This window comes from Testudinibacter aquarius (genome assembly GCF_004342725.1).
Lineage (GTDB): Bacteria > Pseudomonadota > Gammaproteobacteria > Enterobacterales > Pasteurellaceae > Chelonobacter > Chelonobacter aquarius.
In genome coordinates this window covers 57672-115342 of record NZ_SMCP01000004.1, presented here as the reverse complement: position 1 = coordinate 115342, position 57671 = coordinate 57672, and the positions used below count along the sequence as shown (strand labels likewise).

At 45.3% G+C, this 57671-nt stretch carries 48 protein-coding genes and 1 tRNA gene (2 of these 49 cut by a window edge); 28 read left to right on the top strand and 21 right to left on the bottom strand.

The annotated features are described in order from the left end of the window. Positions 1-629, bottom strand: partial view of an EamA family transporter RarD gene (gene rarD, locus EDC16_RS05330; RefSeq protein WP_132966165.1) — the 5' portion only. Its footprint begins 247 nt before the window's first position; 629 of the gene's 876 nt are visible here — the first part of the coding sequence; its start codon is at positions 627-629; the stop codon falls past the left edge of the window. 142 nt (positions 630-771) lie between these two features. Here rarD and EDC16_RS05325 point away from each other — a divergent pair, with 142 nt between their 5' ends. From EDC16_RS05325 to EDC16_RS05310, 4 genes are read left to right on the top strand one after another with little or no spacing between them, the layout of a single operon-like run. Next, the gene (locus EDC16_RS05325) at positions 772-1725 is read left to right on the top strand and encodes an ABC transporter permease (protein WP_139690369.1); all 954 of its coding nucleotides are present in this window, start codon (positions 772-774) and stop codon (positions 1723-1725) included. Beyond that, entirely contained in the window at positions 1718-2677 is a 960-nt protein-coding gene (locus EDC16_RS05320; protein ID WP_132966161.1) for an iron chelate uptake ABC transporter family permease subunit, read from the top strand. Before EDC16_RS05325 ends, EDC16_RS05320 begins: the two co-directional genes overlap by 8 nt. 11 nt (positions 2678-2688) lie before the next feature. Next, positions 2689-3453 carry an iron ABC transporter ATP-binding protein gene (locus EDC16_RS05315; protein WP_132966159.1) on the top strand — a complete coding sequence of 255 codons (765 nt, stop codon included), beginning with the start codon at positions 2689-2691 and terminating at the stop codon, positions 3451-3453. A gap of 32 nt (positions 3454-3485) precedes the next feature. Further along, positions 3486-4394 carry a siderophore ABC transporter substrate-binding protein gene (locus tag EDC16_RS05310; RefSeq protein WP_157330544.1) on the top strand — a complete coding sequence of 303 codons (909 nt, stop codon included), beginning with the start codon at positions 3486-3488 and terminating at the stop codon, positions 4392-4394. Between the two features lie 56 nt (positions 4395-4450). On the opposite strand, the gene EDC16_RS05305 is transcribed toward EDC16_RS05310, so the two are convergent. Then, complete coding sequence (locus EDC16_RS05305) at positions 4451-5476, bottom strand: LacI family DNA-binding transcriptional regulator (RefSeq protein WP_132966155.1); 1026 nt, start codon at positions 5474-5476, stop codon at positions 4451-4453. A gap of 264 nt (positions 5477-5740) precedes the next feature. Between EDC16_RS05305 and EDC16_RS05300 the strand changes: the two genes are divergently transcribed. From EDC16_RS05300 to EDC16_RS05285, 4 genes are read left to right on the top strand one after another with little or no spacing between them, the layout of a single operon-like run. Then, positions 5741-6010: a PTS sugar transporter subunit IIB gene (locus tag EDC16_RS05300; RefSeq protein WP_132966153.1), complete on the top strand. Its 270-nt coding sequence runs from the start codon at positions 5741-5743 to the stop codon at positions 6008-6010. A gap of 11 nt (positions 6011-6021) precedes the next feature. Next, positions 6022-7389 carry a PTS ascorbate transporter subunit IIC gene (locus EDC16_RS05295; RefSeq protein ID WP_132966426.1) on the top strand — a complete coding sequence of 456 codons (1368 nt, stop codon included), beginning with the start codon at positions 6022-6024 and terminating at the stop codon, positions 7387-7389. Continuing rightward, positions 7386-8237, top strand: coding sequence for a transketolase (locus tag EDC16_RS05290; RefSeq protein WP_132966151.1), 852 nt, complete (start codon positions 7386-7388; stop codon positions 8235-8237). The genes EDC16_RS05295 and EDC16_RS05290 overlap by 4 nt, the downstream gene beginning before the upstream one ends. Continuing rightward, complete coding sequence (locus tag EDC16_RS05285; protein WP_132966149.1) at positions 8227-9174, top strand: transketolase family protein; 948 nt, start codon at positions 8227-8229, stop codon at positions 9172-9174. The genes EDC16_RS05290 and EDC16_RS05285 overlap by 11 nt, the downstream gene beginning before the upstream one ends. Positions 9175-9269: 95 nt before the next feature. On the opposite strand, the gene EDC16_RS05280 is transcribed toward EDC16_RS05285, so the two are convergent. The 4 genes from EDC16_RS05280 to adk all read right to left on the bottom strand — a co-directional run bounded on the left by EDC16_RS05280 (position 9270) and on the right by adk (position 13850). Beyond that, complete coding sequence (locus tag EDC16_RS05280; RefSeq protein WP_132966147.1) at positions 9270-10595, bottom strand: 6-phospho-alpha-glucosidase; 1326 nt, start codon at positions 10593-10595, stop codon at positions 9270-9272. Between the two features lie 15 nt (positions 10596-10610). Further along, positions 10611-12194 (bottom strand): PTS transporter subunit EIIC, encoded by a 1584-nt coding sequence (locus EDC16_RS05275; RefSeq protein ID WP_132966145.1) that lies wholly within the window; start codon positions 12192-12194, stop codon positions 10611-10613. A 143-nt stretch (positions 12195-12337) separates the two neighbouring features. Further along, on the bottom strand, positions 12338-13096 hold the full coding sequence (locus EDC16_RS05270; RefSeq protein ID WP_132966143.1) for a MurR/RpiR family transcriptional regulator: 759 nt from the start codon (positions 13094-13096) through the stop codon (positions 12338-12340). Positions 13097-13205: 109 nt separating this feature from the next. Continuing rightward, positions 13206-13850: an adenylate kinase gene (gene adk / locus EDC16_RS05265; RefSeq protein WP_132966141.1), complete on the bottom strand. Its 645-nt coding sequence runs from the start codon at positions 13848-13850 to the stop codon at positions 13206-13208. Positions 13851-14075: 225 nt separating this feature from the next. On the opposite strand from adk, the gene pepT reads away from it, so the two are divergent. After that, positions 14076-15338, top strand: a complete 1263-nt coding sequence (gene pepT / locus EDC16_RS05260; protein WP_132966139.1) for a peptidase T — start codon at positions 14076-14078, stop codon at positions 15336-15338. Positions 15339-15493: 155 nt separating this feature from the next. On the opposite strand, the gene EDC16_RS05255 is transcribed toward pepT, so the two are convergent. Both EDC16_RS05255 and EDC16_RS05250 read right to left on the bottom strand, forming a co-directional pair. Continuing rightward, a complete protein-coding gene (locus tag EDC16_RS05255) occupies positions 15494-18172 on the bottom strand; it encodes an MlaD family protein (protein ID WP_132966137.1) in 2679 nt (892 codons plus the stop codon). Next, entirely contained in the window at positions 18144-19418 is a 1275-nt protein-coding gene (locus tag EDC16_RS05250) for a paraquat-inducible protein A (protein WP_132966425.1), read from the bottom strand. Before EDC16_RS05250 ends, EDC16_RS05255 begins: the two co-directional genes overlap by 29 nt. Positions 19419-19752: 334 nt before the next feature. Here EDC16_RS05250 and proQ point away from each other — a divergent pair, with 334 nt between their 5' ends. After that, complete coding sequence (gene proQ / locus EDC16_RS05245; RefSeq protein WP_132966135.1) at positions 19753-20505, top strand: RNA chaperone ProQ; 753 nt, start codon at positions 19753-19755, stop codon at positions 20503-20505. 116 nt (positions 20506-20621) lie between these two features. After that, complete coding sequence (gene prc / locus EDC16_RS05240; RefSeq protein ID WP_132966133.1) at positions 20622-22658, top strand: carboxy terminal-processing peptidase; 2037 nt, start codon at positions 20622-20624, stop codon at positions 22656-22658. A gap of 61 nt (positions 22659-22719) precedes the next feature. Here the strand turns inward: prc and znuB are convergent, their stop codons facing one another. Together znuB and znuC are read right to left on the bottom strand one after the other, a co-directional pair. Next, positions 22720-23505 carry a zinc ABC transporter permease subunit ZnuB gene (gene znuB / locus EDC16_RS05235; RefSeq protein WP_132966131.1) on the bottom strand — a complete coding sequence of 262 codons (786 nt, stop codon included), beginning with the start codon at positions 23503-23505 and terminating at the stop codon, positions 22720-22722. Between the two features lie 8 nt (positions 23506-23513). Continuing rightward, positions 23514-24305, bottom strand: a complete 792-nt coding sequence (gene znuC / locus EDC16_RS05230) for a zinc ABC transporter ATP-binding protein ZnuC (protein ID WP_132966129.1) — start codon at positions 24303-24305, stop codon at positions 23514-23516. 333 nt (positions 24306-24638) lie between these two features. Between znuC and mepM the strand changes: the two genes are divergently transcribed. Next, on the top strand, positions 24639-26189 hold the full coding sequence (gene mepM / locus EDC16_RS05225) for a murein DD-endopeptidase MepM (RefSeq protein WP_416069095.1): 1551 nt from the start codon (positions 24639-24641) through the stop codon (positions 26187-26189). A gap of 55 nt (positions 26190-26244) precedes the next feature. Here mepM and EDC16_RS05220 read toward each other — a convergent pair whose 3' ends face one another. The 4 genes from EDC16_RS05220 to EDC16_RS05205 all read right to left on the bottom strand — a co-directional run bounded on the left by EDC16_RS05220 (position 26245) and on the right by EDC16_RS05205 (position 31247). Beyond that, positions 26245-28002, bottom strand: a complete 1758-nt coding sequence (locus EDC16_RS05220) for a monovalent cation:proton antiporter-2 (CPA2) family protein (RefSeq protein ID WP_132966125.1) — start codon at positions 28000-28002, stop codon at positions 26245-26247. A gap of 387 nt (positions 28003-28389) precedes the next feature. After that, entirely contained in the window at positions 28390-29739 is a 1350-nt protein-coding gene (locus tag EDC16_RS05215) for a GntP family permease (RefSeq protein ID WP_132966123.1), read from the bottom strand. A gap of 152 nt (positions 29740-29891) precedes the next feature. After that, entirely contained in the window at positions 29892-30392 is a 501-nt protein-coding gene (locus EDC16_RS05210) for a protein disulfide oxidoreductase (RefSeq protein WP_132966423.1), read from the bottom strand. 24 nt (positions 30393-30416) lie between these two features. Continuing rightward, positions 30417-31247 carry an AraC family transcriptional regulator gene (locus tag EDC16_RS05205; protein ID WP_132966121.1) on the bottom strand — a complete coding sequence of 277 codons (831 nt, stop codon included), beginning with the start codon at positions 31245-31247 and terminating at the stop codon, positions 30417-30419. Positions 31248-31450: 203 nt separating this feature from the next. Between EDC16_RS05205 and EDC16_RS05200 the strand changes: the two genes are divergently transcribed. Beyond that, the gene (locus EDC16_RS05200) at positions 31451-32293 is read left to right on the top strand and encodes a cysteine hydrolase family protein (RefSeq protein WP_132966119.1); all 843 of its coding nucleotides are present in this window, start codon (positions 31451-31453) and stop codon (positions 32291-32293) included. 122 nt (positions 32294-32415) lie between these two features. On the opposite strand, the gene EDC16_RS05195 is transcribed toward EDC16_RS05200, so the two are convergent. Then, positions 32416-33252 (bottom strand): SIS domain-containing protein, encoded by an 837-nt coding sequence (locus EDC16_RS05195; protein WP_132966117.1) that lies wholly within the window; start codon positions 33250-33252, stop codon positions 32416-32418. A 130-nt stretch (positions 33253-33382) separates the two neighbouring features. On the opposite strand from EDC16_RS05195, the gene murQ reads away from it, so the two are divergent. Together murQ and murP are read left to right on the top strand one after the other, a co-directional pair. Beyond that, on the top strand, positions 33383-34324 hold the full coding sequence (gene murQ, locus EDC16_RS05190; RefSeq protein WP_132966115.1) for an N-acetylmuramic acid 6-phosphate etherase: 942 nt from the start codon (positions 33383-33385) through the stop codon (positions 34322-34324). Positions 34325-34339: 15 nt separating this feature from the next. Further along, the gene (gene murP, locus EDC16_RS05185; RefSeq protein WP_132966113.1) at positions 34340-35785 is read left to right on the top strand and encodes a PTS N-acetylmuramic acid transporter subunit IIBC; all 1446 of its coding nucleotides are present in this window, start codon (positions 34340-34342) and stop codon (positions 35783-35785) included. Positions 35786-35988: 203 nt separating this feature from the next. Here the strand turns inward: murP and EDC16_RS05180 are convergent, their stop codons facing one another. Continuing rightward, positions 35989-36369, bottom strand: a complete 381-nt coding sequence (locus tag EDC16_RS05180; protein ID WP_132966111.1) for a type II toxin-antitoxin system HicB family antitoxin — start codon at positions 36367-36369, stop codon at positions 35989-35991. Between the two features lies 1 nt (position 36370). Beyond that, positions 36371-36622, bottom strand: a complete 252-nt coding sequence (locus tag EDC16_RS05175) for a type II toxin-antitoxin system HicA family toxin (protein WP_132966109.1) — start codon at positions 36620-36622, stop codon at positions 36371-36373. 205 nt (positions 36623-36827) lie between these two features. Here EDC16_RS05175 and EDC16_RS05170 point away from each other — a divergent pair, with 205 nt between their 5' ends. The 11 genes from EDC16_RS05170 (at position 36828) to EDC16_RS05120 (ending at position 49031) form a co-directional block, all read left to right on the top strand. Then, complete coding sequence (locus tag EDC16_RS05170) at positions 36828-37349, top strand: pilus assembly FimT family protein (protein WP_132966107.1); 522 nt, start codon at positions 36828-36830, stop codon at positions 37347-37349. Next, a complete protein-coding gene (locus EDC16_RS05165; protein WP_132966105.1) occupies positions 37312-38103 on the top strand; it encodes a hypothetical protein in 792 nt (263 codons plus the stop codon). Before EDC16_RS05170 ends, EDC16_RS05165 begins: the two co-directional genes overlap by 38 nt. Positions 38104-38119: 16 nt before the next feature. Further along, positions 38120-38788: a DUF2572 family protein gene (locus tag EDC16_RS05160; RefSeq protein ID WP_132966103.1), complete on the top strand. Its 669-nt coding sequence runs from the start codon at positions 38120-38122 to the stop codon at positions 38786-38788. After that, a complete protein-coding gene (locus EDC16_RS05155; protein WP_132966101.1) occupies positions 38769-39122 on the top strand; it encodes a DUF5374 domain-containing protein in 354 nt (117 codons plus the stop codon). Before EDC16_RS05160 ends, EDC16_RS05155 begins: the two co-directional genes overlap by 20 nt. 66 nt (positions 39123-39188) lie before the next feature. After that, positions 39189-42656 carry an exodeoxyribonuclease V subunit gamma gene (recC, locus tag EDC16_RS05150; RefSeq protein ID WP_157330427.1) on the top strand — a complete coding sequence of 1156 codons (3468 nt, stop codon included), beginning with the start codon at positions 39189-39191 and terminating at the stop codon, positions 42654-42656. Positions 42657-42758: 102 nt separating this feature from the next. Then, positions 42759-43847 (top strand): tRNA preQ1(34) S-adenosylmethionine ribosyltransferase-isomerase QueA, encoded by a 1089-nt coding sequence (gene queA / locus EDC16_RS05145; RefSeq protein WP_132966097.1) that lies wholly within the window; start codon positions 42759-42761, stop codon positions 43845-43847. Between the two features lie 80 nt (positions 43848-43927). Next, the gene (tgt, locus tag EDC16_RS05140) at positions 43928-45088 is read left to right on the top strand and encodes a tRNA guanosine(34) transglycosylase Tgt (RefSeq protein WP_132966095.1); all 1161 of its coding nucleotides are present in this window, start codon (positions 43928-43930) and stop codon (positions 45086-45088) included. A gap of 151 nt (positions 45089-45239) precedes the next feature. Next, on the top strand, positions 45240-45539 hold the full coding sequence (gene yajC, locus EDC16_RS05135) for a preprotein translocase subunit YajC (RefSeq protein ID WP_132966093.1): 300 nt from the start codon (positions 45240-45242) through the stop codon (positions 45537-45539). Between the two features lie 36 nt (positions 45540-45575). Then, positions 45576-47423 carry a protein translocase subunit SecD gene (secD, locus tag EDC16_RS05130; RefSeq protein WP_132966091.1) on the top strand — a complete coding sequence of 616 codons (1848 nt, stop codon included), beginning with the start codon at positions 45576-45578 and terminating at the stop codon, positions 47421-47423. Positions 47424-47511: 88 nt separating this feature from the next. Continuing rightward, positions 47512-48414 (top strand): protein translocase subunit SecF, encoded by a 903-nt coding sequence (secF, locus tag EDC16_RS05125; protein WP_132966421.1) that lies wholly within the window; start codon positions 47512-47514, stop codon positions 48412-48414. A 380-nt stretch (positions 48415-48794) separates the two neighbouring features. Further along, complete coding sequence (locus tag EDC16_RS05120; protein WP_132966089.1) at positions 48795-49031, top strand: hypothetical protein; 237 nt, start codon at positions 48795-48797, stop codon at positions 49029-49031. 30 nt (positions 49032-49061) lie between these two features. Here the strand turns inward: EDC16_RS05120 and EDC16_RS05115 are convergent, their stop codons facing one another. From EDC16_RS05115 to rpsO, 3 genes are all read right to left on the bottom strand, one after another. Further along, complete coding sequence (locus EDC16_RS05115) at positions 49062-50285, bottom strand: tyrosine-type recombinase/integrase (RefSeq protein WP_132966087.1); 1224 nt, start codon at positions 50283-50285, stop codon at positions 49062-49064. Between the two features lie 211 nt (positions 50286-50496). Further along, positions 50497-50586: transfer RNA gene (locus EDC16_RS05110), tRNA-Ser, on the bottom strand. A 209-nt stretch (positions 50587-50795) separates the two neighbouring features. Beyond that, complete coding sequence (gene rpsO, locus EDC16_RS05105) at positions 50796-51065, bottom strand: 30S ribosomal protein S15 (RefSeq protein ID WP_084256242.1); 270 nt, start codon at positions 51063-51065, stop codon at positions 50796-50798. Between the two features lie 313 nt (positions 51066-51378). Here rpsO and gltB point away from each other — a divergent pair, with 313 nt between their 5' ends. Together gltB and EDC16_RS05095 are read left to right on the top strand one after the other, a co-directional pair. Further along, positions 51379-55839: a glutamate synthase large subunit gene (gene gltB / locus EDC16_RS05100; RefSeq protein ID WP_132966085.1), complete on the top strand. Its 4461-nt coding sequence runs from the start codon at positions 51379-51381 to the stop codon at positions 55837-55839. Between the two features lie 108 nt (positions 55840-55947). After that, the gene (locus EDC16_RS05095; protein WP_132966083.1) at positions 55948-57357 is read left to right on the top strand and encodes an FAD-dependent oxidoreductase; all 1410 of its coding nucleotides are present in this window, start codon (positions 55948-55950) and stop codon (positions 57355-57357) included. Between the two features lie 51 nt (positions 57358-57408). Here EDC16_RS05095 and EDC16_RS05090 read toward each other — a convergent pair whose 3' ends face one another. Then, positions 57409-57671, bottom strand: the 3' portion of a protein-coding gene (locus EDC16_RS05090) for a hypothetical protein (RefSeq protein WP_208857776.1). The gene runs 157 nt beyond the window's last position; the window shows 263 of its 420 coding nt (coding positions 158-420); the start codon falls outside the window, past its right edge; the stop codon is at positions 57409-57411.

Here is a 57671-nt window from a genome sequence, read left to right as displayed (position 1 = left end):
AGGTAAATCTGCGGATTCAGCTCGGCAGCAGCATTAAGATTGACCTGCGCGACCATATACACACAGAATGGAAACAGTAAGCTAACTTCTAAGGTAAAAACCGCCAGATCGTTCATTTTGAAGAATTTGCGACTGGCAAAATACAATGCGTAGCCTAAGCCGACCGCCAGACTTTCCCACGACATTTTTCCGGTCAGTAAAATATTAAGCAGCACCGCTATGCCGGCACACAGAATCGCCAGTGCTTTATAGCGTGAAATCGTTTCTTTGAATAAAAATTTACCAAATGCAACTAGGACTAAAGGCAACAGCAGATAGCCGACAGTGACTTCAACCGCACTTCCGTTATTCGGCGCCCACAAATATAGCCACATCTGAAACCCCATCATTGCCGCATTGAAAATCACCACTAACAGCAGAAAGGGCTGTTGTTTGATTCGGGTTAAATGTTCAACTAATCGCTTTTGCTGTTTAAATAACAGAAGGACCGCAAGCACTGCAGGCAGCATAAACAGAATTCGGAAACCAAGGGCATCCAGCCCGCTGAGTGGTGTCAGCAACGTAGTGAAATAATACAGGTAGCCAAATAGAGCAGAAGCCAGCAGCGAACAGAGTAATCCTTTAGTCATCGTGATTAAAAGCAAGGGGATAAGTCACATCAGTATAAAACGCGGAATCATTTCGGCAAAGCAGAATTGACTATTTCGCCTCAATCTATAAAATAAGAAATCATTCTCATTCGGTTTGGATTGTGTTAGTAGTAGATACGTGATGATCAAAAGACGTTATTTGATATGCCTGCTATTGGTGTTGTCGTTGTTTTCTCTTTTTCTCGGAGTCAGTCGTGTTACGCTGAGCGGGCTGCTGCATTTCGATCCGGCGCAATGGCAGGTGTTTATTGCTAGTCGCATTCCACGTTTGATTAGTATTTTGATTGCCGGTGCCAGTTTGGCGATCAGTGGTTTAGTGATGCAGCAGTTAACCCGCAACCGCTTTGTGGCACCGACCACGGCAGGTACGATGGATTCGGCACGTTTGGGGATTTTGTTGGCCATTATTTTGTTTCCCGGCACTTCAATGTTGACCAAAACCATCATCGCGATCATCACCGCTTTTCTCGGCACATTGGTGTTTATTACTATTTTATCGAAACTGAAATTTAAAGACGTGATTTTCGTGCCGTTGGTCGGGATTATGTTTGGCAATATTATCAGCTCGGTCACCATCTTTTTGGCGATGAAAGAGGACTTGCTGCAAAATATTGCCGGTTGGTTGCAAGGTGACTTTTCACTGGTGATGAGTGGGCGTTATGAGATGTTATATCTCAGCGTGCCGGCGCTGTTGTTGGTATATCTGTTTGCTAACCGTTTTGCGATTGTCGGTATGGGAGAATCTTTTGCGCTCAATCTAGGGGTCAATTTCAAGCGGATCCAATATCTTGGTTTGGCAATTGTGGCGGTGGTGACTTCGGTGGTGATTGTTTCCGTCGGGGTGATTCCGTTTTTGGGCTTGATTGTACCGAATATCGTGACCCTATATCTGGGGGATAATCTAAAAAATATTTTGTCGCATACCGCACTTTTGGGCGCCCTGTTTGTGTTGGCGTGCGATATTCTCGGGCGAGTGCTGATCTATCCGTATGAAATTGCCATCAGTTTAGTGGTGGGGGTGATCGGCAGTGGTATTTTTTTGCTGCTGTTGTTTAAGCGGTTCCGCCATGTCTAAGTCAATACTGTCTAATCGAGCCAAGATGTGCCTATTGTTGCTTGGCAGCTTGCTGGTGGTGGCGCTGTATCTGGCTTACGGCTTGCCGAAGCGCTGGCAATATGCGCTGAATTATCGCTTGATTTCCTTGAGTGCGATTGGGTTGACTGCCATTGCAATTGCCTTTTCGACCATGATTTTTCAAGCGCTGGTGAATAACCGCATCTTAACCCCGAGTATTCTGGGGCTGGATTGGCTGTATGTGTCAATTCAATTAACCATTATTTTTCTTTTTGGCGCCGATGCGCTGACTCAAATGGATCCGCAGCTCAATTTTCTGCTTTCCGGCGGCATCATGACCCTGTTTTCGCTGCTGTTTTACTATTTTTTATTTAAGCGTGAGCGAGCAAACTTGTTTTTTCTATTGCTGGTCGGGATCATCTTCGGCACGTTTTTTCAGAGCTTGACCACTTTTATGGAAGTGTTGATCGACCCAAATGAGTTTCAAATCGTGCAGGATGCCAGTTTTGCCAGCTTCAATAAAGTGAATAGTGAGATTCTTTGGTTGGCAGCCGGACTGTTGTTTGCGGTTATCGCTTATGCGGTACGCTATTTGAACGTACTTGATGTATTGGCACTTGGGCGTGATCAGGCGATAAATCTGGGAGTGGATTACCGTGGTTTAAGCAAGCGCTTGTTGATTGTGGTGGCAATTTTAACCTCGATTGCGACCGCACTTGTCGGTCCAATTACCTTCTTAGGTTTGCTGGTGATGAACTTAACCTTGGAGTTTATTCGTAGTCATCATTATCGCTTGCTGGCGCCAGCCGCCGTGTTGCTTGCCATTGTTACATTGATTGGCGGGCAGTTTGTGGTGTCGCAACTGCTGAATTTCAGCACCACGCTGAGTGTTATTATCAACTTTATTGGCGGCATCTATTTTATTTATCTTTTATTACGTCGCAATCAATAACGGAGTGATTAATGAGTTTAACCATCAAGCATATCAGTAAAAAATATGCGGAAAAAACGATTTTGAATGATATTTCCTTGACGATTCCTAAGGGCAAGATCACCTCGTTTATTGGTCCGAATGGTGCCGGAAAAAGTACGTTACTGGCGATTATCAGCCGCCTATTGCAGGCTGACAGTGGCGAAGTGCGGTTAGACGACACACCGATTAGCCAAATTCCCAATAGCGAAATTGCCAAACGGTTGTCGATTTTAAAACAGAGCAACCATTTGGATTTACGCTTGACGGTGGAAGATTTGGTTGCATTCGGGCGTTTCCCTTACAGCAAGGGGCGGTTAACCGAAATCGATCGTAACTATATCGAACGCTCGCTTGACTACATGGATCTGCAAAAGATGCGCCATGTGTTTATCAACGAATTAAGTGGTGGGCAGCGCCAACGCGCTTATATTGCGATGACGTTGGCGCAAGATACCGACTATATTTTGCTGGATGAGCCACTGAACAATTTGGATATGAAACACTCGGTGCAGATTATGCAAGTGCTGCGCAAGTTGTGCGATGAACTGGGCAAAACCGTGGTGATTGTGATCCATGATATTAACTTCGCTTCATGCTATTCCGACTATATCGTTGCCTTGAAAAACGGTTGCTTGGTGCGGCAGGGCGAGGTCGGGCAGATTATGCAAACCGCCGCACTACAGCAGATTTATGGTATGCAGATTCCGATTCACACGATTGATGAGAATAGAATAGCCGTTTTCTTTAAAAATTAATGTTAAAACCAACCTCTCAACAAGGAGTAAATATGCGTAACACCTGGCGTACTTTAGCCGTTTCCCTACTGGCGACCGTAATCATCGGCACTGCACAGGCAAGTGATATTAAGCTGTCGAGCACCATCGGTGAACTGGACGTGCCACAAAATCCAAAAAGTATTGCAATTTTTGATTTTCCGGCATTAGATATTCTCGATAGCTTAGGCAGTGAGAGTGTGGTTGCGGTGCCAAAATCGTTACCGCTGCCGGACTATTTGAAAAAATATGAAGACAAAGCTTACGCTGATGTCGGTGGTTTGATGGAGCCAAATTTTGAACGCCTAAGTGCGGTTGAACCGGAGCTGACGATTATCTCTGCGCGCCAAAGTCAGTTGGTGGAGCGCTTTAAAGAGATTTCGCCAATCTATTACAGTGACATTCAATATCTGGATTTTTATCCGTCGTTTCAACGAAATGTACGCAATATCGCCGAAATTATTGGCAAACAAACCGAGGCTGCAACGCAATTGCAGGCGATTGATCAAGATTTAGCGGCGATTGCAGCAAAAGCCAAAGGCAAAACTGCACTGGTGCTGTTGGCGAATGAAAGCAATATCAGCACCTTTGGACCCAATTCTCGCTACGGCATGATTTTTCAAGACTACGGCTTCACTCAAGCCGATACAGGAATCAAGGAATCCCGCCACGGCATGAAAGTCAGCTTTGAGTATGTATTGGATAAAAACCCGGATTACATTTTTGTGGTTGACCGTACGGCGGCGATTACCAATAAAAGTGGTAATGCTAAAAAAGTGTTTGATAATGCGTTAATCAAAGGCTCAAAAGCTTATCAAAACGGCAATATCGTATTCTTGGATTCCGTGAACTGGTATCTGGTGATGGGTGGCTTACAGTCGATGAAAGCCATGAATCAGGAAATGTTGAAAGCAGTGCAGTGATCGTGTTACGAGGTCTGTTGCTTTTTTATCAATCCATATTGGGCGTCAGACCTCACTCAAGCGCTATCCCGTTTCAGCAGTTTGACCGGCAGCGGGATAAAAAGTGTTTCGCTAAAAGTGCGGTTTTGCTGCAATAATTCAACTAATTGTTGTCCTGCGGTCTCACCGATGTGTTCATAGGGAATATCGATGGTAGTCAATCTAGGGTAGGAAACCGATCCGACATCCAGCCCACCCAAACCGACAATCAAGGTTTCATAAGGAATGTTGATTCGCTTGCGCTGTGCTTCACATAGTGCGCCACAAGCCAATTCATCGGACAGAAAAACCAACGCATCAATTCGCCCCCACATCAGCATCGCATCATTAAACAGCTTGGCGCCGACCGAAAAAGAGATCTCTTCGGCACAATGCAGGATTAAGTGCGGATCCAAATATTTAGCCAACAAGGTGGTGTGCCAGCTTTCTAAGTATTGTTGAAAAATCGCTGAATCTTGTTTGGCAGACAATAGCCCGATTTGTTGGCAGCCCCTTTCTACCAAATAATGGATCATGGTTTGCATTGCCTGTTTACTGTCGATCCCGACATTAATTCCCAACGGTGAAACTTGTTTTGCACCTATTTCAATCATGAGTACACCGCTTTGTTTAATCCATCCGGCTTCTTGTGGCGGGCATTTTAAATTGAGCAATACAATGGCGAGTGGAGAATGGTTGATCAATTCCGGCAGCCATTTTTTTTCACCGGCAAGCAGGATAACCAACTGAACATCAAGTGGTTTCAGTTTTTTCTGTAGTGCCGACAGGATCAGGGTATTTTCAGTTGATGTAATTGAGGAGGTGATAATCACGATATTACGGCTGGAAACCGATGCCAGTTCGCGCGCGGCAGCATTGGGGATATAGCCTAACTGTTGTACCGCACTTTCTATTTTTTCTCTTAAATTGTCGGAAACCAGCTCTGGAGTACGCAGTGCTCGGGAAACCGTCATTTGCCCTACGCCGACCCGTTTGGCGACATCGGCAAGCGTGACTCGCCCGGTTGTTCTGCGTGTGCGGGGAGCTTGGGAATTTGATGACATAGTGTAACTCCTCAAAATATATCCCTGAATTATAGCGCATAAATTTGAAAATCGTGCATAAACTGATGCGCTTTAACGTTGCTTATATCGGAAATCGGAAAATATGTTAGCGCTATCACAGATTTCATATCTTTAGTTTGATAGCGCTATCATTGATGGTTTAGACTGCCTACATCTTATACAAGATCGTAGGGTGTTGTGTACAGCCCTATCTGTCAGCAGGCGATTGCCGGTTTTATCCCTCTTTTTATCAAGGAGAAAATAATGAAAATTACAGCAGTATGTGGTTCAGGCTTGGGTAGCAGTTTTATGATGGAAATGAACATCAAGAAAGCGTTGAAAAAATTAGGTATCGAAGCCGAAGTCGATCATACCGATTTGGCTTCAGTGACGCCGAATGATGCCGATCTGTTTGTGATGGCAAAAGATATTGCCGAAAGCAGTAGCATTTCAGCGGATAAAATCGTGGTAGTGAAAAACTTGGTCAGTGTAGCAGAGTTTGAAGAGAAACTTGCTGCCTATTTCAATCGCTAGGAGAAAAGATGATGGACGGCTTGCTTTTTTTCATTTTAGATATTTTAAAAGTGCCGGCAGTGTTGGTTGGTTTGATCGCATTAGTCGGTTTATTGGCGCAGAAAAAACCGTTTTCAGATGTGGTCAAAGGCACAGTTAAAACAATTTTGGGCTTTTTGGTGTTGGGTGGTGGTGCAGGGGTGTTGGTCGGCTCGTTGAACCCACTGGGCGGTATGTTTGAATATGCCTTTAATGTGCAGGGCATTATCCCGAATAATGAAGCCATCGTCTCGATGGCAGTTGAAAAATACGGCACAGCTACTGCGCTGATTATGGCATTCGGCATGGTTGCCAATATTGTAGTGGCACGTTTTACCCGTCTGAAATACATTTTCTTGACCGGACACCATACGTTTTATATGGCGTGCATGATTGGGATTATTTTAACCGTGGCAGGCTTTGAAGGTTTCCAACTGGTTTTTGTCGGCTCATTGATACTCGGCATGGTGATGGCGTTTTTCCCGGCGATTGCACATCGGTATATGAAACGGATTACCGGCAGCAATGACGTGGCATTCGGGCATTTCGGCACCCTGGGTTATGTGTTGGCAGGTGCGGTTGGCAGTGCGGTCGGCAAAGGATCCAAATCAACGGAAGAGATGGATTTACCGAAAAACTTGAGTTTCTTGCGTGACAGTTCAATTTCAATTTCTTTAACCATGATGGTGATCTATTTAATCCTCGCGCTGGCATCCGGCGGTGAATATATTGAATCCACCTTGAGTGGCGGCCAAAACTATCTGGTTTACGCCATTATTCAAGCGATTACCTTTGCCGCCGGCGTTTTTATCATTCTGCAAGGGGTGCGTTTGATCCTAGCCGAAATTGTGCCGGCATTTACCGGATTTTCTGAAAAATTGGTGCCGGATGCGCGCCCGGCATTGGACTGCCCGATTGTTTTCCCTTATGCGCCAAATGCGGTGCTGGTCGGTTTTTTAGCCAGTTTCATCGGTGGTATTGCCAGCTTGGCGGTGTTGGGGATGTTGAATTGGGTGTTGATTTTGCCCGGTGTGGTACCGCACTTTTTCTGTGGCGCAACCGCAGGGGTCTTTGGTAATGCCACTGGCGGACGGCGTGGGGCGATTATTGGTGGATTTGCCCATGGGGTGTTGATTACCTTCCTGCCGGTTTTCCTGTTGCCGGTATTGGGATCGCTGGGCTTTGCCAACACAACATTCTCTGATTCAGATTTTGGTGGCGTCGGGATTGTGCTGGGTAACATGGTGCAATATCTGTCGAAAGATATGATTACCGTGGTCATTGTCGCTATTTTCAGCTTATTGGTGATCTATAACTATGTCGCTAAAAAAGCACCATCTAACCAGGATGATGAATCATGACAGCGATAGATAAATTACAGCATTTTGCCAACGATATCCGAATTCAATTATTAAAATCGTTGCTAAATCTGGGATTTGGGCATTTTGGCGGCAGCTTATCAATTGTTGAAACCTTAGCGGTGTTGTATGGCGGAATCATGAAAATTGATCCGCAACAGCCGGCTTGGGCAGAGCGTGATTACTTTGTGCTGTCAAAAGGGCATGGCGGACCAGCGTTGTATGCCACCTTAGCTTTGAAAGGTTATTTTCCGCTGGCGGCATTGATGACGGTTAACCAAAACGGAACTCGTCTGCCCAGCCACCCGGATAGGCTGCTGACTAAAGGCGTGGATGCAACAACCGGTTCGTTGGGGCAAGGCGTTTCAATTGCCGCCGGCATTGCGCTTTCACATCAATTGCGTGGCTTGCCGAACCGTACTTTCTGCATTTTAGGTGACGGAGAGTTAAACGAAGGGCAATGTTGGGAAGCTTTTCAATTTATTGCTCACCGTAAATTGAATAATCTCTATACTTTTATTGATTACAATAAGTTACAGCTCGACGGCGCATTAACCTCAATTATCGATCCACAAAATTTGGAACAGAAATTTGTGGCGTTCGGTTTTGATGTGGTCACTGTCAAAGGTGATGATATCGCAGAATTGTACCGTACATTATCGTTAAGAACCGCCCTTGCATTGCAGCAACCGAACAGCAAACCGTTGCTGATTATTCTCGACAGTAAAAAAGGGCAGGGGGTGCCATATATTGAAAATCTGGCGAATTCCCACCATATGCGACTGACGGCAGAAGGCAAGCAGGCGATTGAACTGGCAATTCAGCAATTGGAGGCAAAATATGTCGATTGAAAGACAATATGATACGCTGGAAATGCGTAAAATTTATGCTGAAACCTTGAAACAACACATGCTTGAAAATCCTCTGGTAATTGAGCTGGAAGCGGATTTGATGAGCTCGATGGGAATGGATCAGGTGCAAAAAGCATTGCCTAATCAAGTGATTAACTGCGGCATCATGGAAGCCAATGTGGTCGGCATGGCGGCAGGTCTATCCTTGGCTGGGCATATCCCGTTTTTTCACACTTTTACTGCATTTGCCAGTCGTCGCTGTTTTGACCAGCTTTTTATGTCATTGGATTATCAAGAGAATAATGTCAAAGTGATCGCTTCTGATGCCGGAATTTCGGCAGTTCACAATGGCGGCACGCACATGTCTTTTGAGGATATGGGGATTGTGCGCGGGCTGGCAAAAGCGACAGTGCTGGAGATCACCGACGGCAGCATGATGAAAAATATTGTGCGACAATTGGTTGATCTGAAAGGTTTTTATTGGGTTAGAACCATTCGCAAACAAGCAGTAAAAATTTATGCTGAAGACGAAGAATTCAGCATCGGCAAAGCCAAAATATTGCGTAAAGGGAAAGATATTACCCTGATTGCCAACGGTATTATGGTCGCCGAAGCACTAGCCGCAGCCGAGCAGTTGGCACAGCAAGGGATTGCCGCAACGGTGGTTGATATGTTCACGTTAAAACCAATAGATCAAGCGTGCATCATTGAACAAGCGCAGCAAACCGGAAAAATCGTAACGTGTGAAAACCACAGTATTTATAACGGCCTCGGTTCCGCAGTTGCCGAAGTTTTGTCCGAACACTGCCCGGTTCCGTTGCGTAGAGTTGGAATAAAAGGTCGTTATGGACAAGTCGGCACCCAAGATTTCTTGATGCAGGAATATGAATTAAGCGCTGATCATATCGTCAAACAGGCATTGAGCTTACTTGCCTGATTAAGTGGTGGCAATAAGTTGATAAAAACGGCTTTAAATTGTGTTTAAAGCCGTTTTGTATTATTTCATATAAATTATAGTATAGTTTTTAAGTCTTATTTTAATTCAGGCCAATAATCTTGGTTTGCTATAATCAAATCATCAAGTAATGCTTTCGCAACTGTTGCACTTGGGACGGTTTTTGAAAGTGTCAGTGCTTGCCACATTTTTTGATAGCTATGCTCTATCCAAGCTTCTACAACTAATTTTTCTACTGCAACCTGTTGTTCCATAAGACCTTTTTGAAAGGTTGGGATTTTTCCTTGGTTCAACGGTTCTGCACCACTATTGCCAACTAAGCAAGGAATTTCGACCATAGCATCGTGACTAAAATTAGGTATAGCACCATTATTTTCAACGATAAGCAGCATTCTTTCGTTGGTATCATAAGCAATGGCTCTTGCTAAATCGACAATAAAATAGGCATGAGTATCAATATGAAATTCTCCGCCTTTTGCTGTTTTTTGTTCAATAATGGATTTTGCGGCAGAAAAAACACGCTTTTCTCGTCCATCGATAACTTCGTTAGCCCGCGTATATTCAGGATTTGAATGTTCAACAACATAGTCTGGATATAGATAATATTTTAGGTAGGTATTAGGTAAAAAACGTGGATCGACGGCAAGGAGATCTTTTGCTTTTTTATGAGTTTCTTGCCAGCTTGCATCAGTGTGTTGAGTATCAACTTCGATTTTGGTTAGATACCCATATTGTGAAACATAATCTCTGATTTGAGGCAGTAATTCATTACCTTTTTGATCCTTGACACTTGTCCACCAACCAAAATGATTTAACCCAAAATACCTTATTTTTAAGTCCTGTGGAGTTAGTCCAACGATTTGTGACATCCGTCTTAATGTTCCCACAGGCATATCGCAAATATTTAAAATTTTTGAATTTGGGCGTAGAACTCTACAAGCTTCTGCAACAATAGCTGCTGGATTTGAATAATTTAGCATCCAGCAATGCGGGGAATATTTTTCCATATAGTCGATAAGCTCGATAATATCCCCAATACTACGCATACCATAAGCTATTCCTCCAGGACCACAAGTCTCTTGCCCAATTACGCCATGTTTTAAGGGAATTTTTTCATCTAACTCTCGCATTTTGTATTTGCCTGAGCGGATATGAGCCATGCAAAAATCAACATTGGTGAATGCTTCTTCAGGGCTGGTCGTATAGTTGAACCGAATTTCAGGATTCTGTTCCTGAATCGCAATTGCAAGGGCGTCACCAATAATTTTTTGCCGTTCTGCATCATTATCATATAATTTTATTTCATATAGTGGAAATTTATCAAGACTGTTTAATAACATCATTACAATTCCCGGAGTATATGTGCTACCACCTCCAGCAATAACTACTGAATATTTTTTCATGTGTTCTCCTAATATTTAAATTTGATTTTTTAATTGCTCTAAAGCATGATCAACGGCTTTTCTAATTGAGTTTACTTGCAAACCATATACGACTTGCACATTATTACCCATTTTTATAACCGCACTTGCTCCTGTATAATTTTTCAATAAATTTTCATCAACTAATTCTGGATCTTTTAATAACAACCTTAATCGGGTATAGCAATTTTCAACACTTTGAATATTTTGCTGTCCACCTAAACCATCAATAATAGTATCAGCATTAATATTTTTTGATTGTGTACTTTTATTTCTTTTATGGTAGTCATCTTTACTATAAAGTTTGGCTTCTTCGCCATTATCTTCTCTTCCGATTGTTTTTAAATCTAATCGTTTTATTAAGAATGTGAAAATAACATAGTATAAACAGAAGAAAATTACGCCAACAAGCATATACATTGGCCAACCAGTTTTTGTTATTCCTAAAGGGACGTTAAAGAGTAAGAAATCGATAAAGCCATTTGGCCCGATCGCTCTTACATCAAGCAGACTGAGCACTACCATGCTTAATCCGCTTAATACGGCATGAATGATAAACAACAGTGGCGCGACAAACATAAAAGTAAATTCGATAGGCTCAGTCACTCCGGCAATAAATGAAGAGAACGCGGCCGGAATTAAAATAGCTTTAACTTTTGCTTTATTTTCAGGTTTTGCCGTATAGTACATTGCGAAGCAGGCACCAATTAAGCCATACATTTTTGAGATGCCTCTTGCATCCCAAATAACAGTAGGTGAAAGTCTAGGAATTGACGGAAGTGCCATTTCAGCATAATAAATATTTCTAGCTCCTTCAAATACTTGGCCATTAATTTCGACAGAACCTCCTAAAGGAGTATACAAAAATGATGTATAAACAAGGTGATGCAATCCTGTCGGAATGAGTAATCGCTCCAGCATTCCGTATAAGAATATGCCAGCTTCTCCGCTATGATTAATAATAACGCCAAGCTTTAAAATTCCATATTGAACGAAAGGCCAAAGATAAGTTAAAACAATGGCGGAGAAGATAACGGTTGGGATTAAGATTATGAAAACGAATCTTGAACCGCCATAGATCTGAAATGCGCTATTGAATTCTTGTTCGCAGTAACGATTGTGGATAAAGGCAACAAGGCTACCTAAAAAGAGACCTAAAAATATCCCCATATCGAGAATTTGTATACCAAGAACCATTGTTTGACCGGTACCGCGTAAAGATTCGCCTTGATATAAGATACCGCTTAAGAGCATAAACTTATTCATAGCATAGGTGAAAATTAGATAGGCAAGCACTGCTGTAAATCCAGCTTCAGCTTTTTTCTCTTTTGCAAGGCCAACACTTAATCCCACGCAGAAGATTAATCCTAAATTTACTAGAATAGAGACTAATGAACTCGATAAAATAGTTCCAAATCCTTTGATGAAGATGTTGTCTAGAAAAGGTAAAAGCTCAGCTAGTTTTGCATTATTTAAAACATTACTAAATGCAATTAAAACTCCGACAATAGGTAAAATGAGAATAGGGACAAACATGGCTTTAGAAAAGCGTTGTAATCCATTGGTTAGTTTTTCTTTCATTTTTATCCTCCAGTGATAGTCTACGCTAAAATAGCGATACTAAAATCATACAGAGGCAAAAATGAAAAATATATAGAATAGTAGAATTTAAAAACAGGTTTTCAATATTAATAACCTGTTTCTCTGTTGGTATTAGCTTTAGCTTAATGTGGAGTATTCTTAAATATCAATTTATTATATTCGTAACTAATGGCTTCAAATAGCATTAATGCATTTGGAAAAAAAGGATTTGGTAGTATATTCAGGGTGTCGGATTTTCCACAATCTTCAATTTTGTAATTAAGGTCTGATATATCAGCCAGGCTATTAGGTAATTCATTAGTAAATGATGCAACATATATATTGTTTTCTTTAGCAGTTCTAGCTTTGTTAACTACATTGGTAGTCTCGCCAGACTTAGACAAGGCAATAAAAAGACCAATGTCATTTAAGTTATTTTCAAATATACCGGCTGAGTCCGATCCGCTGGAAATAATGGCTTTTTTACCTAATACAAGTATTTTTTTATAGATGTATTCAGCAATAATTCCTGAGAATCCTGTGGCATAAATAAATATTAATTTGTTATTAATAGTGGAGATTTTTTCAGCTAATCTGGTTATCAATTCGTGGCTATTTAGTTGGAATATATTTGAGCTGGAAAATAATTCTTGAAAATCTGTATTAGTATAATCAAAATTTGGTGTTTTTATTAATGGTAGTAACTTGTAATGCATGTCAATAAAACCAGTATAACCCAGTTTTTTGGTTAACCGCATAATGACTGAAGTGGATGTATAGTTTCTTTTTGCAATTTCTCTTACTCCCATATGCATAATGTTATCTATATTTTTAACAATATACTCAAGTACTTGATATTCGATCTTAGTGAGGTTTTTACCGTTAGCAAGTTTTTCAATCATAATAATTTTGTAATATAAATATATTGAATGAGATATAAAAGAGATTACAACTACAGGATAAGATATATATTCTTATCCTGTTGGCTTTATGATAAATAATTGTTACTGATTAGTCCAAAATCCCAGCCAATTTTTCACTCACCGCTTCAACGGGTTGAGTGCCGTCTAAACGGAAATATTGGGTGTTACCGCACTTGGCTTCTGCTTGGTAGTAATCGACCAGTGGTTTGGTGGTGTTGTGGTAAATACTCAGGCGATCTAACACGGTTTCCGGCTTGTCGTCGGCGCGAATAATCAGATCTTCGCCGCTGATATCGTCTTTGCCGTCAACTTTTGGTGGGTTGTAAACCACATGATAAACTCGTCCTGAAGCAGGGTGTACGCGACGACCGCTCATGCGTTCGACAATCACTTGGTCAGGCACGTCGAATTCCAAGACAAAATCAATGTCGATCTTGGCATCTTTCAAGGCATCAGCTTGTGGAATCGTGCGCGGGAAGCCGTCGAGCAAGAAGCCGTTTTTGGCGTCGTCTTGTGCTACTCGTTCTTTGACTAAGGCAATAATCAGATCATCCGGGACCAGTTTTCCGGCATCCATCAGTTGTTTGGCTTGTTTGCCCAATTCGCTGCCGGTTTTAATTGCTGCGCGCAGCATGTCGCCGGTGGAAATTTGCGGAATATGGTATTTATTCATAATAAATTGCGCTTGTGTGCCTTTGCCGGCGCCTGGCGCGCCTAATAAAATAATTTTCATCAATTGACCTCTTAAATAAAATAACCGCCATAACATACCTTTCTGCAGGCAGAAACTCAAGTTTTCCTTGAGAGGAATAGGGTTTTTATCGCAATTTTTTAAAATTTCGATGCTTTTCAAGCAGAAAATGAAAGAAAATTGTTATCGATCATAATGTCGTCGATGAAAGGAACATACAATGGCAAGACAAGCAGAAAGCATAATTTATCAGGTCTGAGGGAAATTATGACACATTTATTACAACACGAGGCATTACAGCATCGGGAAAAACAACGTCAACAATTGCTAAACCGTTTTTTCAGCTATATTGCGTTTGATACCCAGTCTAAACCAGATGCCCAAAAATCACCCAGTTCAATCGGGCAACTGCGGTTGGCGGAGCACTTGGTGGAGGAGTTGGAGCAGCTAGGATTAAGTGAGGTGAAGCTCAGTCGTCACTGTGTGGTGACCGCACTTTTGCCGTCAAATTGCGGCAGTAAAAAAACGATCGGTTTTATTTCGCATCTAGATACATCGCCACAGATGAGCGGCAAGCATGTTAAAGCGGAATTGATTCAAGAGTATCGTGGCGGTGATATTGCTTTAGGTAAAGGCGATGATTATATCAGCCCGGTTGATTACCCTTTTTTGCAACAATTGGTTGGCGATTCTCTGATTGTTACCGACGGCAATACCTTATTGGGGGCAGATAATAAAGCCGGCATTGCTGAAATTATGACCGCACTTGAGCAGTTGATCGAGAGCAAGGTACCACACGCCAATATTCGGGTGGCATTTACGCCGGATGAGGAGATTGGCTTGGGGATGGATTTTTTCCCAATAGCCGATTTTATTTGTGATTGGGCATACACGATTGATGGCGGCGAAGCGGGGGAGTTGCAAATTGAGAATTTTAATGCCGCCGGAGTGGACATTGTGATTCAAGGGCATTCGGCACATCCCGGTGATGCTAAAGACAAAATGGTTAACGCTTTGGCGTTGGCTTGTGATTTTCATCAATACTTACCGAAAAATGAAGTGCCGGAAAAAACAGCGGAGCGGCAAGGTTTTTTTCATCTGGATAAAATCGAAGGCGATATTGAACAAGTGCGGATGCACTATTTGATTCGAGAATTTGATGCTGCACAATTTAAATTGCGTAAACAACAATTTCAGCAATGGGCAGATCAATTCATGACTAAATACGACTTACAGCAGCGTTTTCATGTTGAGATCAGCGACAGTTACCAAAATATGTATGAGGTCATCCGCAAGGTTCCGCAGTCGCTTGAATTGGCAAAAATGGCGATGCAAGAGTGCGGTATTACGCCGTTGTTGAAACCGATTCGTGGCGGAACGGATGGCGCCAAGCTGGCCGTGATGGGTATCGCTTGCCCGAATATATTCACGGGCGGTTACAACTTCCACAGCAAATACGAGCTGGCAAGCGTGCAAGGCATGCAAAGTGCGGTTGATGTGATTGTTAAAATTGCAGTGTTGGCGGTCTAGCCGCAGTCTAAGGTTAAAATACACGATTAATATTGTAAAAGTAGCAACTGTGTTTCCAAAAAAACAGGAAACACAGTTGCTACCTTGCCTCATCAAATATCTTTGTCAATAAGCATCGGTACTAACCTAATGTTAGTACCTCAGGTTTTAATACTTTAATAAGCCCCTTGATTCCAGAATTTCGAATCTTCCGGTAACTTTTGTTGCAACAAGAAGCGCTGTTTGGCTTTGGCGGCTGGCTGCACCACTTGTCCGGACGGTGTGCCAAACGAAATACCGCCTTTTAGGAATTGCTGCACACTGCCGGTTTCAAAGGCAAAGCCCTGTAAACCGAAGCCGAAACTGTAGCCGGAGGTGATCCAAAATTCGGAGTTTTGGCGTACCAAGTGTTTGTATTTATTGCCGATAATAATATCGACCAATACTCGATCGCCTAGTTCGTCCAACGTCATTTTTTGTACCAGTCCGACTTCAATGCCACGATATTGCACCGGCGAACCTTCCGTCAAGTTAAATGCACTTGAAGTTTCCAAAATCAGCGGAATGCCGTTGGCAAATTTGCTGGCATTACTGATTTCTTTGTTTAAGCGGAAAGTTTTGCTTATTTCACCGCCGCCGACTTCAACATTAATATAAGGTTGAAGCAAACTGTCGAGGTTGGCGATGGCACCGGCAGAAATTTGTGGCGAAATCAGTTGAAAACGGCTGCCTTTTTTACTGATTAAGGCATAATAATTCGGTTGAATCAACGCTTTACTGACAATACGTTGTTGACTTTTATCGATTTCAATCGAAACCACCTCGCCAATGGTAATTCCCATATAGCGAATCGGCATGCCGCGGCTTAAATCCTTCGCATCACTTGAGGTCAGAATGATTTCATTGCCGACAGAGCGGGCGGCGGTCTCATTGCTGTACAGTCGGGTATTTTTGTCGGCAGCACCAAAGTTTTCAAAGCTGATGGCACCTTTCAGGGTTCGCATAATCGGTGCGGCTTGAATATTTACCCCTTTCGGACTGATATCCACCTGCGCTGCACTTTCACTCCAGAATTTGCTGCGATCAGTCAACAAATTACGATATTGACTGTTGATAAACACATCAATTTTAAAGTCTTTATCGGTAGGCTGTACCGCAATAATCTGCCCGACCGGAAACTGTTTATACAGCACGAGCGAACCGCTTTCGATACCGGGCAACACCGCAGAATGCAAGGTGATGGACGGTTGTAGGTTGTCACCGGTGATCCCGGCTTCAGCACTGCTGAGATCTTTATACAGTGGATATTGCGTCAGCGCTTCGCCTTTGCCGTGCTTATTTGCCAGAATTCGAATACCACCTTGCAGCCATTTCTCGGGTGCTGCAGCTTCAAATTGAATGCCGTCGACGCCGATATTAACATTTAAATTGGATGCAGCGATAAATTTGGTGTCGGCATAGATCAGATCACGATACTCTTTAGCGATGGCAATCTTAAATTCAACCCCTTCAATTGATACCTTGCGTTGGGCAATTTCGCCAATCCGAATACCGTTATACAAAACCCCTTGTCCGACATTCACATTGTAGGTTTCCGGCGCAGTCAGTTTGATGATCAGGGTTTTGGGTAAGCTGAGTAGCAATTCCGACTGGGTCAGTACAGCAAAATCCGTTTTAGGTGTGCTGTTTGCATCGCTGCCGGCGATCAACGTGAAATAAGGTCCGGCAAGTAATTTTTCCAGATTATTCAAATTATCGGCATTCAAACTGTTTTCGTTTATGACGATTTGACTGTCGCTGCGTAGCAGATTACGCATATTTTCATCAACCAGCAGTTTGCCGCGCACGCTGTTGTTGTCTCTGTTTTCAGCTTGAGCATCGAGGGCGGCAAGGGTACCGATTTTAAAGTTTTGATAGTAAAGCGGTGTATTGTTAATTTTTAAGCCTCGAATATTCGGTAGGGTAATCTCAACCTCAATACCGCGTTGGGCGGATTTTTCATCTTGGTACAGGGTATAGCTTTCGCCGTTGACCGCAATTGGGCTGTCCTCAGGTGAATCAAACGAAACCCCGCCGATTACCAACGAGGTGATACTGTCCATATCAACCGAAATCCCACTTAAGCTGATGTCGGTTTGTAAGCCGCTGCTGTTCCAGAAGCGAGAATCTTTTTTAACTAAATGACTGTAGGATTTGTTGATCACTACATCGATTTGAACTTTTTTCTGATCTTCTAAAAAACGGTAATCAGAGATACTGCCGACCGGAATTTTGCGGTAATTAACGGAAGCTCCGGCAGAAATTGAGCCTAGATTGTCGGCTAACAGGTGAATTAAAATATCGCCTTCGTCCATCTGAGCCATCGGGCCTTCGGACTCGGCAATAAATTCATCGGCACTATCGCCACCGCCGGGCGCTAGCGTGATATAGTTTCCGGAAACCAACGCATCTAAGCCGGAAATACCGGCGAGGGAGGCACTCGGACGCACCAACCAGAATTTGGTGTGTTCGCGTAATACGGTTTTGGCTTCCGGATTGATACTGGCAGTTACCATAATGCGTTTCAGATCTTCGGTGAATTTGACTTTTTTGACCACGCCGATCTGTAAGCCCTGATAGCGAATCGGGGTTTTGTCGGCAGTAATGCCGGCACCATTGGAGAAATAAATGGTAATGCTTTCGCCTTGTTCGTCTAAAATACGTGCAAATAGTGCCAATCCGATAATCAGCGCGACAATCGGCAACAGCCAAAACGGCGAAATGCTTTTTAAGCGCCGCACCGTTGCGTTTTGCACTTTTGGTGTTGACGCAGCCTGCGGCGCTGGATTATGTGGGGGAGTTTGGTTTTTTGTCATAGAGTTTCCAAAGTAAACGGCTATCAAATTGCTCGGCGGCAATCATGGTCAAAAAGACGGCGGCACCAAAATAAAAGGCAGCCGGCCCGACGGAAAAGGTAATAATCTGTCCACGCGTCACCAACGACATCATCAACGAGAGTACGAATAAGTCCAGCATGGACCAGCGTCCGACAAAATGCACCAGATGCAACAGCTTCATTTTTCTCTCGATATTACCGGCTTTTTGGCGGTGTACACTGATCAACAGGTAAATCATGGCGATGATTTTGCTTAGCGGCACGAAAATACTGGCGACGAAAACCACAAAGGCGACAAAATAGCTGCCCATACCGATAAAAGAAATCACACCAGAAATCAGAGTGTCTCCGCTGGCGACACCGTTTAAATAGATATATGAAATCGGCAGCAAGTTGGCGGGAATCAGCATAATGATCCCCGCGATCAATGCTGCCCAAGTACGTTGCAGTTTAGTGTTGTCATTAATATCTAATAAGGATTCGCAGCGTGGGCAATAGTGGCGTCCCTGACTGTCAAGGGTGCGTTGTTGTGCGGCAAAGGTGTAATTGCAGGCATGGCAGTGGCATAATTCATTGTTTTTGTTATGTGTATTTGCTGTAGGATAAGCAAACTGCGGATAAAATTCATTCCAAAGCGCCAACGGATTGATTTTGATAAACAGCAGCGTGGTTAAAAGTGCGGTAAACACAAACGCCAAAAAATAGATATCGATAGTTAAAGTAGCATATTCACGCACTTTAAATGCGGCAACGCCGAGACTGACCAGATAGACATCCAACATCACCCAAGGTTTGATATAACCCAGCATTAATAAGAGGTTGCGCGGACGGTGGTTGAAATGCTTGGCAATCCATAAAAACAGCACCAGTGTGGCGAAACATAACGGCATAATGATGGCACACAACAGCACCATAAACCCCGTGTAAACATCATTGTTGGTGGCAATTTTCCAAGCACCCCCCCAGACTGAGGCGTGCACCGGTACCCCAAGCAAATCAATACTGAGCAAAGGAAAAGTGAAAGCAAACGGCATTAAAATCAGGATTGAAATCGCAATAATCGCACAACGTTTCAGACTCCAACGGCTGCCGGAGCGTAGTTCGGCGTTACATTGCGGGCAGCAGGCAACCTGCCGTGAGTGCAAGCGTGGAACATTGACCAGCGCATCGCATTCGTCACAACGTAGTAGATGGGTGTTTGAAACTCGCGATAAGATTTTAATAATCAGCCTTTCCTGTAAAAAACGATACGCAGAAAATGTGTTAAACAAAACTGCGCCAGTATAATATAAAGTTGAATGGCTGACTATAGCGCGAAAATATCCGGAAAACTGCGCTGACAACCTTAATCAGCAGCTTAGCCAAGAAGAACATCGGATAAAAGTGCGGTTTCTGTTGTCAAGCAGTCAAAAATTAAGCTAGACTATGCGTCTATTATTTTGATTTCTTGTGGGCATAAGTGTCCGCTTTTGCTTTGATACTAGGCTCTATAGCTCAACTATAAACAAGCATCAATAGACCCTAGGTTTCAGAAATTACGATTCAGGAACGTATGATTTCATGACAGAACAACAAACAGAACAGAAAGAGCAGCAAACAGAACCACAAAAATTGAGTAACAGCAAAGCCGTGATTGCGTATTTGGCAGAGCGTTTTCCGCTGTGCTTCAGTTTAGAAGGGGAAGCCAAGCCGCTTAAAATCGGCATTTTTCAAGATCTTGCAACCGCACTTGAACATGACGAAACCGTCAGCAAAACCCAATTACGCCATGCACTACGCCAATATACCTCAAACTGGCGTTACCTGCATGGCTGTAAAGTCGGTGCTGCGCGAGTCGATTTGCAGGGTGAAAGTTGTGGCGTATTAGAGCAAGAACATGCTGATCACGCGGCTGAACAGTTACAGCAAGCGAAAGCCAAAGTAGCGGAGCGCAAAGCGCAAATGCGTGCGGCATTGAAAGCCAAAAATGCAGAAAAAACGAGTGCAGAAAAACAGCGTAACGACCAAGCCAGCCGCAAACCGTTTGGCGCCCCCAAAGCAGCACATCCGCTGAAAGCACATAAAGCACATAAAGCACAAAGTACAGCGAAAGGGAAAAGTGCGGTTAAGCGAGAAAATCCTTCGCATCCAGCCGTGAATTTGACACCGGTTAAGGTTGAAAATTTACTGAAAGGACAGCAAGTTAAGGTGAAACTGGCTGAAAAAGCCAATCGTGCCACGGTGTTGGAAGTGATGAAAGATTCCGCCAGAGTGCAATTGCAAAGTGGTATTATGTTGAATGTGGCGTTTGAACATCTCTACAATGTTGAATAATCAGGCAATCTTGCGCATCGACTAAAGACCAGAACATCGTGCCTTATTAAGGTACGATGTTTTATTCATTTCAGGCTTATATTAACTATTAAAGACGTCTATTTTAGGAATTGGGGATGAAGATAAAAAAATTACAATATGGTTTCTTGGCTGTATTGTTGGCTTCCTTAACATTAATGTCGCAATCTGTGCAAGCGGTCAAAGCAAATCTTAAATACGAAGAGATCAAATTGCCACAATTGGGGGAGACGCAGTCAACTGCAGCCAAACGGGTGACCGCACGTTTAACCCAGTCGCATTACAGCAAATTTGCGCTGGATCAAGCGTTCTCAGAAAAAGTGTTTACTCGCTATCTAAATTTTTTAGACTATAACCATAACACTTTTTTACAAAGTGACGTTGACCAATTGCGCGCAGAAGCGGCAAACGGTTTGCAGCAAAGCCTGTATTCCGGCGATTTGGCTTTAGCGTATAAAGCGTATGAATTGATGACCAAACGTCGCTATGAACGTTATGCCTATCTGCTGTCGTTGTTGGATAAAGAGCCGGATTTGACCAATGACGATCAAATCGAAATTGATCGTTCTAAAATGACCACATGGCCGACGGACACTGCTGAATTAGACAAACTTTGGCAACAGCGTTTTAAAAATGATGTGATCACCGAACGTTTGAAAGGCACTAAATGGGCAGAGATCAAGAAAAAGCTGACCAAACGCTACAATCTGGCAATTCTGCGTTTGAATCAAACCCGTGCCGATGATATTTCACAACTGTTCTTAAATGCATTTGCCAGAGAAATTGATCCGCACACCAGCTACCTTTCACCGCGCAATGCTAAAAGTTTTACCGAAGACATGAATCTGTCTTTGGAAGGTATCGGTGCAACATTGCAATCGGAAGATGATGAAACGATTATTAAATCCTTAGTCCCCGGCGCACCGGCAGAGCGTAGTAAAAAACTGGCGAAAGGCGATAAAATTGTCGGAATTGGACAAGGTGCCAAAGGTGAGATCGAAGATGTAGTCGGTTGGCGTTTAGATGATGTGGTTGACAAGATTAAAGGGAAAAAAGGTACGACAGTACGTTTGGAAATCGAGCCTGCCAAAGGTGGTAAAACCAAAATCATCAGCTTAGTCCGTGACCAAGTGCGGATTGAAGACAACGCTGCCAAGCTGGAGATGAATCAGGTTGAGGGTCAAAATATCGGGGTGATTAAGATCCCAAGTTTCTATATTGGTCTGACCGACGATGTGCGCAAACTGTTGGCTGATGCGGAGCAGAAAAAAGTGCAGGCGTTGGTGATTGATTTGCGTGATAACGGCGGCGGTGCGTTGACCGAAGCTGTGTCGTTGAGCGGCTTGTTTATTTCTGATGGTCCGGTGGTGCAGGTGCGTGATGCTTATAATCGCATTCGTATTCATCAGGATCCGGATAGCACACAAGTCTATCAAGGTCCGTTGCTGGTGATGATTAATCGCTACAGTGCTTCGGCTTCCGAAATTTTTGCTGCGGCAATGCAGGATTACCAACGTGCTATTATTTTAGGGCAGCAAACGTTTGGTAAAGGCACGGTGCAGCAAAGTCGTCCGCTGAATTTTGTGTATGATATGGATCAATCGCCGTTGGGCTTTATTCAATACACGATTCAGAAATTCTATCGGATTAACGGCGGCAGCACCCAAATCAAAGGTGTCGATCCGGATATTACTTTTCCGGCGATTATCGACGCCGAAAAGAGCGGTGAAAGCAGTGAAGACAATGCGTTGCCTTGGGACAAAGTGCCGGCAGCGAGTTATAGCGTGATGCCGAGTAAAAAGTTCGAGATTGACTATCTGGCAGGATTGCATCAAGAACGCATTGCTAAAGAGCGTGAATTTATTGCGTTAGAACGTAACTTATTGATTCAAAAAGAGTGGTCTAATCGTAAGTTTTTATCGTTAAATTTGAAACAGCGGCAGCAAGAGAACAGCGAAGACGAAGCACGTCGTTTGAAAGACTTGAACGAACGTTTTAAAGCAGAAGGCAAAAAACCGCTGAAAGATATTGACGATTTGCCAAAAGACTATGAAGCGCCGGATTTCTATATCCGCGAAGCAGAGAAAATTGCTGCCGACTACGTCAAGTATCTGGCTGAGCCAGTTAAATCTTAAATCAGGTGTCAGACCCTAGGGCAGATCATTTGTTGATCTGCCTTTTTTGTTTGAGGTGAATTTACTGTTGTTCTCGTTTAAACAGTGACAACATAAACAATGCGGAAGCGGCGATAACGATCGACGGACCGGCGGGGGTATCGTAAAGTGCGGATAAGCCCAAGCCTAAAGTGATGGCACTGCAACTGATGAAGTAACCTAACAACACCATCTGTTCCGGAGTTTTGGAAAAACGGCGGGCGGTGGCGGCTGGAATGATCAATAAAGAAGTGATGATGAGTGCACCGACAAATTTCATACTTAAGGCGATAGTAAGTGCGGTCATTAGCATTAAAATCATCTGGATTTTGCGGGTGTTGATGCCTTCAACTTGTGCTAATTCAACACTGATAGTGGTGGCGAGCAGTGGTCGCCAAAGCCGAATCAACAGCAATAACACAATCACCGCGCCACCGATTACCCAATAGAGATCGCTATAACTCAATGCCAGAATATCGCCGAACAGGTAAGCGATCAGATCAACCCGCACATTATCCATCAACGCAATCGCAACCACCCCCAACGACAGTGAACTGTGGGCAATAATGCCCAACAGGGTATCGGTAGAAAACGCGGTGTAATTCTCCAACCAGACCAACAGACAGGCGAGTAATAACACAATCACGATCACTGCAAAATATGGATTAACTTCCAGTAATAGCCCCAATGCAACACCTAACAGTGAAGCGTGGGATAAGGTGTCACCAAAATAGGACATTTTGCGCCAAACGACAAAAGCACCGAGAGGGGCGCTCAGCAAGGAGAGAATCATACCGCAAATCCAAGCGGGGAGAAGAATATCAAGCATGTAACTTCCTATCGGTGAGTATGGTGGCAGTCGGCAGCGGCATTAGCGTGCGCTCCGCAGCAGACATCACCATGTAAATTATGTTTGTGATTATGATGGTGGGTATAAAGTGCAAAATTCTGGGCAAATTGATCACCAAAATATCGAATAAAATCAGGATGTTCGGATACTGTCTCCGGTGTTCCGGCACAACAAAGATGCTGGTTGATGCACAACACATGATCTGTATTCGCCATCACTAGATGCAAATCATGAGAAACCATCAACACTGCGCAATTAAGCCGATTTTTGCTTTCGGCGATCAATTGGTATAATTCCGCCTGCCCACCGATATCCACACCCTGCACCGGTTCGTCTAGAACCAACAACTCCGGTTGATTGAGCAGTGCTCTTGCCAGCAAAACCCGTTGCATTTCACCGCCGGAAAGCTTGTGCATACTTTGCTCTGTCAGATGCTGAATCGACAGTTGTAACAGAATTTCATCAATTTTTGTGGACTGTGGTTGTTGTAGTGATAAAAATTTTTTAACGGTCAACGGCAGAGTTTGATCCAGATGGATTTTTTGCGGCACATAGCCGATGCGTAATTTGGTTTTGGCTTTGACGGCACCTTGTGTCGGACGAATCAATTTCAGCAACACCTTGAGCAGCGTTGATTTGCCGCCACCGTTCGGGCCAACAATCGTAGTGACCGAATTGGGATAGAGTTTTAAGTTGATATTGTTCAACACAATTTTGTTATTGAAGCGGACACCAATATCTTTCAGTTCGATCAGTGCCTGCGGCTTGTTATTGTTCACGATAGTGGCCTTTGCTTGTGTTTATTGGTTTATCATTATAGGGAAGAAAGCGCCTTGAATTGAGCAGAATATCTGATTTTTACAGTAGGTACAAGAGAACTAAGGTTGTTGTTTATCGATGGTTTGTTGCTAAAAGTGCGGTACGATTGCAGAGATAAAAAACAGATGTATTGCAATTGTTGTTTTAATCGGCAAACGATATTTTTCAGCAGAACTTTTTAAAGCTTTTGTGTGTCCTATTACAATACCTGTGTATTAGGTATCGGATGTTTACTGTATGATAAATGGTAAAGCAATAATTTTAAAATAAGATATCAATAAAGAATCGGTATAGTGAAAAGTGTTATTTTAGCCAGAGAAAGAAAGAGACGGGCTCGTAATCGGAAAATATTGTTTTTAGCAATATTTGCTTTGTTATGGGGTGTAGCCGTATATTTTATTTTTCCCGGCTATGACGATGCACAGCAACCACCGGCGACTGAGTATTTAGAGACCAAGCCGAGTGATCCCTCGGCACAACAACCAGTAACGACACCATCTCAATCTGTCGAAAACCCAGCCACAGCGCCAGCCGAACAGCCTTCGGTTCCACCCGGTACTGGCACTGAAACTGCAGCATCCAGTGTAGACAAAGAGAAGCCATCGCCGGAAGAAGATCCCAATGCCACTTCGTATTATGATGATTTGGATACCCAAGATGATGAAGTGGAACCGGGTTCTGTCGAACAGGAGCAAGCAGCGGATGGCGAGCAAGATACCGAATTTTTGCCTGAGGAAGCGCAAACCGCACTGGATATTTTATTGGATGTAGCCGATCAAGCTTGGCGGATCAACAATCAATTTAGTGAAACGGTAGTCGCCGGGCAACAATTAAAAGATATTTTAGAACAATCCGGCTTACAGCCTGCGGTGAGCGTTGCGTTGATACAATCTTTCCCCGAGTTGAAGACACTAAAAGCCGGGCAGCAGTTTTACTGGATTTTAAACAAAGACGACCAGTTAGAGTATATGAACTGGCTGGTGTCCGACAAAGAAGAACGCATCTATGAGCGGCAGGCAGATGGTAGCTATAAGCAGCAAGTTCTTAAAAAACAGAGTGTTTGGAAAACGGAAGTCATTAAAGGACAAATTCAGGGATCATTTTCCAACAGTATGAGCCGACATGGGCTTTCAGCTCGTCAAATCAATCAGTTGGCGACCGCACTTCAGTGGCAAGTTAGCATGAACAAACTGCGCAAAGGCGATAAATTTGCTATTTTGATGCAGCGTGAGTATTTAGGCGATAAATTGACCGGGCAGGCAAAAGTCGATGCGATTCATATTCTGCATGGTGGCAAAAGTTATTATGCGATTCAGGCGGCAAACGGTGCCTATTTTAATGTCAACGGCGAAACGTTAGGACGAGGTTTTGCGCGCTATCCGTTAACTCGCCAGCCGAAAATTTCATCGCATTTTAACCCGGCACGGCGCCATCCAGTGACAGGACGAGTCTCGCCGCATAAAGGAGTCGATTTCTCATTACGGGTCGGCACGCCGATTATCGCGCCGTCTGATGGTGAAGTCGTGAAAGTAGCTTACCAAGCCAATGGTGCCGGGCGTTACATAGTATTGAAACACGGGCGTAACTATAAAACTGTCTACATGCACTTAAGCCGCGCATTGGTGAAGCCGGGACAACAGATAAAGCGTGGCGAGCGAATTGCGCTTTCTGGTAATACCGGTCGTTCTACCGGACCGCACTTGCACTACGAATTTCATATTAACGATCGTCCGGTAAACCCGATGACGGTCAAACTGCCGGGTAATAACACCGGTTTGCCGGCAAAAGAGCGGAAAGCATTCCTGACAAAATCGAAAGAAGTCGTCAGGAAGCTGAAGTTATAGCCAGAACTGGAAGTCTGAATTTTGAGAGTGCAGTTAACGTTTCGCTAATCGCACTTTAGTCAATATGGGTTTCAGTCAATGGTTGTGGTTTTGGCGAATATTGCTGCATATCGATTCCGGCAGAAACTTGTTCGCACAACAAACGACTGTCACGCAAACGGATATCTTGCGTGATACGTTCTGCTTCTTCTTTATCAACACCCAATGCGCCCAAGGTTTTTTCGCCTAATTCAAATGCAGCAGCTGCGGTTTCTCGAACCACATAGTCCACACCTTTATTGAGCAATTCGATATAGTGACGGCGATCCCAAGCGCGAGCAATCAGTTTGGTGTTCGGAAAGCTGTGTTGTGCCAAATCGACAATATGATCGACTGCTTGCTTATCATCAATACAGATCATAATTGCTTGCGCCTGCGCAGCACCTGAAGTGTGCAAAATATCCAGCTGTGTGCCGTCGCCAAAATAGATGTGCCGCCCGAATTTTGCGGCTTCACGAATTCGAATCGGATCATTGTCGATGATTGCCAGCTCAAAACCACGACTGAGCGGCACCTGACTGGCGATTTGCCCGAAGCGTCCAAAGCCGATCACCAAGACTTGCCCTTGTAGATTTTCGGCTTTTTCCAAGCCGTCAGCAGAGACTTTTTCCGGTGGCAGCAAACGATCGACGGCAATCATCACCATCGGCGTCAACGCCATAGATAAAATCACTGTTGCTGACAGCAGTGCATTGGTCTGCGTATCCATTAAGCCGCTGGTAACCGCGGCGGCATACAGCACAAAGGCAAATTCGCCACCTTGCGCAAACATAGTAGTGCGCAGCAGAGCTTGTCGGTTGTTGGATTTAAACAGGCGGGCAATCACATAAATACCAAGTGCTTTGGTCAGCATAAACGTAATTACCGCCAGCGCCACCCATGCCCATTGTGTAGCGATGATGCTTAAATTTAACGACATTCCCACCGCAAGGAAAAATAATCCGAGCAAAATTCCTTTAAACGGTTCAATATCTGCCTCAATTTGGTGACGATAACTGGATTCGGATAGCAATACCCCGGCTAGAAAAGCGCCCATCGCCATCGATAATCCGCTGATTTCCATTAATAATGCCGCGCCTAATACCACCAACAATGCTGCAGCGGTCATCACTTCGCGTGCGCGTGAGGCAGCTAAAATTGCAAAGAGCGGATTCAGCAGCCACTTACCGGCGATAATCAGCGCAGCCAGTGCGCCTAACGCAAGGGCGATTTCTCCCCATTGACTGCTGCTGTCAGCGGCTTGATTCGGGCTGATAAATGCCACGATAGCGAGTAACGGGACAATAGCCAAGTCTTCCAACAGTAAAATTGAGAGCGCTTGTTGCCCGACCGGCGTGTTGCTTTCGCCACGTTCTGCCAGCATTTGCATCACAACGGCAGTCGAAGACAGCACGAAACCGGCACCACCAACAAAGGCAACAGACCAAGAGAGATCAAACACGCTAACCCCAAGTAAGGTCAGCAAGCTGCAACAGAGCACGACCTGCGCTGCGCCTAAACCGAAAATTTGTCCGCGCATTTGCCACAATTTGCTTGGGCGCATTTCCAATCCGATGATAAACAGAAACATCACCACGCCCAATTCAGCAAGGTGGAGGATCTGTTGCGGATCATCAAAAAATCCGAAAACATGAGGGCCGATTAAAATACCGGCACTGAAATATCCTAATACCGCTCCTAAGCCTAAGCGCTTAAAAATCGGTACTGCCAACACCCCGGCAGTGAGCAGGATGACTACGGGTAATAAAGGGCTTGCGGCATGCTCGACAGACATAAAAAATCCTTTTTATCAATAGACCCTAAGATTAAAGATGGCTATTTTAACTTAAGCCAGCCGCACTTTGAAAGTGCGGTGTTATCTAGGGTCTGTTGATCTTTGTTTATATTTTGAGTTGTCGTTTAAAATGAGCACAATCTAGGCGTAAGCCGAAATCAATAGCGGGACTATTGATAAGGGTTACAACGACGAGTGTGCTCATTTTAAACACAATCCGCAGGACTATGACTCTTTTTCGCATTACTTTTCGTACTACAGCGGCGTTAAAAGTCGTTCGTTTAGAATGACTAAACTTCACAACTTTTACCTTATTTATTTGCAAAAAGAGTGGCGAAAAATAGTCTATAGCTCAAATTATAAACAAAGATCAACAGACCCTATGGTTTAAAGCAAAATCCATGCCAGCAAGGCAACCACAGTGATGGTGACTAACCCCTGAACCAAGGTTGCGACGGTTTGCGATTTATAAGCCGTGGCAACGTCCATTTCACTGAATTCTGCCACCACCCAGAAAAAGCTGTCATTGGCGTGGGAAACTGTCATCGCACCGGCACCAATTGCCATGATTGCCAAGACTGAACCAAGGGTGCTGTCCAAACCGAGCGCCGGCAGCAACGGATAAATAATCGTAGACGTTACCACCAAGGCAGTGGTTGAAGAGCCCTGTGCCGTTTTGAGTGCAGCAGCAATCACAAACGGCACTAAAATGCCAAGGCTCATGGATTGCAACATTGTGCCGAGATAATCGCCGATGCCGCTGGCTTTCAGCACCCCGCCCAACGCACCGCCTGCTGCGGTGATAATTAAAATACTGCCGGAGTCTTTCACTGCCTGGCCGATCCAATCATTCAGCGTGGTTTTGCTCCATTCCGGTAGTAAACGGGCAGCAAAGAATAGGCCGATTAAAAGTGCGGTCACGGGTTCGCCGAAGAAATACACATATTTCAAGAGCAGATTATCAACCCCGCTGAATAGCAGCTTGAGCAGCGAAGCAAAGGCGATTAACGCAATCGGTACAATAATCGGCAGGAACGCATTCAGAGTAGAAGGCAGTTTGGGATATAACGCCTTAATTTCATGGTCGTCGCTTAAACGTGGCAGATCGTCTTGCGCACAACGATAGCGTTTGCCTGCCCATTCGGCATACAGATAGCCCGCGAGTGCGGCAAACAGCGCCACCACCAGCCCGACCAAAATGACCAAACCGAGATTATCGACGTGCAAATTACCGGCAGCGGCAATCGGCCCCGGGGTTGGCGGCACTAACGTGTGAGTGGCGTATAAGCCGGTGGAGAGTGCCACTGACATTGCCACGGCAGATTTTCCGGTTTGCTGGATCAACGATTTTTTCAGCGAGGATAAAATCACAAAACCGGAGTCACAAAACACTGGAATCGATACGATGTAGCCGATAATACTCATTGCCAACACGGGACGTTTGCGCCCGATTTTGCGCAGCACAAAATCTGCCATGGTAATTGCTGCGCCGGTTTTTTCCAAAATCGTACCGATGATTGTGCCCAACACAATCACGATACCGATGTAGGCTAAAATACCGCCAAATCCGCTGGTGATGGTTTTCACCGTGTCGGCAATCGGCAGTCCGGCGCACAGTGCAATGGCATAAGCCGTGAATAACAGCGCCAGAAAAGGGTGCAATTTGTATTTTGCGGTCGAAATCACGATAAATAGAATGCCTGCCACCAGCAGGATAACCAGCCAAAAACCACTCATAAAACCCTCCGGTATCATTGAAGTGAATGAAGCAAAAGTAAGCAATAGGATCCTGTTTAAAATAGCAATTTTTAGCGCTTTGAACAGTGTTAATCAACGGATTTGCGATAATCTTCAAAATTTTCAGCAGATGGTTTGCAGATTGCCGGTTGTTAAAACCACTGTGCCAGCCATAACCGCACTTTGAGCCCCCAATAGCTGCTTAAACCGGTGGTAGCGTACTCCATTTTGCCTTGGTCGAAAATAATGATAGTCGGGGTGACGGCAACCTGCCATTGTGCGGCAATGTGACCTTTGGGGTCGTTGACGCTGGTGAACTGGTATTGATGTTTATCTAAATAGGCTTGCACGAGTTCGGCATCGCCAGATCGCAGCGCAACGGTCGCCACCGGCACGCCCTCTTTTGCTAATCGATCTATTGCCGGGGATGTGTAGCGGCAGTAACTGCACCATGTTCCCCAAAAATACAGAATTGCCGGGCGATCTTGGCTCAACTGCGCCAGAAAAAATGGCTGCTGTTGCAGATCGTAAAGTGCGGTCGTGGCGGCATCGAGCGGCACTTCGGGCTTACGATACCAGTCTAATATCAAACTCACGATGACAAAAGTCAGGAAAAGGGATAACAGGTTTTTGCCGATTTTTTTCAAGTTAATTTTCATTTGTTGATCTGCTTGATGTTATTGATCAGATTGCTGCTGTTTAGCCAGCCATTTTAGCGGTGACAGCCCGATTTTTGCGGTGAAGATTCGGCTGAAGGCACTGGCGTATTGATAGCCGACCTCTTCTGCGACGATTGCAATCGGCAGGCCGCTGCGCATTTTGCGTTGAGCAAGGGTCAATCGCCATTGGGTTAGATAATCCATTGCCGAAATCCCGATGACTTTTTTGAAGTGTGCTGCAAAGTTAGAGCGTGACATATTGGCTAATTCCGCCATATTGTCCAATTGCCAAGCTTCAGCCGGTTTTTGGTGAAGTGCGGTCAGTACTTTGCCTAATTTAGCATCGCCTAAACCGCACAGGAAACCGCTGGTCAGTTGCTGCTGTTGTAAACCGTAACGAATAACCCGAATCAGAAAATAAGCGCACAGATGGTGAATCGAAACCGCTTTGCCCGGCTGTTCGCTGTGATATTCCTGATAAACCGCGCTACTTAAGGCGGAAAGTTCAGGGTGTTGGTTCAACGGCATTATCACACATTCGTCCAATGCTTGATTGAGCGGATTCGTGACACCTTCACCAAAATCAAAACTGATGCAAGAGACGCTGATTCCGTTTTCATCGAGTGGATTTAAGCGGTGTAAGGTGCTGTTCGGACAAAAAATAGCGCAAGGTTGGTACACTCGTTTCTGAACATGATTACTCAACATCATATCAAAGGCACCTTGATGGACAATGTGCAGGTAGCTTTTATTCGGCTCGTTAAACTCACCGATTCGACATAGCAAACTGCTGAAAAACAGATCACTACGGAAATCAAAGCGGGTAAAAAATTCGGCTAACGGATCCATGAATTATCCTAGATTGAACGGTTATTCGGTTAAAAAGTCCGGACGAATGGTTAATTTTTGTTATCGGGCTTGCGCTATACTTCATCTTGTTCCAAACGGGGAGAGGCAACGACATGATATTTCATCAAGATGTGAAGCACTCTTGGTCTTTCAAATATTCTTGGGTTTTCAAATTAATTAGTCAATGAAAAAAGGTGATTACTATGAGTAATGAGCATAAAGCACAACAAATCGATACTACACGCCGTCAGGTACTGGGCAAAGGATCACAAATCGCAATGGCGGCAACGGCATTAGGCGCAATGGGCTTAAGTGCGGTGGCAACAGCTAAAGAAAATAAAGCAGCAGATCCCTATGCAGAGCCGCAACAATACGGCATGCCGCGTCACGGTATGAAGCTGGATAAAAAACGGGTTGCATTGGTGGTGGTTGATCCACAAGTGGATTTTTTAAGCCCGAAAGGAATCAGCTGGGGCGTGATGGGCGAAAGCATTACCCGCAATAACACAGTGCCGAATATCGAAAGCCTGTTTAAAGCTGCAAAAGCGGCGGAGATTCCGGTGGTGGTTTCCCCACACTATTATTATCCGGTGGATCATTCGTGGAAATTTGGTGGTCCGGGCGAACATTTTATGCACGACAGCGGCATGTTTGCGCGTAAAGGGCCGTATACCTTGGAAGGTTTTGAAGGTTCAGGGGCAGATTTTATGGAAGAGTACAAACCGTATATCTATGACGGCAAAACGATTATTGCCAGTCCGCATAAAGTATTTGGCCCGGAAACCAATGATGTGGTACTGCAACTGCGTAAACAAGGCGTAGATCAAGTGATTTTGGCAGGCATGGCGGCAAATTTATGTATCGAATCACATTTACGTGAATTTATCGAACAAGGTTTTGAAGTAACGGTGGTGAAAGATGCGACTGCCGGACCAAAAATTCCGGAAGGTGACGGCTATTTGGCAGCACTGGTGAACTTCCGTTTGATCGCCAATGATCTGTGGACAACCGCAGAAACCGTGAGCAAATTGGGCGGTAAAGCCTAAGGCATCAGGATTTTGAATCCCCTTAAAACCGCACTTTTAATCTCTGATTGGCACTCTGTTGTGACTTCAGCGAGCGAAAGTGCGGTTTTTCTATTATTTCCAGTGCGATAGGGACAGCAATGTTATAGTCGGGCAATCAGTTGTTTGCTGCGTTCAATTTGTGCCAATGCAGTTTGTTGATTCTGTTGCAACAAGCCCATAAACAGCAGATCGGTTATCGCATGTTGTGCGGTGCGCGAAGCGATCGAGGAGCTGCGGTACAACGATTCATCGGCAATCGAAAACAGCAGTTGATCAGCGGCTTGATGCAGTGGATTAAAGCTTGCAGAAGTCAGCGCAACCACCGGCACATTCTGTGCTTTTGCCGTTTCAACGGCTAACAACAATTCTTTTTTTTGCCCGGAAAAAGAGATCACAAACAGCAAATCCTCAGCGGTTAACGTTTGGCTGAGCACCAACTGGGCGTGGGTGTCCATTTCGGTTAAAGCGGTAATCGAAATTTTATTCAGCTTATAAGCAAAATCCTTAGCCACTAACGCCGAATTACCGATGCCAATCAATAAAATTTTCTTGGCGCTGTTCAGCCGTGTCAACACCTGTTGCAGCACGCCCAATGAATTAATCCGATAGGTTTCCTGCAACGCTTGTTGTTTTTCCTGAAACAATTTTTCAGCAACCGTCGCCAAACTGTCGTCCAAACCGATGTCGTCGTGCAATTTGATTTTGCCGTTCAGTGCCAAGTCTTCACTGATGGCGACTCTGAATTCAGTATAGGAACGCAGCCCCAATTTTTGGCTGAATTTGATTATGGCTGATTGGCTGACACCGATGGTTTCGGCTAATTTTGATGAGGAAAGATTTTTGACTTGAAGGCTGTGCTGCAAAATAAATTCGGCAATTTTCAGTTCGGTTTTGGAATAACTGCCAAGTAGATGTTCAATTTTGTTTAAAAAACCCATAGCTGCCTCACAAATGGAATAAATAATTCTTGTATTTTAAATTATTTTGAATAAATTAGTATTTAATGCTGATTAAGTCAAGGATCAGCCGCCATAAATATCGATCACCCACATCAGATGAGGAGGGCGAATGCCGGAAAAACTGAATCAATTGATCACAGAAAGCCGTAATCCACAATCGGAGCAGCTTGATCGCTTATCCACCGTTGATATTTTACGCCTGATCAATCAGGAAGATCAAAAAGTGCCGCAGATTATCGCCGAGCAAATTCCATCGATTGCACAAGCGGTGGAGCAGATTGTCGACGCATTTCAACGTGGCGGACGCTTGATTTATCTTGGGGCAGGCACCTCTGGGCGCTTGGGAATTTTGGACGCCAGCGAGTGTCCTCCGACCTATGGTACTGACCCGAATCAGGTGATTGGCTTGATTGCCGGGGGCAAAAGTGCGGTTTTCAGCGCAGTAGAAAATGCGGAAGACAATCGGCAGGCAGCGATTGAAGATCTGCAACAAATTCAATTAAATCAGCATGATGTACTGGTCGGGATTGCCGCCAGCGGACGCACGCCTTATGTGCTGAGCGGTATTGAGTGTGCCAAACAGACGGGCTGTGTGACGGTAGGCATTGCCTGCAATCCTGACTCAGCTTTACTGCAACAGGCACAGATTGCGATTTGTGTGGCGGTCGGGGCAGAAGTGGTGACCGGTTCCTCACGCATGAAGGCCGGAACGGCACAAAAACTGGTGCTGAATATGCTGACGACAGCAGCGATGGTGCGCAGCGGCAAGGTGTACGGCAATTTGATGGTCGATGTGCAAGCGACGAATCACAAGTTGATCGAACGGCAGAAGAATATTGTGATGCAAGCCACCGGCTGCCAACAACAGCAGGCGGAGCAGGCATTGCAGGCGAGTAATCGACATTGTAAAACCGCCATTTTAATGCTGCTGGCAGATCTTTCGGCAGTGCAAGCCGAGCGTTTGCTGGCAGAGCATCAAGGCTTTATCCGACAAGCGTTGGCATTTCACTTTCAGCAACAAAATCAGCAACAAAATCAGCATCAGCAATAAAAACAGGAGGGCATTATGGCAGAGACAAAACAAGCGGCAGGGATCAACCCGGCGTTTATTGCGCAAGTGGTGAGGTTACTCGGTGGCGCGGAAAATATTGCTTCAGTCGGCAACTGCATGACGCGCTTGCGTTTAAAAGTCAACCAGCCGCAAGCGGTAGAGCTGGAAAAATTGAAACGGCTTGAGGCGGTGATGGGCGTGGTGAATATGCAGGATCAAGTGCAAATTATTCTAGGGCCGGGCAAAGCCGGAAAAGCTGCCGAACTGTGCCGCAGTTATTTGCAACAAAGTGCGGTATCCAACGATCTGAATGATATTGCTCAAAGTAATAAACAGCAGTTGAAACAACAACAAAGCAGCGGAATGCACCAATTTTTAAGTAAATTCGCCACCATTTTTACTCCGCTGATTCCCGGTTTTATCGGCGCCGGATTATTACTGGGTATAGGAACCCTGTTGGATCAATCTTTTGTTGCCGGTGTGGAAGCGCCGAATGCCACTTTGGTCGCGTTGATCGGCTATTTAAAAGTGTTCAGCAAAGGTTTGTTCAGCTTTTTAAGCATCATGATCGGCTATAATGCGGCAAAAGCCTTCGGTGGCACCGGAGTCAACGGTGCCATTATCGCCTCGTTTTTTATTCTTGGTTATAACCCCGAAGCGACCAAAGGAATTTATTCCGGTATGAGCAGCTTTTTCGGCTTGGAGATTGATCCGCGCGGCAACATCATCGGTGTGCTGATTGCGGCGATTGTCGGGGCTAAAATTGAACAGTGGGTGAGAAAATTCATTCCGGATAATCTGGATATGCTGCTGACCTCCACTATCACGCTGTTGCTGATGGGCGCATTCACCTTCTTGCTGATCATGCCGATTGGCGTGGTGTTGTTTAACGGCATGTCTTGGTTGTTCAGCCATTTGAACGGCAATCCGTTTGGAAGTGCGGTGTTGGCAGGGCTGTTTCTGCTGTCGGTGATGTTTGGTATTCACCAAGGTTTTGTGCCGGTCTATTTTGCTCTCGTGGAAACGCAAGGCTTCAATGCGCTGTTTCCGATTTTGGCAATGGCAGGTGCAGGGCAAGTCGGTGCGGCGATTGCGCTGTATGTAATGGCAAATAAAAGTTCGTTGCTGCGTTCACAGATTAAAGGCGCCATTTTGCCGGGCTTTTTAGGCATTGGTGAACCGCTGATTTATGGCGTGACACTGCCGAGAGTTAAACCCTTTATCACCGCCTGTATCGGTGGTGCAGCCGGTGGTTTTGTGATTGGTTTGATCGCCTATTTGGGCTTCCCGATGGGATTGAACAGCGTCTTCGGACCGTCAGGTTTACTGGCAATTCCGCTACTGACCGGACCAAACGGCGTATTTGCTGCAATCGCCATTTATCTGGCTGGCACAATCACCGCTTACCTGGTCGGTTTTGTCACAACCTACTTCTTTGCCAAAGAGGTAGATTTAAGTTAGGCAGTTTTTAACAAGAAAGGGATAAATGACTGAAGAATTTATCCCTTTCTGTGTTGGCAACCATCTATGAAGCATAATGCTTAATTTATTTCAGCATAATCCACACTCCGCTGATTTCATCATCGGCCATCAAATGGTGTATTTCCCATTTTTCCAGTTATTTTTTGCTTCATAGAGATCGCTCATCAACAAAGATGGTTATCTTATTGCAATCCAACGACTGAGTGACTCTTTAGTGTTGCCGAAGAATTATATTTTTCAATAACTAAATCAATTGCTTCTTTGGTCAGCGCATTAATAGTTGTATGGTGTTTTAGTGCAATGGATGAGATAGCACGGTGTTTTTCAGGTTCAATTCTGACATTAAATTTGCCGGAGCAAGGTTTTTGAGGATTGATTCCGCGTGCTTCACAATCAGCCAAATAATCTTCTACAGCATCATGAAAAGCGCTCTCTAGCGCAGAAGGAGTTTCTGCTTCATAGGTAATTAATCCATTAATATGGAGTAGCTTTCCATGCAATATATTATCTGAAATTGAAATTTCAATACTGCCGACGAACCCTTTAAATTTCATTGTTTCCATCTTAAACTCCTAGATCGTCTAATGTCTCTTTAATACGTTTGAGAATATATTCTTTTAAAATATTGCCCGGATGTGGTTTATGTAGATTGATTGGATAATCTAACTCAGGATGATAAAACTTAACTCTTGAGCCACTACCTTGTTCTTCAATAAAACCTAATTTCAACAAAAGTGTTTTGAGTTCATCCCAAGTGAAATCTTTAGGTGCTGGCTCTTTGTACAGTTTCTTTTTTAGCTTATCCAGTTTACTCATTTCTGCCACTGTAATCTAGTTACGTTTATACGGTTGATTGTAAATGATGGATTTTTTATTGGCAAGGTTTAAAGCGCAGCACTTTCGAATATAATGCACCAACCATTTCCATTTTTCCGATCCCGATCGCAAACATACCTGATCGCACTTTGCTTATTTGATAATTTTTCTAAACTGGCTGACAATACAACAGTCGGGAGGGGGAATGGCGAAGGGGTTTACCTTGTTGGAAACACTGCTGGTGGTATTTTTACTGAGTGCGCTTGCCACTTGGATGTTGCCGCAGTGGCAGGTGTTGTCGGATTATCAGGTGTTGCAAAAAGAGCAACGGCGGCTGTTTGGTTTTTTACGGCATATGCAGTTGCGGATCGAAAATTCGCAGGAGATCTGGTTTTTGCTGATCAATCGTGACGCCACTAAACAGAATTGGTGTGTCAGCGTACAGCGCAAGGATAATCTGATTTGTGACTGTTTTATTCCACAACATTGCCCGCAACGATTGCAGGCGCATTTTTATTATCCCGGTTTTCCGCAGCAAACTCGCATCATCAGCAAAAAATATTATCCGGCGGAAATCAGCCGGTTGAGTGGGATTCGTGACACGTTTTCTGCGGCCTGTTTTGTGTTGCAGGCAGGCAAAGAGCGTTCTATTTTTTCGCTGTTTAATGTTGGCAGTTTAAGGGTAAAAAATGATCAAGCCGCCAGTGCCTGCGTACACGACAATTAATTTTCGCCAAGTGCGGTATTTGACCACTTGGAAAAAAGGCTCCGGCTTATTGGCGTTGATGGTCTCGATAGCGCTCGGTTCATTTTTGTTGTTGCTGATTGTGGCGTTTTTCACCCAAGCGGTAAATCAGAACCGTGAGTTATTGCTACGGTTGCAGTTGCAACACGAGCTGAATAAAGTGCTGCATTTGATGAGTAAAGATATTGCTCGTAGCGGTTTTTACCATATTCAGCAAACCCTTGAACAATCCAACATTGCCTTATTTAACCATGCTGATGGTACGGCAACGACCATCACACAGGCTAATCGAGAGGCGGTAAACAGCTGTTTGCTGTTTTGGTACGATTTGGATCACAGCGGCTGTGTCGGCAGCCAGCAAGGGGCGCAATGCCAGTCCGAACAGCGCAACAGTAGCAACGAGATTCAAAAAGAGCTGTTTGGCTATCGCCTGAAAAGCAAGATGATTGAAACCCGTGCGATGTATAAAAACGGCACGATTCAGGCGTGTGAGCAAGCACAATGCAATGGCTATATTGCAGAAAAAGGCTGTGATACCCGTGGTTGGGTTGATTTGCTCGATACCGACATCTATCAAATCAATCTGCTGCGATTTTCGTGGTTGGCGAACAGAAAAGGGGTTTTGGCAGAAATTGGCGGCAGTTATAAAAAACAGCCTAAAATCCGCTATCAAAGTGCGGTGGTGATTGCGTTGAACAATCGCTTAGCGCAAGGCAGTCAAACCGTTTCTCCATAACAATCAAAGGAAAAGTATGCTGAAAAAAGGCGTTGTCACTCTAACCGCTCTGTTGTTGCTCTCCAGCGCATTGCTGCTGTTTTTGATGTTGGACGAGCAGATCTTGGCATTACATCGCGCGAATTTGGGCGAGCGGCTACGCTATTTGCAACAACGGGAACATTTGTTGCAGCAAAGTGTGGCTGCTGATGGCAATACACTTTGTCGGCAACAAAGTGCGGTGCAGACCGAAAATTTTTTCAGTATTCATTTTACTGATTCGCAGCAAGATCAGCAGCATAGCATCATTTGCCATCGTTTAACGCTGTTTAAAACCTTGCCGCAGCAGGCGAGCGCAAAAGGCTGGTCGAATTTTTTACATCCAGATTGGCAAACTGGCTGGCAGCAATCTGATTTCGTCCATTTGCCCTTAAAGGCAGCGGATTATGCTGCAAACAGAGTGTTGTGGATCGAGGGGGACAGCGAGTGGCAGCTGGCGCAGGATTTTTATGGGGTGGTGTTGGTAAACGGCAGGCTTAAGTTGTCGGGTGAAGGCAAGATTATCGGTGCTTTGATCTATCAAACAGCATTGCAATCAACAGAAAATCAAATTGAATTTAATCAAAGCGTGGTGAACAACGTGGCAGAACAATATCAACAATGGTTGTATCGGAGTGACAGTTGGCATGATTTCAATCCGTTATAAGTTAATCCGTTATAAGCCAATCCGTTATAAAGGAATTCAGTATAAAAAAGGCGCTAGCCTGTTCGGTGTGTTGCTGACGATGGCACTGTTCAGTAGTGTCGTGTTGGGCATTTCGGCTTGGACGGCGACGCAGCAACGAGAGGGCGTGTTGATCTACCAACGCTATCAGGCGGTGCTGTTGGCACAAAATCAGTTTGCCCGCCAGCGTTTAGGGTTGGATTGCCAAAATAGTATTGAACAAAATCAACTGCTTTTTCGAGTGAGTTGTCAGCCAAAACAGGTGAAAGTGCGGTTTCCGGCAGGAGAATTGACGTTGAATATCGAAACTGAATAATCGCACTTGCAACCACTGGCGCTCTCGTTGACAATAACGCTATCTAATCGAAACAGAGGCGTGGCGGTGTTACATTTATATTATTCCAACCATTTAGAGACGCAAAAAGAGCTTTTGGTTCGCCTGCTGGCGCTACAGCCGTTGTCAGATCCATTCCAGAGCGAACAGATTCTGGTGCAGAGCCAAGGCATGGCGCAGTGGTTGAAACAACAGATTGCTGAAAAGTGCGGTGTTGCCGCCAATATTGCGTTTCCGCTGCCCGCCAGTTTTATTTGGCACCAATATCACCGCACTTTGCCGAATGTGCCGCAACGTAATGCGTTTGCAAAAGAGAGTATGCAGTGGCACTTGATGGCGTTGATTCCAACACTATTGTCGCTGCCGCAGTTTGCTGAGCTGAAACGATATTTGAGCGGACAAGCTCAGACTGAACAGGAAAAATTATATCAGCTGAGTGGTAAAATTGCGGATCTATTCGATCAATATTTGGTTTATCGCCCTGAGTGGATCACAGCTTGGGAACAGAATAATGATCAAGCGGTTATCCAAGCGATTATGCAGCATTTACCTAACCAATCGCCACCAGATACCGCACTTTCACTTCCATTTACCGATGATCAACTGACGCCAGAGTGGCAAGGCGCGGTCAGTTGGCAAGGACAGTTGTGGCGCGCCTTATATGCTCGGATTGAACAGCAAACAGCACAGCAAGCAGCGCAAAATCACCAAAATTGCCAACATCGTGCCGCTTTGCATCAGCGCTATTTGCAGCTTTTGCATGAACAAAAGCCGGCACATTTGCCACAACGCTTGTTTATTTTCGGAATTTCGGCACTGCCGAAGGTCTATCTGCAAACGTTGCAGGCGATGGCGCAACACTGCGAGGTGCACCTGTTTTTCAATAATCCGTGTCGCTATTACTGGGGCGATATTATTGATCCGGCATTTTTGCAGCAACTCAAATTGCGTAAACGTCTGACAAACGGAAAAGTAGGCTCGGGCGAATGGCTGAATGACAAGCAGTTAGCACAATTGAACCAGCCGGATTGGCAGGATGATCCGCTCGGCTATTTGCAAACCGGCAATCCGCTATTGGCAACTTGGGGCAAAATGGGGCGTGATTTCTTGGCGTTGCTCAGCCAAAGTGAAGCCAATGAAATTGATGCCTATGCCGAAGCTGATGGAAACAGTCTGCTGGCACAATTGCAAAATGCGATTTTGAATCTGCAACCGGCACAGCCGGATCCCCCATTTTTGCTTGCGCCGAACGATCAAAGCCTGATGATTCACGCCTGCCACAGCCCGATGCGCGAAGTAGAAATTCTGCACGATCAACTGTTGCACTGGTTTCAACAAGATCCTGCATTAACGCCGAAAGACGTTGTGATCATGCTGGCGGATGTCGATCAATATGTGCCGTATATCCATGCGGTATTTTCGCAATATCAATACAACGATCCACGCTTTATTCCTTATGAAATAGCCGATCGCAAACACAGCCATAGCGATGTGGTGATTGCCAGTTATTTGCAATTGTTACGTTTAAAAGAAAGCGATTTCAGCGCCGAATCGGTGCTGGCGCTGCTCGATGTGCCGGAAGTACGGGAACGCTTTGAGTTGGATCTCAAAGAGCTGGAAACCTTACAAAACTGGGTGGCACAAAACGGCATTCGCTATGGCTTGTCGGCTAACCAAAATGCTGCTGTGCCAAACTACAACGCGTGGCAAAGCGGTTTGCAACGAATGTTGTTGGGCACGGCAATGCGTGAAAACGACGGTATTTGGCAGAACAGTGTCGCATTTGATTTAAGTCACGGTTTAAGCGCCCAGATTATCGGAAAACTGGGGGATTTCTTAGACTGTCTGCAACATTGGCAGGCGGTGTTGCAGCAACCACAGCCAATTGAACAGTGGCAGCAACAGTTGCATTGGCTGCTAACGACGCTGTTCTGTGACAATCAACAAAGCCGTTCGGTGCTGCTGTTTTTAGCGAAACGGATTGATGAGATTTGCCAAACCGCACTTGATGCGGGTTACGACCGCACTTTAGACAGCAGTGTGATTGCTGAGCTGTTTGACGCCAAGCTAAGCGATGAAGACAACAGTTTCCACTTTTTGAACGGCAAATTGAGTTTTTGTACTTTGCTGCCGATGCGGGCAATTCCGTTTAAAGTGGTGGCGCTGTTGGGCATGAACGAAGGCGATTACCCGCGCCAACACCAGCCGAACAGTTTTGATTTAATGCAGTATGCACCGCAAAAAGGCGATCGGGTGCGGCGTGATGATGATCGTTATCTGTTTTTGGAAGCAATTTTATCGGCGCAGCAAAAACTGTATATCAGTTATATCGGGCGTTCTTTGACCGATAATCAAGCGCTGCAACCGTCAGTGTTGGTGAGTCAGTTGTTGGATTATTTGAGCGATCAAACCGATTTGATCCCGGCATTTGATCCACAGCAACACCCAGAACAACAGCGCCAAGATAAAGTGCGATCGCATTTGGTGCAGCAACACCCGATGACTGTTTTTAGCCGCGAAAATTTTGCCCTGAGCCAGCAAAACCGCTCTTTTGCTAAAGAGTGGCTGATAAACGAGGCATCGGCCGATTTGCAATGCAATCAATTTATGCAACCGCTCAGTGATGTGGATCAAAGTGCGGTGAGCGGCGTGATTACATTGGAACAATTGATCCGCTTTGTGCAATCGCCACTGGGCTATTTTTTCGAAAAACAGCTTGGGGTCAGATTTAAAAACGACCAAACTGATTGGGCAGACAGCGAAAATTTCAGCCTTGATTCGCTGGAACGCTATCAATTAAGCGAACGATTGCTGCAACAGCCTCAAACACAATGGGCGGCGCAAATGCAGCGTTTTGAACTGAAAGGCGAATTGCCGCGGGCGAATTTTGCCGAAATCAGCGCACAAAAACTGAGTGAACGGCTGCAACCGCTCAGTGCGGTGATAGCGCCTTATTTGGCACAAGCTGCCGATTCGTTGAATATCCGTATTGCGCTTGAGATCAACGGACAACGTTATCAATTGCAGGGCGGCATCAGCGGCTTATACCAACAGCAAAAAGTGGCATGGCGCAGTGGCGCAATCAAAGCGGCGCATATTATCCAATATTGGATCGAATACTTAGTATTACAGCTTCAGCAACCCGACAGTGCCACACCGCACTTTTATGGTTTAGAGAAAAATAAAGTGCAATTTTATCGTTTTCAACCGATTTCGGCGCAACAAGCCCATGAACAATTGCAGGTATATTTACAGGATTTCTTGCGTGCCGAACAAGTATTACTGGCGTTACCGACCGCACTTTATACTGAGTTTCTATCCGCCCCCCAAAACGATGAGCAGCTATTACAAGCAATAATCAAGCTGGGACAAGACGGTTTCCACGACAGCGACAAAGCCGATCCCTACTGGCAGCGTTTTCTGGCACAACAGCAACAGATTGATTTGGAAACAATAAAATCCAAAATGCAACGTTGGTTTAGGTTGATGCAGGAGAGCTTGGTTGTTGGATTATAGAGATTTGCTTAATTTACCTATTTTTCACCTTGCGTAAAAGCTATACGGCAAATAAACTAAGCGGCTTATTTTGTGTTAGGTTTGATATTTTGGTTAGAGAAGATGCAAGTTTCAGATTTTTATTTTGAGTTGCCGGACGAGTTGATTGCGCGCTATCCGAAAGCGCAGCGCAGCAGTAGTCGTTTGTTGTGTTTGAACGGGGAGACCGGCGAGTTGCAACATCGTCAATTTGCTGATGTGCTGGATTTAGTGAACGCCGGGGATTTGTTAGTGTTTAATAACACACGGGTGATTCCGGCGCGGATGTTCGGGCGCAAGAGCAGTGGTGGCAAGTTAGAAGTGTTAGTTGAGCGGGTGCTGGGCGAAAAAAGTTGTTTAGCACACGTTCGTGCCTCGAAAGCACCGCAAGCCGGTTCACAGATTATATTGGGTGAAGACAAACTGGGCGCCGACAATGGCATTCCGTTTGTGATGAAAGCTCGTCATGATACTTTGTTCGAGCTGGAAGTAGTTGGCGATATCCCGTTGTTGGCGGTTTTACAGCAAATCGGGCATATTCCGTTGCCACCATACATCGATCGTCCTGATGAAGAGATGGATCAGGAGCGTTATCAAACCGTGTATAACCAAGTACCGGGTGCGGTGGCGGCGCCGACCGCCGGATTGCATTTTGATCAGGCATTGTTGCAACAATTAACTGAAAAAGGCGTGAATTTTGCTTTTGTCACGTTACATGTCGGTGCGGGCACTTTTCAGCCGGTGCGAGTGGAGAAAGTGGAAGATCACCATATGCACGCTGAATATGTGGAAGTGGACGAACAGACCGTGCAAGCGGTGTTAGACACCAAAGCCGCCGGCAAGCGGGTGATTGCGGTCGGCACAACCTCAGTACGCTCGATTGAAAGTGCGGCATTGGCGGCAGCGGAGACGGCTCAACCGCACTTGCTCGCCCCCTATTTTTCTGACACCACAATTTTCCTCTATCCGGGCAAACCGTTTCGCGTGGTTGATGCGCTGATCACCAATTTCCATTTGCCGGAATCGACCTTGGTGATGCTGGTTTCGGCTTTTGCCGGGTATCGAAACACCATGTGTGCCTATAAAAGTGCGGTTGCTGAACAATACCGTTTTTTTAGCTATGGTGATGCGATGTTTATCAGTAAAAATCCAATGGTAAAAGGATTAGAATAAGTAAGAGAGGAGAGTACGGATAACCGCACTTTCTGGTTTAATCAATATCTTCGGACTGTTTTTCCGTTGAAGGAGCAAAAATGAAATATGAATTACACCAAACTGACGGACGTGCCAGACGGGGACGACTGACATTTCAACGTCCGCAGGGCGAATTTAGTGTTGAAACACCGGCGTTTATGCCGGTCGGTACTTATGGCACGGTCAAAGGCATGACGCCGGAAGAAGTTAAGGCGACCGGGGCGCAAATTTTATTGGGCAATACCTTCCATTTATGGCTGCGTCCGGGGCAAGAGGTGATGAAATTGCACGGTGATCTGCATGATTTTATGCAGTGGCACGGGCCGATTTTGACCGATTCCGGCGGTTTTCAGGTGTTCAGTTTGGGCGATATTCGCAAAATCAAAGAAGAGGGCGTGCATTTCCGTAACCCGATCAACGGTGAAAAAATCTTCTTGTCGCCGGAAAAATCCATGGAAATTCAATATGATTTGGGATCGGACATTGTGATGATTTTCGACGAGTGCACCCCGTATCCGGCGGATTTTGATTATGCTAAAAACTCGATGGAAATGTCGCTGCGTTGGGCAAAACGTAGTCGTGATCGCTTTGATGAGTTAGGCAACAAAAATGCTCTGTTCGGGATCATTCAAGGCGGTGTGTATGAAGAGTTGCGCAAAGTGTCGGTGGAAGGTTTGGTAGACATCGGTTTCGACGGCTATGCCGTCGGTGGGCTGGCGGTTGGTGAGCCGAAAGAAGATATGCACCGAATTTTGGAATATGTTTGCCCACAAATTCCACAAGATAAACCACGTTATCTGATGGGCGTCGGCAAGCCGGAAGATTTAGTCGAAGGCGTGCGACGTGGGATCGACATGTTCGATTGCGTGATGCCGACCCGTAATGCACGCAACGGACATTTGTTTACCGCCGACGGCGTAATCAAAATTCGCAATGCCAAGTACCGTGATGATACTTCACCGTTGGAAGCAGAATGCGATTGTTATACTTGTAAACACTACAGCAAAGCCTATTTGTATCATTTGGATAAGTGCGGTGAGATTTTGGGTGCCAGATTAAACACAATTCATAATTTACGCTACTATCAACGCTTGATGGCACAGCTGCGTGAAGCGATTGAAAAAGGCGAATTAGAACAGTTTGTTGAACAGTTTTACGCCAGAATCGGCAAGCCGGTGCCACCATTGAATCAATATCATGCCTTTAGCGAGGTAAAATAGCGCTGGCAACGAAGAAGCTTTTCACTTTAAGGCTTTTTTATGCTATTTTTAGAAGGCTTAAAAACGGACACGGCTAGCCAAAAATCAAGACAGCGGTGTCCGCTAAGTTTTATTCACTCGATTTTTTCAATTAACTTTAGAAGGATAAGAAATGGACGCTCAACAAGGTGGTGGAATGCAAATGATCTTTATTTTGGTCATTTTTGCCTTAATTTTTTATTTTATGATTTTCCGCCCGCAATCCAAGCGCAATAAAGAACACCGTAATTTGATGGCATCTCTGGCAAAAGGCGAAGAGGTGTTAACCAGCGGTGGTTTAATCGGTAAAATTACTAAAACTTCAGCAGAAAATGATTACATTGTGATCGCATTAAACGACACAACTGAAGTGACAATCAAAAGAGATTTCGTTGTTGCCGTTCTTCCGAAAGGTTCAATGAAGTCGCTGTAATTTTTCTCTTCCATACCGTTAAAAAGGGTATTAATTGTGTTAAATCGTTTCCCTTTATGGAAGAATCTGATGGTGATCATTTTGGTCGCCATCGGCATTTTATATGCTCTTCCAAATCTTTATGGTGAAGATCCTGCGGTGCAGATTTCCGGAACGCGCGGACAGCAAGCAGACAACACCACTTATCAACAAGTTCAACAAGTTCTACAGCAAAATCAACTGCCGGTTAAATCTTTGCAACTGGAAAACGGCTCGGTGTTGGCAAAATTCGGCAATACTGACGAGCAATTGTTAGCGAAAGACAAATTGGCTGAAAGCTTAGGCAGCAGCTATTCTGTTGCCTTGAATTTAGCGCCGGCAACGCCGGGGTGGCTGGAGGCGATTGGCGGCAGCCCGATGAAACTCGGATTGGATTTACGCGGCGGTGTGCGCTTCTTAATGCAAGTTGATATGAATACCGCACTTGAGAAACTGGAAACGCAACGACAAGATATGTTGCGTACTGAACTGCGTAAGGCTCGAATTGCTTATAGTAATATTCGTGCTGGCGATAACTATTCAACTATTGTCACCTTAGGTGAACAGGCACAGGCTTCAGAAGCACAAAGTTTGATTCGTCGCAGTAATCCGGATTTGACGGTAGCCAGCAACGGCAACCTTTTAACCGTAAATATGACCGAAGCCGATTTGGCACAGGTGCGTGAGCATGCGATTGAGCAAAATTTAACAATTTTGCGCAAACGGGTTGAAGAGCTGGGCGTTGCCGAGCCTATAGTGCAGCGCCAAGGTGCCGAACGTATCGTGATCGAATTGCCGGGGGTGCAGGATACTGCGCGCGCCAAAGAAATTCTGGGTGCGACCGCAACATTAGAGTTTCGCTTGGTGAATACCAATGCCAGTGCTGATGCCGCTGCGCGTGGCTTAGTACCATCTGATTCCGAAGTGAAAAATGATCGTGAAGGGCGTCCGGTGGTGCTATACCGCCGTGTAATTCTGGGCGGGGAACATATTACCGGTGCAACTTCAGGCAGCGATCATACTACGGGGCGACCGGAAGTGAATATCACCCTCGACAGTGAGGGGGGCAATCTGATGGCGGCAGCTACTCGTGATGCAATCGGTAAACCGATGGCTACGCTGTACAGTGAATACAAAGAGAGTGGTCGCTTAGACGATAAAGGCACGCCGATTCTTGAGAAACACGAAGAAGTGATCAACGTCGCGACGATTAACGACCGCCTGGGCAGCCGTTTCCGCATCAGTGGTATTGACAGCCCGGCGGAAGCATTAAACCTTTCGGTATTGTTGCGTGCCGGTGCCTTGATTGCACCGATTCAAATTGTGGAAGAGCGGACGATCGGACCGTCATTAGGGGCGCAGAATATCGCACAGGGTATGGAAGCCAGCGCTTATGGTTTGTTGTTTACCATTTTATTCATGGTTGTGGTCTATCGTAAGTTTGGGATTATCGCTAATATTGCTTTGGTGCTGAATATCGTGCTGTTGATCGGGGTGCTGTCTTTGTTGCCGGGCGCAACCTTGACCATGCCGGGCATTGCCGGAATCGTATTAGCCGTCGGTATGTCAGTTGATGCTAACGTTTTGATTTTTGAACGAATAAAAGAGGAGCTACGCAACGGGCGCTCGGTGCAGCAAGCGATTAATGAGGGCTATAACGGCGCATTCAGCAGTATTTTTGATGCGAATTTAACCACCATTTTGACTGCGATTATTCTGTATGCGGTTGGAACCGGACCGGTTAAAGGTTTTGCTATTACTTTGTCATTAGGGGTTGCAATCTCGATGTTTACCGCCATTACCGGAACACGAGCGATTGTCAATTTCCTGTATGGTGGCAAACGCATTAACAAATTATCGATTTAGTGGTGAGGATTGAATTGTGAATGTAAAAGCAAAACAAACGATAGAAATCGAAAATGGCGTTAAATTAGCGCGCAATGTTGTGCCGTTTATGAAATATCGCCCTTTGGGCTATATTTTTTCGGTAGCTGTAGTTGCCATATCGCTGTTTTTTGTGATCACCAAAGGATTTAACTGGGGCTTAGATTTCACCGGCGGTACAGTGATTGAGGCAACGTTCTCGCAACCTGCCGATTTGCCGAAAGTGCGGTCTGTGTTGGCGGAAAATGAGTTTACTAGTGCGATTGTACAGGCTTCCGGGGGCACAAGGGATGTGATGATTCGTTTACCGTCGGCAGACGGCGATACCACCATCGGACCGAAAATAATCAATATCCTACACGGCATTGATGCACAAGCAACCGTCAACAGTATTGAATTCGTTGGACCGAATGTCGGCAAAGAGCTGACTGAAGCCGCAATTTATGCTACGTTGGCAACTTTAATCATGCTGTTGTTATATGTTGGATTGCGCTTTGAATGGCGCTTGGGAACCGGCGCTATCTTGGCATTGGCGCATGACGTTATTGTGACACTGGGCGTATTTGCGGCATTGCAGGTAGAGATCGACCTCACTTTTGTCGCCGCGATTTTATCGGTTATCGGTTACTCGCTGAATGATAGTATCGTGGTATTTGACCGAATCCGCGAAAACTTCCGTAAAATCCGACGTATTCCAGCGGTAGAAATTATTGATATTTCTCTAACGCAAACGCTTGCCAGAACCTTGATGACCTCTGCCACCACATTGGTCGTGGTATTGGCGCTGTATATTTTTGGTGGACCAAGCATCCATAATTTCTCACTGGCACTATTGGTCGGGATTGGTTTTGGAACTTACTCCTCAATCTATATCGCCACTTCGTTGGCATTTGATTTAGGCTTGAGACGGGAGCATATGCTGCCACCAAAAATAGAAAAAGAAGGCGAAGATCAAGACGCGATTATGCCGTAAAAGTACAATACCGCAATAAAGTAACAATCCGCACGTTTCATGTGCGGATTGTTATTTAAACGTAATGTTAATTAATAAAGCCAATTGGCAAGATAGTCAATGCCGCCAAAGTACAGGAAAAGTAACAAGAACGGTAGACATATTAAGAAAGCCAAATAGAATTTTTTTGATACCACGCATAAAAGTGCAATGACACCACAAATTAAATGATACCATTTTTCCGGTTGGTAGTTTCACCGAAGAAAGCTGAATATCATTGCCGCGTTTTTATAAAAACAACTTATTCGAGGCTGTTGAATTAGTGGATCACTACATGTGCGCCTTGTCCGGTGTGGGTTTGTTTCTATAATAAGGTGAACGCTCATAAGGAAAAAAACAGAATGAAAAATCGAATAGCTTTACCATTGCTTATTATCCTGCTTGCCGTCAACGCCACGGCAACCGCTGGAACGCTGACAAAAGCCGTTGGCGCATACGTTGCTTATAAGTACATTACGCGCGATAAAGACAAGGAAAGCAAAGATAAAGCGAGCAAGCCGAAAGAAGAAGAGCGCTACTACTATGACGAATGTGAAGACGGCGAAGACGAAGACGGCGAAGAGTGCGAAGAATACTAAAAAGGCGGCATTACGCCGCCTGATGTTCGTTTAGCCATGCGCCTTGCATTCCGCTACATAATCCCCCCACTTCTGCATAAGCTCACGCCGTAGCGTTAAATAAGTGCTTTTATTGTACGCATTGCGCACACTGTCGCCGCTGATATGCGCTAAGCAAGCCTCTATTAAATCTTTGTTATAGCCGCAATCATTTAGATAGGTGCTGGCGATTGAGCGCATGCCGTGAGAAGTGAGCCGCCCTTTATAATAGCCCTTATCAATATTGACCGTGATCGCACGGTTTGCGGCTTCACTGTTACACGGCTGCGAGGGTTTGCGCTGGCTGGTGAAAACGTGCTTTTTATCACCGTTAAATAGGCGCATTTCATGCAAAATGGCTAAGGCTTGCGATGAAAGCGGCACAATGTGTTGGCGTGGTTTATCTTTCTTGCCTTTCATCTTCTCCGGCGGAATAGCCCATAACGCATTATCAAAATCAATTTCTGACCATTCCGCGCTAACCGCTTCCGCTGGGCGCACCATTGTAAGCAGTTGCCATTGAATTAATAATTTCGTTGTTGGCATAATTCGGCTATTTTGCAAACGTGATAGAAATTCGGGCAACTCGGACGGCTGAATTGTCGGCTGGTGTGTGGCTTGCACCTTGTAGAATGCCTTGCTTAACGAATAAAGCGGATTATGCGGCAACAAACCGCAAATAACTGCATATTCCATAATCTCACAAAAATAGATTACAACCTTGCTGCAAGTAGAATTGCGCGTTATAGACAAAGGGCGCAATTTCTCAACCGCCTCAAGCAGGGTTATATCAGCAAGTCGATAATGACCAAAAAGCGGGAACAGGTGCAATTTTAACCGGGCATATTCATCATCAAGCGTACGTTTTTTAACTTCTTTCGCTTTTTTCGGCTTCCACTGGGTTTCTGCGAAGTTAAAAAGTGTTTCAGCTTGCCGCATTGCCTCTTGATGGCTTTGGGCTTTGTGTTCTGTTGGATCTATTCCTTCCGTTAACAGCGTGTGAAAGCTATTTCGCTGTTCTCGGGCTTTCGCTAAAGAAATATAGGGATATTGCCCAATATTGATTTTTTTTCGGGCTTTTGTTGTCGGGTGGGTATAGATAAAGAGCCATAATTTAGAGCCGTTAGGCTTCACCAATAAATGTAGGTTCTGTCCGTCGCCTATTTTGTACTCTTTCGCTTGTGGAGTACTTTTTTTAATGAACTGGTCAGTTAAAAATCGGGTTGCTTTTGTCATTGCTTAAAATCTCAATATTAATTAAATATTTCGATTCGGTGTGACCTCAAAAAATCGCAATTTGCAAAAGGTCACAATCAAGGTCACACCGAACGCTGAACAATGACGAACAATAAAAAACAAAGAAAACCACTAAAACGGCTTTTTGACTTGAATTTAAAGGGAATTTTTAGACTTTGTGAACGTTGGCGAACGTTAAAAAACAGTGAAGTGGCGGAGGAAGTGAGATTCGAACTCACGGAGGGCGTAAACCCTCGCCGGTTTTCAAGACCGGTGCCTTCAACCGCTCGACCATTCCTCCGCACGGTTGACTCTTAACGAGTGGCGCAGATAATACAAATTTCGCTGGGGCAAGTCAACAGTGAATTTCAAATATTTATTTTGGTTGAGGGAATTATAAACAAAGTGTGGGGTTTTTAGGCAAGTGTACAATCTTGTTGTCAATAGTAGTTGATATTTCAGGCAGTAAAAAGCCCTGCATGGCAGGGCTTGAGAAATCAGCAGATTTGATTAACGACGTAAACCTAAACGTTCGATTGTCGTTGTATAAAGTGCCAGATCAGTACGTTTTAAGTAATCTAATAGTTTACGACGACGAGAAACCATGCGTAATAAACCACGACGACCATGGTGGTCTTTTTTATGGACAGAGAAGTGTCCTTGTAAGTGGTTGATTTGTGCTGTTAACAAAGCGATTTGAACTTCTGAAGAACCGGTGTCTTTTCCGTCACGTCCAAATTCAGCAACGATTTTTGCTTTTGCTTCTGCGCTTAGAGACATAATAACTCCTAAAAAATTTTAGTTAAAATACATCAATAGCCGATCTCTAATTCAGCTACGACAGGGAAGGCGCATTTTACTGTGAGTTGTTGAATATTGCAACACTATTGTAAAAGTGGCGAGAGTTTTTGCAGTAAAAATAATTGATAATTATTATCAAATCCAAATTAGAATAAATCTACTTTAATGATATATTTTTTGAAATTTATTCTATATATTGACGATTTATATAAAAATATTTTGACTGTAATCATATTTTTTTGTATTTTCTAACAATCTTAGAAAAATAATTAGACAGTACAGGAAGTTTATTATGCTTTATAACCGAGATGAGATCAGGGAGAACTGTGGTTTTGGTCTGATAGCCCATTTGGAGGGAAAACCCAGCCATAAGGTGGTGAGAACTGCGATTTTGGGCCTGTCGCGGATGCAACACCGTGGCGCGGTGTTATCTGACGGAAAAACAGGTGACGGTTGTGGTTTGCATATGCAGATGCCAAAACGTTTTTTCCGCTTTTTGGCGGAAGAACAGGGTTGGCGTTTGGGTAAAGAGTTTGCCGTCGGGCAGATTTTTCTGCCGACCGATCCGCAATTAATCGAACAGTATTGTGCGATAATCAAAGAAGAATTAACGCGTGAAACGTTGACGATTGCGGCGTGGCGCGATGTGGCGATCAACAAATCGGTGTTAGGGGAAATTGCAGCATCGAGTTTACCGATGATTAAGCAGGTGTTTGTCAATGCGCCGGCAGGTTGGGGGCGCACCGATATTGAACGCCGTTTGTTTATGGCACGCCGTCGGATTGAAGTGCGGATTGAACATCCCGATTTCTATATCTGTAGCTTGTCTAGCCAAGTGATTATCTATAAAGGCCTGTGTATTCCGAGAGATTTGCCGAAATTTTATCTGGACTTGGCAGATCTGCGCATGGAGAGCGGCATCTGCTTGTTTCATCAGCGTTTTTCGACCAATACTTTACCGCGTTGGAAGTTGGCACAGCCGTTCCGCTTTTTGGCTCATAACGGCGAGATCAACACGATTTCTGGCAACCGTGCTTGGGCGCGTGCTCGGGGCTATAAATACCACACGCCATTGATTCCTGACCTGCAAACCGTGGCGCCATTTGTGAATGAGAGCGGCTCGGATTCCAGTTCGTTAGACAATATGTTGGAATTATTCGTCAACGGTGGCATGGATTTATTCCGTGCCATGCGTTTGTTAGTGCCGCCGGCGTGGCAGTATAACCCGGATATGGACGATGAATTGCAGGCGTTCTACGATTTTAACTCGATGCACATGGAGCCGTGGGACGGCCCGGCAGGCATCGTGTTGAGCGACGGTACGCACGCCGCTTGTACGCTGGACAGAAACGGCTTGCGTCCGGCACGTTATGTGATTACGCAAGATAAGTTAATCACCATTGCCAGCGAAGTCGGCATTTGGGATTATGCTCCCGATGAAGTGGTGGAAAAAGGGCGGGTCGGACCGGGCGAATTGTTAGTGATTGATACTATCAACGGCAAGTTGATCCATTCCAACGAGATTGATGCGGAACTGAAACAGCGCCATCCGTACCGTGCTTGGCTGAATAAAAACGTATTGCGTTTAACCCCTTATGAAAACCTGCCGGACGACAAAATCGGCAAAGCGCAACTGGACAAAACCGCACTTTCGATTCATCAGAAACAATTTGCTTACGATAAAGAAGAGCTGGAAAATCTGATTCGGGTGCTGGGTGAAGACGGACAAGAAGCGGTCGGTTCAATGGGCGATGATGCCCCGTTTGCTGTGCTGTCCGAGAAACCGCGAATTCTTTATGATTACTTCCGCCAATATTTTGCGCAAGTCACCAACCCACCGATCGATCCGTTGCGGGAAAAGCACGTGATGAGCTTGAACACCAGTATCGGGCGAGAAATGAGCGTATTTTTCGAAACGGAGGGGATGTCGCATCGGGTCAGTTTCAAATCGCCGATTTTGCTGTATTCGGATATGCAGCAGTTGAAAGCCTTAGAACCGACTTATTACCAACACCAAGTGCTGGACGCAACTTACGATCCGCAGGATTTATCGTTGCAAGAGGCGCTGCTGAGATTATGCGATCAAGCCGAAAGTGCGGTGCGCAGCGGTTCAGTGTTGTTAATTATTTCCGACCGCACTTTGGCGAAAAACCGATTGCCGATTCCTGCGGTGTTAGCAGTGGGTGCGGTGCAACAACGTTTGGTAGATACCCACTTGCGCTGCGATGCCAATATTGTGGTTGAAACCGGTTCGGCACGCAATCCGCACCATTTCGCGGTGTTGATCGGTTTAGGTGCTACGGCGATTTATCCGTATTTAGCCTATGAAACATTGGCAGCCATGATCGCCGAAGGCGCGATTAAAAAACCAGTCCGGCAGGTGATGGCGAATTTCCGCGATGGTATCAACAAAGGCTTGTATAAAATTATTTCTAAAATGGGAATCTCTACTATTTCGTCTTACCGCTGCGCACACCTGTTTGAAGCGGTCGGTTTAAGTGACGAAGTTGTTGATCTCTGTTTCCGCAAAATCCGTTCACGGATTAAAGGCGCAGGCTTTGTTGAATTGGAAGCTGATTTGAAAGCATTGAATAAGTCGGCTTGGCGTGCCAGCCAGGATCTGGATAACGGTGGCTATCTGAAATATAAACCGCAAGGGGAGTATCACGCCTATAATCCGGAGGTAGTGAATTACTTACAGCAAGCGGTGAACAGTGGTGATTATTCGATTTATCGCCAATATGCCGAGACAGTAAACCATCGTCCAGCGACAACGTTGCGTGATCTGTTAAAACTGAATATTGATCCGGCGAAAAAAATCGACTTAGAACACGTTGAACCAGCGGAGGGGCTGTACAAACGTTTCGATTCTGCGGCGATGAGCATCGGCGCATTATCGCCGGAAGCGCACGAGGCATTGGCGGTGGCGATGAACCGTTTAGGCGGCTATTCCAACTCCGGTGAGGGTGGCGAAGATCCGAAACGTTATGGTACCGAAAAGGTCTCTAAAATCAAACAAGTGGCGTCTGGGCGTTTTGGCGTCACACCGGCGTATCTGATGAGTGCCGAAGTGATTCAAATCAAAGTGGCGCAAGGGGCAAAACCGGGTGAGGGCGGGCAACTGCCGGGCGATAAAGTCACCCCATATATTGCACAGTTGCGGTATGCGGTGCCGGGTTCGACGCTGATTTCACCGCCGCCGCATCACGATATTTATTCGATTGAAGACTTGGCACAGTTGATTTTCGACTTGAAACAGGTCAATCCGAAAGCGATGATTTCGGTCAAACTGGTATCACTGCCGGGTGTCGGCACGATTGCTACCGGCGTAGCGAAAGCCTATGCGGATTTGATTACCATTGCCGGTTATGACGGCGGCACCGGCGCTAGTCCGTTGTCGAGCGTGAAATATGCCGGTTCGCCGTGGGAATTGGGCTTGGCGGAAGCGCAACAGGCATTGGTGGAAAATAATTTACGCCATAAAGTGCGGTTGCAGGTCGATGGCGGTCTGAAAACCGGTCTGGATGTGATCAAAGCGGCGATTTTGGGGGCAGAGAGTTTCGGCTTCGGCACTGGACCGATGGTGGCGCTAGGCTGCCGTTATTTGCGGATTTGCCACCTGAATAACTGTGCGACCGGAATTGCGACTCAAGACGAAAAACTGCGTCAAAACCACTATCACGGTTTGCCGGAAAAAGCGATGAACTACTTCAAGTTTATCGCACAGGACGTACGCGAATTGATGGCGGATCTGGGCGTAACCAAGCTGACCGATCTGATCGGGCGCACCGATTTGCTGTCGATTATTGAAGGCAAAACCGCTAAACAGCATGCCTTAGATTTAAGTGGATTGCTGTATGCACCAAAAGTGCCGCAGGGGAGCGCTCGTTATTGCATGGAATCCAACCCGACGATGGACAAAGGCGATCTGAACAAAGCCATTGTTGCTGATGTGGCAACCGCACTTGCCGCTCAGACACAGGTGGACTTGAGCTACGATGTGCGCAACACAGACCGCTCGGTGGGGGCAACCTTATCAGGGATTATTGCGCAGCAATACGGCAATAAAGGTAACGATAAGCAACGTTTTGATATCCGCTTAAACGGCACGGTCGGGCAAAGCCTCGGTGTGTGGCTGGCTGGCGGCGTCAATCTGTATCTCATCGGCGATGCCAACGATTATGTCGGTAAAGGTATGGCTGGCGGTAAAATTGCGATCCGTCCGCACAGCGGTACCCTTTTCAAAGCTGAAGAGTCGACTATCGCCGGCAACACCTGTTTATACGGCGCAACCGGCGGCAAACTGTTTGCTTCCGGCAGAGCAGGAGAACGCTTTGCAGTGCGTAATTCCGGCGCAACGGCGGTGGTGGAAGGCATCGGCGATAACGGCTGTGAATATATGACCGGCGGCGTGGTGTGTGTGTTGGGTAAAACCGGGATTAATTTCGGCGCAGGCATGACCGGTGGTTTTGCTTATGTGCTGGATCTTGATGAAAAATTTGAATCACGTTTAAATCATGAACTGGTCGAAACACTGGCATTGGACGCATTGCCGACGCATCAAGAGTATCTGCGCGGTTTGATTGCCGAACACGTTGAAAATACCGCCAGTCCGTTAGGGGAACGGATTTTAGCCAACTGGAGCGACTATCTGACGCGATTCCGTTTGGTAAAACCAAAAGCAAAAGATGTGAATGCGTTATTGGGACACCAACGCCGCACCGTCGATGAGTTGCGGGTGGTAACTCAATAAGCGAGCCAAGCCAATCAGGGCTAAGCGAATAAAAATTAACGTGCGGTTAGCCGACCGCACTTTGGCTCTCAACGATAACAGCGTGAGTGACAAAATAGGAAACAGAATATGAGTCAGCAGGGAAATATTTATCAATTCATCGATTTGCCGCGCATCGATCCGCCGAAAAAAGCGTTGCAGGATCGCAAAACAAAATTTATCGAAATTTATCAGGTATATGAGCAACCGCAAGCGGCATCGCAAGCGGATCGCTGCTTGGAGTGCGGTAATCCGTATTGCCAACACAAATGTCCGTTGCACAATAATATTCCGAACTGGCTAAAACTGGTATATGAAAATCGGATTATCGAAGCGGCGGAATTGGCACATGAAACCAACACCCTGCCGGAAATTTGTGGGCGGGTTTGCCCGCAAGATCGGCTGTGCGAGGGTTCGTGTACCTTGAATGCTGAATTCGGTGCCGTCACCATTGGCAGTGTAGAAAAATACCTGACCGAAAAAGCCTTTGAGCTGGGCTGGCGTCCGACGGTGAAAGACGTACCGCATACGGGGAAAAAAGTCGCAGTGGTGGGTTCAGGACCTGCTGGCTTAGGCTGTGCTGAACAGTTGATTAAAAACGGCGTTGCAGTCACCGTCTATGAGCGGGAGCCGGAAATCGGCGGCTTGCTCACTTTCGGAATTCCGTCGTTCAAATTGGAAAAAGAGGTGATGATCCGCCGCCGCCAAATTTTCAGCGACATGGGAATTGAATTTAAACTCGGGGTTGAAATCGGCAAAGAGATCAGTTTAGAACAGCTGGCGGCAGAGTATGATGCGGTGTTTTTAGGCGTCGGTACTTACCAAAGCATGCAGGCGGAAATCCCCAATGAAAATGCCGACGGGGTCTATTCCGCATTGCCGTTCCTGATTGCCAATACTAAAAATGTGATGGGCTTGGCGTGTGACGATTTTGTCTCGATGGCAGACAAAAAAGTGGTGGTGCTGGGTGGTGGCGACACCGCCATGGACTGCGTGCGCACTTCGTTACGCCAACAGGCAGCACAAGTGACCTGTGTCTATCGGCGTGACCAAGCCAATATGCCGGGCAGCCGCCGTGAAGTGCAGAACGCCAAAGAAGAAGGTGCGGATTTCTATTTTAATGCACAACCGGTTTCGATTGAAACAGACGCACAAGGCAAGGTTGTCGGGATTAACATCGTGCGCACTGAGCTGGGTGAACCGGATGTCAATGGTCGTCGTCGCCCGCAAATCGTGGCAGGCAGCGAAGAATTGATGGTGTGCGACGCAGTTATCGTCGCTTTCGGCTTTGCCCCGCACGCCATGCCGTGGCTAAGTGCTGTCGGTGTCACCACAGACAGCCGTGGACGCATCGAAGCCAAAGGCGAATTTGAACAGCAAACCGCTAATCCGAAAATTTTTGCCGGCGGTGATATCACTCGCGGTTCTGATCTGGTCGTGACCGCTATCGCCGAAGGGCGCCAAGCTGCACAAGGAATTATGGCGTATTTGGAGGTTTAGGGTTTAACGCTATTTTAAGGCCTGCCATCTTCAGAAGATGGCAGATTTTCTTCAAAAACGGATTTGTTTTTCTGTATCATCGATTTTTAACATGTCTTCCAGTGTCTTGAAGTGGCTTTTCTTGGTAAAGGTTAAATAATCCGTCTTATCGAACTGGAAAGCGACAATTAAAAATTGATTTTGTTTCTTTTTGAAGAAAATGGTAATGGGTTGGGTTTGTGAAGTAATGAAGATCTTTTTAGTCCCTTTTTTGAAAGAAAACGCGCTAAAACCACCGAAAAAATGACTATTTTCAAAATGCGTGATGATTTTTG

Excerpts from the sequence above, each read along its gene's own strand:
- EDC16_RS05325 (WP_139690369.1), top strand. The coding sequence starts at position 772 with ATGATCAAAAGACGTTATTTGATATGCCTGCTATTGGTGTTGTCGTTG.
- EDC16_RS05320 (WP_132966161.1), top strand. The coding sequence starts at position 1,718 with ATGTCTAAGTCAATACTGTCTAATCGAGCCAAGATGTGCCTATTGTTG.
- EDC16_RS05315 (WP_132966159.1), top strand. The coding sequence starts at position 2,689 with ATGAGTTTAACCATCAAGCATATCAGTAAAAAATATGCGGAAAAAACG.
- EDC16_RS05310 (WP_157330544.1), top strand. The coding sequence starts at position 3,486 with ATGCGTAACACCTGGCGTACTTTAGCCGTTTCCCTACTGGCGACCGTA.
- EDC16_RS05305 (WP_132966155.1), bottom strand. The coding sequence starts at position 5,476 with ATGTCATCAAATTCCCAAGCTCCCCGCACACGCAGAACAACCGGGCGA.
- EDC16_RS05300 (WP_132966153.1), top strand. The coding sequence starts at position 5,741 with ATGAAAATTACAGCAGTATGTGGTTCAGGCTTGGGTAGCAGTTTTATG.
- EDC16_RS05295 (WP_132966426.1), top strand. The coding sequence starts at position 6,022 with ATGGACGGCTTGCTTTTTTTCATTTTAGATATTTTAAAAGTGCCGGCA.
- EDC16_RS05290 (WP_132966151.1), top strand. The coding sequence starts at position 7,386 with ATGACAGCGATAGATAAATTACAGCATTTTGCCAACGATATCCGAATT.
- EDC16_RS05285 (WP_132966149.1), top strand. The coding sequence starts at position 8,227 with ATGTCGATTGAAAGACAATATGATACGCTGGAAATGCGTAAAATTTAT.
- EDC16_RS05280 (WP_132966147.1), bottom strand. The coding sequence starts at position 10,595 with ATGAAAAAATATTCAGTAGTTATTGCTGGAGGTGGTAGCACATATACT.
- EDC16_RS05275 (WP_132966145.1), bottom strand. The coding sequence starts at position 12,194 with ATGAAAGAAAAACTAACCAATGGATTACAACGCTTTTCTAAAGCCATG.
- EDC16_RS05270 (WP_132966143.1), bottom strand. The coding sequence starts at position 13,096 with ATGATTGAAAAACTTGCTAACGGTAAAAACCTCACTAAGATCGAATAT.
- adk (WP_132966141.1), bottom strand. The coding sequence starts at position 13,850 with ATGAAAATTATTTTATTAGGCGCGCCAGGCGCCGGCAAAGGCACACAA.
- pepT (WP_132966139.1), top strand. The coding sequence starts at position 14,076 with ATGACACATTTATTACAACACGAGGCATTACAGCATCGGGAAAAACAA.
- EDC16_RS05255 (WP_132966137.1), bottom strand. The coding sequence starts at position 18,172 with ATGACAAAAAACCAAACTCCCCCACATAATCCAGCGCCGCAGGCTGCG.
- proQ (WP_132966135.1), top strand. The coding sequence starts at position 19,753 with ATGACAGAACAACAAACAGAACAGAAAGAGCAGCAAACAGAACCACAA.
- prc (WP_132966133.1), top strand. The coding sequence starts at position 20,622 with ATGAAGATAAAAAAATTACAATATGGTTTCTTGGCTGTATTGTTGGCT.
- znuB (WP_132966131.1), bottom strand. The coding sequence starts at position 23,505 with ATGCTTGATATTCTTCTCCCCGCTTGGATTTGCGGTATGATTCTCTCC.
- EDC16_RS05220 (WP_132966125.1), bottom strand. The coding sequence starts at position 28,002 with ATGTCTGTCGAGCATGCCGCAAGCCCTTTATTACCCGTAGTCATCCTG.
- EDC16_RS05215 (WP_132966123.1), bottom strand. The coding sequence starts at position 29,739 with ATGAGTGGTTTTTGGCTGGTTATCCTGCTGGTGGCAGGCATTCTATTT.
- EDC16_RS05205 (WP_132966121.1), bottom strand. The coding sequence starts at position 31,247 with ATGGATCCGTTAGCCGAATTTTTTACCCGCTTTGATTTCCGTAGTGAT.
- EDC16_RS05200 (WP_132966119.1), top strand. The coding sequence starts at position 31,451 with ATGAGTAATGAGCATAAAGCACAACAAATCGATACTACACGCCGTCAG.
- EDC16_RS05195 (WP_132966117.1), bottom strand. The coding sequence starts at position 33,252 with ATGGGTTTTTTAAACAAAATTGAACATCTACTTGGCAGTTATTCCAAA.
- murQ (WP_132966115.1), top strand. The coding sequence starts at position 33,383 with ATGCCGGAAAAACTGAATCAATTGATCACAGAAAGCCGTAATCCACAA.
- murP (WP_132966113.1), top strand. The coding sequence starts at position 34,340 with ATGGCAGAGACAAAACAAGCGGCAGGGATCAACCCGGCGTTTATTGCG.
- EDC16_RS05180 (WP_132966111.1), bottom strand. The coding sequence starts at position 36,369 with ATGGAAACAATGAAATTTAAAGGGTTCGTCGGCAGTATTGAAATTTCA.
- EDC16_RS05175 (WP_132966109.1), bottom strand. The coding sequence starts at position 36,622 with ATGAGTAAACTGGATAAGCTAAAAAAGAAACTGTACAAAGAGCCAGCA.
- EDC16_RS05170 (WP_132966107.1), top strand. The coding sequence starts at position 36,828 with ATGGCGAAGGGGTTTACCTTGTTGGAAACACTGCTGGTGGTATTTTTA.
- EDC16_RS05165 (WP_132966105.1), top strand. The coding sequence starts at position 37,312 with ATGATCAAGCCGCCAGTGCCTGCGTACACGACAATTAATTTTCGCCAA.
- EDC16_RS05160 (WP_132966103.1), top strand. The coding sequence starts at position 38,120 with ATGCTGAAAAAAGGCGTTGTCACTCTAACCGCTCTGTTGTTGCTCTCC.
- EDC16_RS05155 (WP_132966101.1), top strand. The coding sequence starts at position 38,769 with ATGATTTCAATCCGTTATAAGTTAATCCGTTATAAGCCAATCCGTTAT.
- queA (WP_132966097.1), top strand. The coding sequence starts at position 42,759 with ATGCAAGTTTCAGATTTTTATTTTGAGTTGCCGGACGAGTTGATTGCG.
- tgt (WP_132966095.1), top strand. The coding sequence starts at position 43,928 with ATGAAATATGAATTACACCAAACTGACGGACGTGCCAGACGGGGACGA.
- yajC (WP_132966093.1), top strand. The coding sequence starts at position 45,240 with ATGGACGCTCAACAAGGTGGTGGAATGCAAATGATCTTTATTTTGGTC.
- secF (WP_132966421.1), top strand. The coding sequence starts at position 47,512 with ATGAAATATCGCCCTTTGGGCTATATTTTTTCGGTAGCTGTAGTTGCC.
- EDC16_RS05120 (WP_132966089.1), top strand. The coding sequence starts at position 48,795 with ATGAAAAATCGAATAGCTTTACCATTGCTTATTATCCTGCTTGCCGTC.
- EDC16_RS05115 (WP_132966087.1), bottom strand. The coding sequence starts at position 50,285 with ATGACAAAAGCAACCCGATTTTTAACTGACCAGTTCATTAAAAAAAGT.
- rpsO (WP_084256242.1), bottom strand. The coding sequence starts at position 51,065 with ATGTCTCTAAGCGCAGAAGCAAAAGCAAAAATCGTTGCTGAATTTGGA.
- gltB (WP_132966085.1), top strand. The coding sequence starts at position 51,379 with ATGCTTTATAACCGAGATGAGATCAGGGAGAACTGTGGTTTTGGTCTG.
- EDC16_RS05095 (WP_132966083.1), top strand. The coding sequence starts at position 55,948 with ATGAGTCAGCAGGGAAATATTTATCAATTCATCGATTTGCCGCGCATC.